The organism is Phytohabitans aurantiacus (assembly GCF_027923225.1).
GTDB classification, from domain to species: Bacteria; Actinomycetota; Actinomycetes; order Mycobacteriales; family Micromonosporaceae; genus Phytohabitans; species Phytohabitans aurantiacus.
In genome coordinates this window covers 1-42,304 of sequence record NZ_BSDI01000059.1, presented here as the reverse complement: position 1 = coordinate 42,304, position 42,304 = coordinate 1, and the positions used below count along the sequence as shown (strand labels likewise).

The 42,304-nt window shown below is 70.6% G+C and carries 39 protein-coding genes and 1 pseudogene; 14 read left to right on the top strand and 26 right to left on the bottom strand.

Features of this window, described 5'->3' with window-relative positions:
* Positions 1 to 224 precede the first annotated feature (224 nt).
* The 5 genes from QMG73_RS38095 to rfbA form a co-directional block, all read right to left on the bottom strand.
* Positions 225 to 407 carry a hypothetical protein gene (locus tag QMG73_RS38095; protein ID WP_281903851.1) on the bottom strand — a complete coding sequence of 61 codons (183 nt, stop codon included), beginning with the start codon at positions 405 to 407 and terminating at the stop codon, positions 225 to 227.
* Between the two features lie 1,028 nt (positions 408 to 1,435).
* On the bottom strand, positions 1,436 to 2,794 hold the full coding sequence (gene pafA / locus QMG73_RS38090; RefSeq protein WP_281903850.1) for a Pup--protein ligase: 1,359 nt from the start codon (positions 2,792 to 2,794) through the stop codon (positions 1,436 to 1,438).
* 33 nt (positions 2,795 to 2,827) lie between these two features.
* Complete coding sequence (locus tag QMG73_RS38085; protein ID WP_281903849.1) at positions 2,828 to 3,415, bottom strand: dTDP-4-dehydrorhamnose 3,5-epimerase family protein; 588 nt, start codon at positions 3,413 to 3,415, stop codon at positions 2,828 to 2,830.
* A complete protein-coding gene (locus tag QMG73_RS38080) occupies positions 3,412 to 4,020 on the bottom strand; it encodes a class I SAM-dependent methyltransferase (protein WP_281903848.1) in 609 nt (202 codons plus the stop codon). The genes QMG73_RS38085 and QMG73_RS38080 overlap by 4 nt, the downstream gene beginning before the upstream one ends.
* Before the next feature lie 36 nt (positions 4,021 to 4,056).
* On the bottom strand, positions 4,057 to 4,929 hold the full coding sequence (gene rfbA / locus QMG73_RS38075; protein WP_281903847.1) for a glucose-1-phosphate thymidylyltransferase RfbA: 873 nt from the start codon (positions 4,927 to 4,929) through the stop codon (positions 4,057 to 4,059).
* A 53-nt stretch (positions 4,930 to 4,982) separates the two neighbouring features.
* Between rfbA and rfbB the strand changes: the two genes are divergently transcribed.
* Genes rfbB through QMG73_RS38060 form a run of 3 tightly spaced genes read left to right on the top strand, consistent with a single transcriptional unit; the run spans position 4,983 to position 7,847 of the window.
* Positions 4,983 to 5,954: a dTDP-glucose 4,6-dehydratase gene (rfbB, locus tag QMG73_RS38070; RefSeq protein WP_281903846.1), complete on the top strand. Its 972-nt coding sequence runs from the start codon at positions 4,983 to 4,985 to the stop codon at positions 5,952 to 5,954.
* Entirely contained in the window at positions 5,951 to 6,838 is an 888-nt protein-coding gene (gene rfbD, locus QMG73_RS38065; protein ID WP_281903845.1) for a dTDP-4-dehydrorhamnose reductase, read from the top strand. The genes rfbB and rfbD overlap by 4 nt, the downstream gene beginning before the upstream one ends.
* Entirely contained in the window at positions 6,831 to 7,847 is a 1,017-nt protein-coding gene (locus tag QMG73_RS38060) for a glycosyltransferase family 2 protein (protein WP_281903844.1), read from the top strand. The genes rfbD and QMG73_RS38060 overlap by 8 nt, the downstream gene beginning before the upstream one ends.
* 312 nt (positions 7,848 to 8,159) lie before the next feature.
* On the opposite strand, the gene prcA is transcribed toward QMG73_RS38060, so the two are convergent.
* From prcA to dop, 4 genes are all read right to left on the bottom strand, one after another.
* Positions 8,160 to 8,969, bottom strand: a complete 810-nt coding sequence (gene prcA, locus QMG73_RS38055; protein WP_281903843.1) for a proteasome subunit alpha — start codon at positions 8,967 to 8,969, stop codon at positions 8,160 to 8,162.
* Positions 8,970 to 9,018: 49 nt separating this feature from the next.
* Positions 9,019 to 9,861, bottom strand: a complete 843-nt coding sequence (gene prcB, locus QMG73_RS38050) for a proteasome subunit beta (protein WP_281903842.1) — start codon at positions 9,859 to 9,861, stop codon at positions 9,019 to 9,021.
* 99 nt (positions 9,862 to 9,960) lie between these two features.
* Positions 9,961 to 10,176 (bottom strand): ubiquitin-like protein Pup, encoded by a 216-nt coding sequence (locus QMG73_RS38045; RefSeq protein WP_281903841.1) that lies wholly within the window; start codon positions 10,174 to 10,176, stop codon positions 9,961 to 9,963.
* 67 nt (positions 10,177 to 10,243) lie between these two features.
* A complete protein-coding gene (dop, locus tag QMG73_RS38040; RefSeq protein ID WP_407676911.1) occupies positions 10,244 to 11,764 on the bottom strand; it encodes a depupylase/deamidase Dop in 1,521 nt (506 codons plus the stop codon).
* Between the two features lie 195 nt (positions 11,765 to 11,959).
* Between dop and QMG73_RS38035 the strand changes: the two genes are divergently transcribed.
* Complete coding sequence (locus QMG73_RS38035; RefSeq protein WP_281903840.1) at positions 11,960 to 13,114, top strand: hypothetical protein; 1,155 nt, start codon at positions 11,960 to 11,962, stop codon at positions 13,112 to 13,114.
* A gap of 34 nt (positions 13,115 to 13,148) precedes the next feature.
* On the opposite strand, the gene arc is transcribed toward QMG73_RS38035, so the two are convergent.
* From arc to QMG73_RS38015, 4 genes are all read right to left on the bottom strand, one after another.
* Entirely contained in the window at positions 13,149 to 14,930 is a 1,782-nt protein-coding gene (gene arc / locus QMG73_RS38030) for a proteasome ATPase (protein WP_281903839.1), read from the bottom strand.
* A 162-nt stretch (positions 14,931 to 15,092) separates the two neighbouring features.
* On the bottom strand, positions 15,093 to 15,677 hold the full coding sequence (locus QMG73_RS38025) for a hypothetical protein (RefSeq protein ID WP_281903838.1): 585 nt from the start codon (positions 15,675 to 15,677) through the stop codon (positions 15,093 to 15,095).
* Positions 15,670 to 16,590: a tRNA (adenine-N1)-methyltransferase gene (locus QMG73_RS38020; protein ID WP_281903837.1), complete on the bottom strand. Its 921-nt coding sequence runs from the start codon at positions 16,588 to 16,590 to the stop codon at positions 15,670 to 15,672. Before QMG73_RS38020 ends, QMG73_RS38025 begins: the two co-directional genes overlap by 8 nt.
* Before the next feature lie 52 nt (positions 16,591 to 16,642).
* A complete protein-coding gene (locus QMG73_RS38015) occupies positions 16,643 to 17,686 on the bottom strand; it encodes a M50 family metallopeptidase (RefSeq protein WP_281903854.1) in 1,044 nt (347 codons plus the stop codon).
* A gap of 150 nt (positions 17,687 to 17,836) precedes the next feature.
* Between QMG73_RS38015 and QMG73_RS38010 the strand changes: the two genes are divergently transcribed.
* The 5 genes from QMG73_RS38010 (at position 17,837) to QMG73_RS37990 (ending at position 24,296) form a co-directional block, all read left to right on the top strand.
* Positions 17,837 to 18,751, top strand: coding sequence for a RecB family exonuclease (locus tag QMG73_RS38010; protein WP_281903836.1), 915 nt, complete (start codon positions 17,837 to 17,839; stop codon positions 18,749 to 18,751).
* A gap of 9 nt (positions 18,752 to 18,760) precedes the next feature.
* Positions 18,761 to 19,966: a sensor histidine kinase gene (locus QMG73_RS38005; RefSeq protein WP_281903835.1), complete on the top strand. Its 1,206-nt coding sequence runs from the start codon at positions 18,761 to 18,763 to the stop codon at positions 19,964 to 19,966.
* 13 nt (positions 19,967 to 19,979) lie between these two features.
* Positions 19,980 to 20,657 carry a response regulator gene (locus QMG73_RS38000; protein ID WP_281903833.1) on the top strand — a complete coding sequence of 226 codons (678 nt, stop codon included), beginning with the start codon at positions 19,980 to 19,982 and terminating at the stop codon, positions 20,655 to 20,657.
* 369 nt (positions 20,658 to 21,026) lie between these two features.
* On the top strand, positions 21,027 to 21,746 hold the full coding sequence (locus QMG73_RS37995; protein WP_407676913.1) for an ABC transporter ATP-binding protein: 720 nt from the start codon (positions 21,027 to 21,029) through the stop codon (positions 21,744 to 21,746).
* Positions 21,747 to 24,296 carry an ABC transporter permease gene (locus QMG73_RS37990; RefSeq protein ID WP_281903830.1) on the top strand — a complete coding sequence of 850 codons (2,550 nt, stop codon included), beginning with the start codon at positions 21,747 to 21,749 and terminating at the stop codon, positions 24,294 to 24,296.
* Positions 24,297 to 24,352: 56 nt separating this feature from the next.
* Here QMG73_RS37990 and QMG73_RS37985 read toward each other — a convergent pair whose 3' ends face one another.
* The 3 genes from QMG73_RS37985 to QMG73_RS37975 all read right to left on the bottom strand — a co-directional run bounded on the left by QMG73_RS37985 (position 24,353) and on the right by QMG73_RS37975 (position 26,225).
* Positions 24,353 to 25,171, bottom strand: a complete 819-nt coding sequence (locus QMG73_RS37985; protein WP_281903829.1) for a class F sortase — start codon at positions 25,169 to 25,171, stop codon at positions 24,353 to 24,355.
* A 49-nt stretch (positions 25,172 to 25,220) separates the two neighbouring features.
* Positions 25,221 to 25,853 carry a hypothetical protein gene (locus QMG73_RS37980; protein WP_281903828.1) on the bottom strand — a complete coding sequence of 211 codons (633 nt, stop codon included), beginning with the start codon at positions 25,851 to 25,853 and terminating at the stop codon, positions 25,221 to 25,223.
* Positions 25,854 to 25,976: 123 nt separating this feature from the next.
* The gene (locus tag QMG73_RS37975; RefSeq protein WP_281903827.1) at positions 25,977 to 26,225 is read right to left on the bottom strand and encodes an SCO4226 family nickel-binding protein; all 249 of its coding nucleotides are present in this window, start codon (positions 26,223 to 26,225) and stop codon (positions 25,977 to 25,979) included.
* A gap of 125 nt (positions 26,226 to 26,350) precedes the next feature.
* Here QMG73_RS37975 and QMG73_RS37970 point away from each other — a divergent pair, with 125 nt between their 5' ends.
* The gene (locus QMG73_RS37970; RefSeq protein WP_281903826.1) at positions 26,351 to 27,682 is read left to right on the top strand and encodes a serine/threonine-protein kinase; all 1,332 of its coding nucleotides are present in this window, start codon (positions 26,351 to 26,353) and stop codon (positions 27,680 to 27,682) included.
* Positions 27,683 to 27,836: 154 nt separating this feature from the next.
* On the opposite strand, the gene QMG73_RS37965 is transcribed toward QMG73_RS37970, so the two are convergent.
* On the bottom strand, positions 27,837 to 28,484 hold the full coding sequence (locus QMG73_RS37965; protein WP_281903853.1) for an HAD family hydrolase: 648 nt from the start codon (positions 28,482 to 28,484) through the stop codon (positions 27,837 to 27,839).
* A 136-nt stretch (positions 28,485 to 28,620) separates the two neighbouring features.
* On the opposite strand from QMG73_RS37965, the gene QMG73_RS37960 reads away from it, so the two are divergent.
* Positions 28,621 to 29,388: a hypothetical protein gene (locus QMG73_RS37960; protein WP_281903825.1), complete on the top strand. Its 768-nt coding sequence runs from the start codon at positions 28,621 to 28,623 to the stop codon at positions 29,386 to 29,388.
* Positions 29,385 to 29,861: a hypothetical protein gene (locus QMG73_RS37955; RefSeq protein WP_281903824.1), complete on the top strand. Its 477-nt coding sequence runs from the start codon at positions 29,385 to 29,387 to the stop codon at positions 29,859 to 29,861. Before QMG73_RS37960 ends, QMG73_RS37955 begins: the two co-directional genes overlap by 4 nt.
* Positions 29,862 to 29,884: 23 nt before the next feature.
* Here QMG73_RS37955 and QMG73_RS37950 read toward each other — a convergent pair whose 3' ends face one another.
* The 4 genes and pseudogenes from QMG73_RS37950 to metH all read right to left on the bottom strand — a co-directional run bounded on the left by QMG73_RS37950 (position 29,885) and on the right by metH (position 35,072).
* Complete coding sequence (locus tag QMG73_RS37950) at positions 29,885 to 30,577, bottom strand: neutral zinc metallopeptidase (protein ID WP_281903852.1); 693 nt, start codon at positions 30,575 to 30,577, stop codon at positions 29,885 to 29,887.
* A gap of 2 nt (positions 30,578 to 30,579) precedes the next feature.
* A complete protein-coding gene (locus QMG73_RS37945; RefSeq protein ID WP_281903823.1) occupies positions 30,580 to 31,179 on the bottom strand; it encodes a hypothetical protein in 600 nt (199 codons plus the stop codon).
* A gap of 21 nt (positions 31,180 to 31,200) precedes the next feature.
* A pseudogene (locus QMG73_RS46515) lies at positions 31,201 to 31,311 on the bottom strand (DUF2510 domain-containing protein); the annotation flags it as partial.
* 257 nt (positions 31,312 to 31,568) lie between these two features.
* Positions 31,569 to 35,072, bottom strand: a complete 3,504-nt coding sequence (gene metH, locus QMG73_RS37940; RefSeq protein WP_407676912.1) for a methionine synthase — start codon at positions 35,070 to 35,072, stop codon at positions 31,569 to 31,571.
* A gap of 150 nt (positions 35,073 to 35,222) precedes the next feature.
* Here metH and QMG73_RS37935 point away from each other — a divergent pair, with 150 nt between their 5' ends.
* Positions 35,223 to 36,092, top strand: a complete 870-nt coding sequence (locus tag QMG73_RS37935) for a PAC2 family protein (protein ID WP_281903821.1) — start codon at positions 35,223 to 35,225, stop codon at positions 36,090 to 36,092.
* 54 nt (positions 36,093 to 36,146) lie between these two features.
* Positions 36,147 to 36,938 carry a GntR family transcriptional regulator gene (locus tag QMG73_RS37930; protein ID WP_281903820.1) on the top strand — a complete coding sequence of 264 codons (792 nt, stop codon included), beginning with the start codon at positions 36,147 to 36,149 and terminating at the stop codon, positions 36,936 to 36,938.
* Positions 36,939 to 37,110: 172 nt separating this feature from the next.
* Here the strand turns inward: QMG73_RS37930 and mshC are convergent, their stop codons facing one another.
* The 5 genes from mshC to QMG73_RS37905 are packed head-to-tail and all read right to left on the bottom strand — an operon-like array spanning position 37,111 to position 42,006.
* Positions 37,111 to 38,340 (bottom strand): cysteine--1-D-myo-inosityl 2-amino-2-deoxy-alpha-D-glucopyranoside ligase, encoded by a 1,230-nt coding sequence (gene mshC, locus QMG73_RS37925; RefSeq protein WP_281903819.1) that lies wholly within the window; start codon positions 38,338 to 38,340, stop codon positions 37,111 to 37,113.
* Between the two features lie 18 nt (positions 38,341 to 38,358).
* Positions 38,359 to 39,174, bottom strand: a complete 816-nt coding sequence (locus QMG73_RS37920; RefSeq protein WP_281903817.1) for an SCO1664 family protein — start codon at positions 39,172 to 39,174, stop codon at positions 38,359 to 38,361.
* Entirely contained in the window at positions 39,171 to 39,755 is a 585-nt protein-coding gene (locus QMG73_RS37915; RefSeq protein WP_281903816.1) for a DUF3090 domain-containing protein, read from the bottom strand. Before QMG73_RS37915 ends, QMG73_RS37920 begins: the two co-directional genes overlap by 4 nt.
* Positions 39,756 to 39,795: 40 nt before the next feature.
* Positions 39,796 to 40,491, bottom strand: coding sequence for an MSMEG_4193 family putative phosphomutase (locus QMG73_RS37910; protein WP_281903815.1), 696 nt, complete (start codon positions 40,489 to 40,491; stop codon positions 39,796 to 39,798).
* Positions 40,492 to 40,515: 24 nt separating this feature from the next.
* Positions 40,516 to 42,006, bottom strand: coding sequence for a cutinase family protein (locus QMG73_RS37905; protein WP_281903813.1), 1,491 nt, complete (start codon positions 42,004 to 42,006; stop codon positions 40,516 to 40,518).
* Positions 42,007 to 42,304: the final 298 nt, after the last annotated feature.

The following is a 42,304-nucleotide window of genomic DNA, read 5'->3' as shown; positions in this document are numbered from 1 at the left end:
CGACGGCCACGACAAACCCTGAACTGGCATACTCCAGCCCAGAAGCTCAACCAGCACCTCGTTGCACTGACCCCCTGAAACCGCCTCTCTTTTCGCGTGTTTTTGCCCTTGATCGATGCGAATGGCCTTGATCGACGGCGCCGCTCGTCCGCCGCGCGAGACGCGAAGCCGCCGCGCGAGACGCGAAGCCGCCGCGCGAGACGCGAAGCCGCCTGCGGCGGCTGCTAGCTGAAGACGACCAGAGCGACCCACGCGGCCACGAAAAGGCCGAGCGTCGCCGCGAGCACCCAGGTGGGCACGGTGTGCTCACCGCGACGGTTGCGGGCGATCTCCGCGGCTATCTTGTCGCGCCGCTTCTGGTACCAACCGCGCGGCTGCTCGCCGCCTTGCCTGAACGAGTCATCCATGACACGGCGAGCGTACTCCGCCGTCGGACGCCGGCCCGCGCCGGACGGTCGCGTGGATCTTGGAGCCCGGACGTCTCCAGAGCGACGGTCGCTATGGCGACGGTGGAGCTCCAAGATCTGGACGACGGCGGCGTCTGTGGCGACTAGCTGCCCCTGCAGGGGCAGCTAGTCGCCACAGTCTCGGCCGCCGCCGTGCCCTGACCGCAACATCGGCGAAAACGCGGCCTCCGGGCCGCGTTTATGCAGCAAGTTCCCCGTACTCGCGCGAACGCGGATGCCCGCGAGGTGCGGTCCCGGGTCGTGTCGCGCGACGCTGATGGCGTCAACATCGCGCCCACACCGAACGAACGGCCCGCGACCAACGATCGGCCCGCGACACATGACCGGCCGGCACGCCGGCCGCGCCCGCGCCGGCCGCACCCCGCGCGGGCGGCACCGCGCGGCGCGCCCGCCTGGACGCCGCGCACAGCCGCACCCGCGCAAACGCCGCACGCAGACGCCGCACACGCGGACGCCGCACGCAGTCCACCCGCGCAAACGCCGCACGCGCGGACGCCGAGCGCGGGCACCGCCCGTGCCGGGCGGCGATCAAGGGCTTTCGCATCGATCAAGGGCGAATGCACGTGGTTTTGAGATCAAACCGCGTGCATTCGCCCTTGATCGGCGCGCCGGGCGCGGCGACACGCCGTCACGGGCGGGCCGCAGCGCCGGGGAAAGGACGGGCGCGGACCGGTTTGCCCCTTTCGCCCACCTGTGGGCAGCCCGCAGGGCCAGGATTCCTTGATCGACGGAAGCGGCCCAAGCACCCAGCGCCGCAAGCTGCCAAGCGGCCACGCGCCGCAAGCGGCCACGCGCCACGCGCCACGCGCCACAAGCGTCGCAAGCGGCCAGCGCGCGGAAGGCCGCCAGCGCGCGCCGGGGCGCGCCCGGCCGGCGCCGCCTCACGGCGACGCACGCGCGGCGGCCGCACGTGATCAGGGCGTCCCTGAAGTCGTTCTAACGACTTCAGGGACGCCCTGATCATGGCGCTACATGCTTGCGATCAAGCGTTCCACTCGCTCGTCGTAAGCGCGGAACGGGTCCTTGCACAGCACCGTGCGCTGGGCCTGGTCGTTCAGCTTCAGGTGGACCCAGTCGACCGTGAAGTCGCGGCGCTTCTCCTGGGCGTGCCGGATGAACTCGCCGCGCAGCCGCGCCCGCGTCGTCTGCGGCGGCGTCTCCTTCGCCTCGAAGATTTCCAGGTCGGTGGCGACCCGGTCGACCTGGCCGCGCCGCTCCATCAGCCCGTACAGGCCGCGGCCGCGCCGCAGATCGTGGTACGCGAGGTCCATCTGCGCGATCCGCGGGTGTGACAGCGGCAGGTCGTGCTTCTCCTGGTACCGCTCGATGAGCTTGAGCTTGGTCACCCAGTCGATCTCGCGGGACACCGGCTCCAGGTCGCCGGTCTCGACGGCGCGCAGGACCCGGCCCCACAATTCGACCACGCGCTTGGCGATCTGGTCGCCGCCGCGCCGCTCGACGAACTCGGTGGCCTTCGCCAGGTATTCCTGCTGGATCTCCAGCGCGCTGACCTCCTTGTTGGAGGCGAGCCGCACCTTGCGCCGGCCGGTGACGTCGTGCGAGACCTCGCGGATCGCCCGGATCGGGTTTTCCAGCGACAGGTCGCGCATCACGACGCCGGCCTCGATCATGCGGAGCACGATGTCGGCGCTGCCCACCTTGAGGAGGGTGGTGACCTCGTTCATGTTGGAGTCGCCCACGATGACGTGGAGGCGGCGGTACCGCTCGGCGTCGGCGTGCGGCTCGTCCCTGGTGTTGATGATGGGGCGGCTGCGGGTGGTGGCGGACGAGACGCCTTCCCAGATGTGCTCGGCCCGCTGCGACAGGCAGTACACGGCGCCGCGCGGAGTCTGCAGCACCTTGCCGGCGCCGCAGATGAGCTGGCGCGTGACCAGGAACGGGATCAGGACGTCGGCGAGCCGGCCGAACTCGCCGTGCCGCGAGACCAGGTAGTTCTCGTGGCAGCCGTACGAGTTGCCGGCGGAGTCGGTGTTGTTCTTGAACAGGTAGATCTCACCCGCGATGCCCTCGTCGTGCAGGCGCTTCTCCGCGTCGACGAGCAGCCCTTCCAGGATGCGCTCGCCGGCGCGGTCGTGCGCCACGAGGTCGGCCACCGAGTCGCACTCTGGCGTGGCGTACTCGGGGTGCGAGCCCACATCGAGGTACAGCCGGGCGCCGTTGCGCAGGAAGACGTTGCTGGACCGCCCCCAGGACACCACGCGGCGGAACAGGTAGCGAGCCACCTCATCGGGAGACAGTCGCCGTTGGCCTCGGTACGTGCAGGTGACGCCGTATTCGGTCTCAATCCCGAAGATTCGCCGTTCCATGAAAAGACATTAGCCGTCTCTGGCCCTGAACCGTCACTCCCGCCGCAAGGTTTCGTAGTACTCCAGACACGCCTCGTACCGAGGGAGCGACTCCGAAGCCTCCGATAGTGGGGGTGCCGCCGCGTCGCGCGCGGAGAGCAGCGGCTCGTCGACCGGCCAGTCGATGCCCACCGAGAGCGGGTGCACGGTGTGCTCGGCGGCCGGGTTGTACGTGGTGGAGCACAGGTACGTCAGCGTGGCGTCGTCGGTGAGGGCGCAGAAGCCGTGGCCGAGCCCTTCGGCGATGTAGACGGCCTTGCGGTCGACGTCGTCGAGACGTACCGCCTCCCAGCGCCCGAAGGTCGGCGAGCCGGCCCTGAGGTCGACGATCACGTCGAGCACCGCGCCGCGCGGGCAGGTGACGTACTTGGCCTGGCCGGGCGGCGTATCCGCGAAGTGGATGCCGCGCACGACCCCCCGTGCCGAAACCGACATGTTGGCCTGGGCGAGGTCGAGCGGGTGGCCGACCGCCTCGGCGAGCTTGTCGGCCCGGTACCACTCCAGGAACAGGCCGCGCGGATCACCGTGTTGCTGGGGCGTGATCTCCCACGCCCCCTCGATGCCGAGCTGGTTGATCTTCACGGCAGCCGGGCCACGGTGACGAACTCGTTGTACGTGAAAATCTTGCCCATGAACCGCGGGAACGGGAACGAGTACTGCTTGATCACCGTCATGCCCAGGTCACGGCACATGGACGCCGCCTCGGCGAAGCCGACGAACCGGACGTGCGTGGCGTCGCTCGCGTAGCCGCGCTCCTGCGGCGTGATGAACACCGCCGTGCCGCCCGGCTTGACGCACGGGAGGTACGACTCGATGACCTTGCGGGCGTCGGCCTCGGGCATGTGTTCCAGCAGGTGCGCCGCGAGCATCGAGTCGAACGTCGCGCCGCGCTCGGTCGCGAAGAACTCCTCTGTCGTGTACGCCTCCAGGCCCTGAGCCCGCGCCACCGCGATGGAGGTCGGGTTGTGGTCGACGCCGACCCCGTTGCCGCCCAGGTGGGCCAGGTTGCGGCCGAGGCCGCAGCCGACGTCGAGGGTGCGGCCGAGGTTGAGCCGGCGGATGTTCCATCGGTAGGGGCGCTGGACGTCCAGCACCTGCTTCCAACGGGCTCCGGTTACGCGCTGTAGGCGGTCGGTGTAGTCGACACCATCGGTGCCGGGGTTCGATTCGCGGTCCGTGTCAGGCACGGCGGGTAGCCTTTCAAACAGGACGATCGGCCGCAACTATCCGCGCTCAGTATCGAGCAGCTCCAACAGATAGTCACCATACCCACTCTTCGTCAGCGGAATCGCCAGCTCACGCACCTGCGCCTCGTCGAGGAAGCCGGCACGCCAGGCCACCTCCTCGACACAGCCGATCTTGAGTCCCTGCCGTTCCTCGATCACGCGCACGAACTCGGCCGCCTGCATCAGCGACGTGAACGTGCCGGTGTCGAGCCAGGCCGTGCCCCGATCCAGCACGGTTACGGACAGCTCACCGAGGCCCAGGTACGCCTCGTTGACGGCGGTGATCTCCAGCTCGCCCCGGTCGCTCGGCTTGAGCTGGCGGGCGATGTCGACCACCCGATGGTCGTAGAAGTACAGGCCGGGCACCACGTACCGGGACTTGGGCCTTTCGGGCTTCTCCTCGATCGAGAGCACCTTGCCGTCGCCGTCGAACTCGACCACGCCATACGCCTCGGGGTTGGCCACCGGGTACGCGAACACCCGACCCCCCACGGGGTCGGCGTGCTCCGTGAGCTGCTGGCCCAGCCCGACGCCGTGGAAGATGTTGTCCCCCAGAATCAGCGCCGCCGCCTCACCGGCCAGGAACTCCTCGCCGATCAGGAACGCTTGGGCGATGCCCTCCGGCTTGGGCTGCGCGGCGTACTCCAGCCGGAGCCCCCACTGCGAGCCGTCGCCGAGCAGCCGCTGGAACTGCGCCTGGTCGTCCGGCGTGGTGATGATCAGGATCTCGCGGATCCCTGCCATGATCAGCGTAGAGAGCGGGTAGTAGACCATCGGCTTGTCGAAGACCGGCATGAGCTGCTTCGAGACCGCCCGAGTGATGGGCCAGAGCCGCGAGCCGGTGCCGCCGGCGAGAAGGATTCCGCGCACCCGCAGTACCTTAGCCGCCGCCGGCCAGGCCACTCGCGTAGACTGCGTGACCCGTGAGGGTCCTCGTCACCGGCGGTGCCGGCTTCATCGGTTCCGAGTACGTGCGGGAGCTGCTTCGCGGCAGCCTCCCCGTCGCCGCGCCCGCGGCGGTCACCGTGCTCGACAAGCTCACCTATTCCGGCAATCTGGCCAATCTGGACCCGGTGCGCGACGACCCGCGGCTGACGTTCGTGCAGGGCGACATCTGCGATGCCGCCGTCGTGGACCAGGCCGTCGCCGGCCACGACGTGATCGTGCACTTCGCCGCCGAGTCGCACGTCGACCGGTCCATCGAGGGCGCGGCGCCGTTCGTCACGACAAACGTCCTGGGTACTCAGACGCTGCTCGACGCCGCGCTAAAGCACGGCACGGGGCGGTTCGTGCACGTGTCGACCGACGAGGTGTACGGCTCGATCGAGAACGGCTCCTGGACCGAAGACTGGCCCCTCGCGCCCAACTCCCCGTACTCCGCCTCCAAGGCCGGCTCCGACCTGCTCGCCCTGGCGTACTTCCGCACCCACGGCATGGACGTCGTGGTGACCCGGTGCTCCAACAACTACGGGCACTACCAGTTCCCGGAGAAGGTCATCCCGCTGTTCGTCACCAACCTGCTCGACGGCGGCACGGTCCCGCTGTACGGCGATGGCGGCAACATCCGCGACTGGCTGCACGTGCGCGACCACTGCCGCGGCATCGCGCTCGTGCAGGACAAGGGCCGGCCGGGCGAGGTCTACCACATCGGCGGCGGCACCGAGCTCACCAACAAGGAGCTCACCGGCAAGCTGCTCGCCGCCTGCGGCGCCGGCTGGGACCAGGTCACGCCGGTCACCGACCGCAAGGGCCACGACCGGCGCTACAGCCTCGACATCAGCAAGATCAGCCAGGAGCTCGGGTACTCACCCAGCGTCGACCTGGAGACCGGCCTCGCACAGACCGTGCAGTGGTACCGGGACAACCGCGCCTGGTGGGAGCCGCTCAAGCGATGACTCGCTCTCGTGTCACCGATTTTCTTGTCACCGGCGCCGGCGGGATGCTCGGGCGGGACCTGCTCGCGGTACTGGCGGCGCTCCCGGACATCAAGGTCACCGCGCTCGCGCGGGCCGATCTCGACGTCACCGACGCCGGTGCGGTGAAAGAGGCGATCGCGGGACACGACGTGGTGCTGAACGCCGCGGCCTGGACCGACGTCGACGGCGCCGAGACCCGTGAGGCCGAGGCGACGGCTGTCAACGGCGACGGCGTCGCCAACCTGGCGCGCGCGTCGGCGGCCGCCGGGGCGCGGTTGGTGCACGTCTCGACCGACTATGTGTTCGGTGGGACCGGCTTCCCCGACCTCTCCGGCGGAGCCGGCCCCACGCCGTACCCGGAAGACGCGCCCACCGACCCGATCAACGCGTACGGCCGGAGCAAGCTGGTCGGCGAGCAGGCGGTGCTCGCGGCCGGCGGCTTCGTGGTACGCACGGCGTGGCTGTACGGGGCGCACGGGCCCAACTTCGTGTCGACCATGCTCCGGCTGGCCGGCGAGCGCGAGCACCTCGACGTGGTCGACGACCAGCGCGGCCAGCCCACCTGGTCGTACGCCCTCGCGGAGCGGCTGGTGGCGCTCTCCCTCGCGGACGCCCCCGCCGGCGTCTACCACGGCACCGCGAGCGGCGAGACCACCTGGTACGGGCTGGCGCGGGCCGTGTTCGAGCTGAGCGGGCTGGACCCCGACCGGATCCGTCCCACGACCAGCGACAAGTACCCGCGGCCGGCACCCCGACCCGCGTTCAGCGTGCTCGGACACGCGCGGTGGTCGCTCGCGGGGCTGCCGCCGATGACAGACTGGAAGACGATGCTGACGTCGTACCTGGGAGCCGGCCGTGTCTGACCTCCCCCGCGTGAGCGCCGTCGTCCTGGCGTGGCGCACCGAGCCGCTGCTGCGCCGGTGCGTCGAGGCGCTGCTGGCGTCCGTCAAGGTCGACGTCGAGGTCGTACTTGTCGACAACGGCTGCACCAACCCCGACCTGCCGTACCTTTCCGCGCTCCCCGGCGTGGTGGTGGCCGGTACCGGGGAGAATGTCGGTTTCTCCGCGGGCTGCAACATCGGCGGCGCGGCGGCGACCGGCGAGTACCTGGCACTGGTCAACGGCGACGCGATCGTCGAGCCCACCGCACTGGCCCGCCTCGTCGAAGAGCTCGACGACCCGACCGTGGGCATCGCCGCCGGCGCGGTACGCCTCGCCGACGAACCCGACCTGCTCAACTCGCTCGGCAACGAGATCCACGTACTCGGCGTGAGCTGGGTCGGCGGCTTCCGCGAGCGAGACACCCGCACCGAGCCCACCGAGACCGCCGGCGCGATGGGCGCGTTCGTCGTGATGCGGCGCGCACACTGGGAGCGGCTGGGCGGCTTCGACCCGCTGTACTTCGCGTACGTCGAGGACGCCGAGATCTCCATCCGCACCTGGCGGATGGGCCTGCGCGTGGTCAACGTGCCCGACGCGGTGGCCCTGCACGGGTACGAGTTCAGCAAGGTCAGCTTCAAGTTCTACCTGATCGAGAAGAACCGCCTGATGTTCGTCACCACGGTGTGGGGCGGACGAGCGCTGTTGCTGCTCGGGGCGCCGCTGGTGGCGCTCGAAGGCGTGATGATGCTGCTGGCGCTCAAGGAGGGCTGGCTGCGCGACAAGCTGCGCGGATACGGTTGGCTGTGGAAGCACCGCGCCCACATCCGCGCCCGCCGCCGCACCCTCCAGGCCGAACGCCGCGTCCCCGACCGCGAGTGGATGCGGGTGCTGACGGACCGCTTCGACACCCCCTTGATCAACCCACCGGGCGTGTCGGTGCTGAACGCGGTGATGTCGGGCTACTGGCGTCTGGTGAGGCGCTGGATCTGACCCGCCTCTCCCGGAGAGGGCCGCCTGCGCGCGACATCGACGCATCGCCCCGGCGCCACGCGCCCGGACGCCCCGCGCACCGCGCCCCACGCGACATCGCCGCGCGCCCCACGGACACCGCGCACCCCACAGGCACCGCGCGCCCCGCGGACCCGCCCCGCACCGCGCGTCCCACGCGCACCGCGGGCACCGCGGGCGCCACGGGCGCTGCGCGCCAGGCGTGCCGCGGTGCGCTCCGTGCGCTGGGTGCTGGATGCAATAGCGCCACGCGCGCCGGTGGTGCGGCGCGTGGCGCTATTGGGATCGCGTGGGTTAGTCCTTCGCGTCGCCCTCTAGGTCGGCGGAGCCGGCCGACGAGCTGGGCTTGTCTTCCGGTGGGGCCGGTGCCGCTGACTCCTCGTCGGAGGCGGGCTCGGTGGCCGTGGAGCCGGGCTCCAGCAGGGCGGTCAGGGCGGCTCCCGTGACCCTGCGGAAGGTGCGGCCCTTGCGGCGCCGGTCGAGGACGGCCACTTCGAGGTGGTCGGCGCCGATGGTGCGGGCCGCCCCGCCCTCGCCGCCGACGCTGCCGAGCGCCTTCACAGCCAGCTTGACCGCGTCGGCGAGCGACATGTCGGAGCTGTGCGCCTCCTTCAGCACCGTCGAGATGGCCTCGGACTGGCCGCCCATCGCCATCGAGCCGGGCTCGTCCTGCACGGAGCCGTCGTACGTGATGCGGTAGAGCTCGTCGGAGTCCGGGGTGGCGCCCACCTCGGCGACGCAGATCTCGACCTCGTACGCCTTCATCTGCTCGGTGAAGATGGCGCCCAGCGCATGGGCGTACGCGTTGGCGATGGCACGGCCGGTGACGTCGCGCCGGTCGTAGCTGTAGCCGTTGAGGTCGGCCATGCGCACGCCGGCCCGGCGGAGGTTTTCGAACTCGTTGTAGCGCCCGACGGCGGCGAAGCCGATGCGGTCGTAGATCTCGCTGACCTTGCGTAGGGAGGTCAGGTTCTCGGCGACGAACAGCACCCCGCCCTCGTACGTCAGCGCGACGGCGCTGCGTCCCCGGGCGATGCCCTTGCGGGCGTATTCCGAGCGGTCGCGCATGATCTGCTCGGGGGAGGCGTAGAACTGCATGGCCACGGCGGGCGGCTCTCCTTCGACCTAGGTGGGCTGGCCTGATGGGCGGGGCTCAGCCGCCGATGTTTTCCATGCGGCGGGCGACGACGGACTCGGCGATGGTGGCCGTCTCCTCGTCGGTGAGGCGGCGGGTGCCCTCGGCGGTCGCCGTCATCACCACCGGGTAAATCTTGCGGGTCAGGTCGGGGCCGCCGGTGGCGGTGTCGTCGTCGGCCGCGTCGTAGAGCGCCTCGATGCCCAGCGTGATCGCGTCGTCGACGGACAGGCCGGGACGGTACCGCTTCTTGAGCGCGGCCTTGGCGAAGAGCGAGCCGGAGCCGATGCCGTCGTAGCCGGTCTCCTCGTAGATGCCGCCAGCGATGTCGAAGCTCCAGATGCGGCCGGCCTTCGCCGGGTCGCTGGCGCCGAGGTCGAAGCCGCCGAAGATCGGCACGACGGCGAGACCCTGAAGGGCGGCGCCGAGGTTGTTGCGGATCATGGTGGCGAGGCGGTTGGCCTTGCCCTCCAGCGAGAGCATGACGCCCTCGATCTTCTCGTAGTGCTCGAGCTCCACCTGGAACAGCCGGATCAGCTCGATGCCCACGCCCGCGGTGCCGGCCATGCCGACCAGCGAGTACGGGTCGGCGGGGTGCACCTTTTCGATGTCGCGGCTGGCGATGAGGTTGCCAGCGGTGGCGCGCCGGTCACCGGCCATGACCACGCCGCCGTCGGCGACGATGGTGACCACGGTGGTGGCGTGCGCGGACGCGAGCTCGGCCGAGTAGCCGGGCGGCAGCGGCCGGCGGCCGGGCAACATCTCGGGCGCCGCGACGCTCAGGAACTGTGTGAAGGAGGAAGTCGCCGGGGTGGTGAAGAAGTCCGGTATCCGGCCGGACGGATCGAAACCCGCTGCCACGTGGTTCCCTTCGGTCTAGGTGATCGCCTTGGCAAGATACCCGGGACGCCCGTCGCCTGGACGGCAGGCCTCCCCGCCGTCCAGAAACGGACTTTTAGGTCACTGTCCGCCTTTTTGCACGTAGCCTCGGACGAACTCTTCCGCGTTTTCCTCCAGGACGGAGTCGATCTCGTCGAGGAGGTCGTCGACGTCCTCGGTGATCTCCGCGTGCCGCTCGGCAACCTCGGGGTCGACCTCGGGCGCGACCTCGTCGACCTCTTGGTCGCGGCGGGCCTTGCCGGACTGGGACTGACCGCCGGAGTCACGGGTAGCCATATGTGCCCCTCCTCAACATCGCTTGCAGAAAACGTACCTCGCCGGTGCGACGAAAACGCAGCGACATTCAGCTCCCGCCGGTGATGGCTTCCAGGAGATCCTTGGCGCTGGGGCACTTGTCGAACAACGCACCCACATGCTTGCGGGTGCCGCGCTCGGGCTCCATCATCGGCACCCGGACGAGTGACTCCCGCCCGACGTCGAAGATGACCGAGTCCCAACTCGCGGCCACCACCTCGGAGGCGTACTGGGCGAGGCATCGGCCGCGGAAGTACGCCCGGGTGTCCTCGGGCGGCTCGACCATGGCGGCGCGGGTCTGCTCGTCGGGCAGCAGGGTCTGCATCGAGCCGCGGGCGACCAGCCGGTGGTACAGGCCCTTTTCGGGGCGCACGTCGGAGTACTGCAGGTCGACGAGCTGAAGCTTGTGCGAGGCCCAGCCCAGCTTCTCCCGCTCGCGGTAGCCCTCCAGCAGCCGCAGCTTCGCCACCCAGTCGAGCTCGTCGGCGCAGAGCATGGGGTCACGGCCGAGCTTGTCGAGCACGGCCTCCCAGCGGGCGAGCACGTCGATGGTGGGCGCGTCGGCGTCGGCGCCGTACCGGTCATCCACAAAGGACTTGGCACGCTCGAAGTAAGCCCACTGCAGGTCGAGGGCGGTGAGGCGGCGACCGTCGCGCAGCCGCATGAGGTGCTTCAACGCCGGGTCGTGGCTGACGGCCTTGAGCTCGGAGACCGGGTCGGCGATGCCCAGGTCGGGCGTGAGCACCTTCTCCTCGATCATCGTGAGCACCAGCGCGGTCGTGCCGACCTTGAGGTACGTGGAGATCTCCGACAGGTTGGCGTCGCCGATGATGACGTGCAGCCGGCGGTACTTGTCGGCGTCGGAGTGCGGCTCGTCGCGGGTGTTGATGATGGGCCGCTTGAGGGTCGTCTCCAGGCCCACCTCGACCTCGAAGAAGTCGGCCCGCTGCGAGAGCTGGAACCCGGGCTGCGACCCGTCCTGCCCGATGCCCACCCGGCCGGCGCCGGTGACGATCTGCCGGGTCACGAAGAACGGTGTCAGATACGCGACGATGTCGGCGAACGGCGTCTGCCGGCGCATCAGGTAGTTCTCGTGGGCGCCGTAGCTGGCGCCCTTGTTGTCGGTGTTGTTCTTGTAGAGGTGGATCGGGTGGGTGCCCGGGATCGTCGCCGCACGGCGGGACGCCTCGGCCATCACCCGCTCCCCCGCCTTGTCCCACCGCACGAGGTCCATCGGGTTCGTGACCTCTGGCGTCGAGTACTCAGGGTGGGCGTGGTCGACGTAGAGCCGAGCGCCGTTGGTGAGGATGACGTTGGCGAGGCCCAGGTCTTCGTCGGCGAGCGCCTCCGCCGGGTCGTACGCCGCGCCCGAGTATGTGAACCCGCGGGCGTCACGCAGCGGCGACTCCTCCTCGTAGTCCCACCGTGCCCGCCCGCCGCGCGTCAGTTCTGGACGCGCCCCGTAAGCGTTGACCACCTGCGATGAGGTGACCATCGGGTTGGCTCCGGGCTGGCCGGGCACCGAGATGCCATATTCGACCTCGGTTCCCATGATCCGCCGAACACTCATGCCTCGCCTACCTCACTGCCCGGGCGCCGCACCCCGCGCGCCACTCGTCGAGCGTAGTCCGCCGGGCACGCTCCGCGCCGCGAGCCACCCCCACCAATAAGGCTTCGCCCGGCGCTTGCCCGAACGTCACCCCGGGTTCGCCGGGGCCAGGCATCATGCGGCGGGCTTTACCAGTACCAGAATCAAGGAGCGACGGTGAGCGAGCTGACGGCGGCACGGCCTGCGACGGCGCCGATTCGGCGCCTGAGCCCGATGCTGTGGGGCGCGCTCGCCGTCTTCGCCGCGACGGCCACGGCGATGATTTGGACGTACGCGTCGACGCACCAAATTTTTCCCGACAGCCAGTGGTATCTGATTTATACGTACCGGATGCTGGGCGAGGATCGGGCCGGCTCCGAACGGATCGTGCTCGACTACGTCCGCGACCACGGCACCTTCAAGCCCTACGACTACCTGTGGGCCTCGAAACCGTTCACCCTGAGCTACCGGCCCAGAATGCTGCTTCCGGTGCTCTCCGTGCCGTTCGTGGCGCTGTTCGGGCCCGGTGGCATCGTGGTGGTCCCCGGGATCGCGTTCGTGGCGGCGATGCTGCTCATCTACCGGTTCGCGACGGGGCACGCCTCGGTGCCGGCGGCGACCGCGGCGAGCATCCTGGCGGTGGCGTCGCCGCTCGTGGCCAAATGGTGCGTCGGCGGGCTCACAGACTCGCTAGCGTTGCTGTTGCACACCGCGATGCTCCTGCTGCTGCCCTGGCGCAAACCAGCCACAAAATGGACAGTGGCGGGGTTGGCGGTGGTCACATTCCTGACGGCGACGACGCGCACCATCACCCCGTACACGGTGACGACCGTCGCGGCGGTCTGGTGCTGGGCGATGCTGAGCCAGCGCGAACGCTGGCGTTCGTGGACCCTCGCGGCCGCGGGCGCCGCGACCGGCGTCGTGGCCGGCGCCGTCTGGAGCAGGCTGATGAGCGCGGGACTGACGAGCAGCGATCATTTCAAGAGCCTGACCGGGGGCAAGGCGCGCACATTCCACGAGGCGATTCCCTGGTACCGGGAGAACCTGCCGACCGCGCTGGGACGCGAGGTGACGGTGGTGCTGTCGAGCTGGCCGCTGGTGCTGCTGATCGTGCTGTCGTCGCTGGCGTGCGTGGTGGCGTGGCGCACCGTGGTGCCGTGGCTGGTGGTGTCCGCGTGGGTCGGCGCCGCGGGCATCTTCCTGGTGGCACCGTTCATGACCATGTTCCGGTACGAGATCCCGGTCCTGCCCGCGTTGGTGGTGGCCGCGGCGGTCTTCGCCGACCGCGTGGTGCCGCAGACAATGATCAGGGCGTCCCCCAAGTCGTTCTAGCTACTTGAGGGACGCCCTGATCAGGAAGTGCATGCTACAGGTACTGGCCGGTGTTGCTCACGGTGTCGATGGAGCGGCCCGCCTCGGCGCCCTTGCCGCCGGAGACCAGCGTGCGGATGTACACGATCCGCTCGCCCTTCTTGCCGGAGATCCGTGCCCAGTCGTCCGGGTTGGTGGTGTTGGGCAGGTCTTCGTTTTCGCGGAACTCGTCGACGCAGGCGTCGAGCAGGTGCTGCAGGCGAAGGCCCTTGCGGCCCGACGACAGGAACTCCTTGATCGCCATCTTCTTGCCGCGATCGACGATGTTCTGGATCATGGCGCCGGAGTTGAAGTCCTTGAAGTACAGGACTTCCTTGTCACCGTTGGCGTAGGTCACCTCGAGGAAGCGGTTCTCCTCGGTCTCGGAGTACATCCGCAGGACGACCGCCTCGATCATCGCCGCGACCGTGGCCTGGGCATCGCTGCCGTGCTCGGTCAGGTCGTCGGGGTGCAACGGGAGGCCGGTGAGGATGTACTTCGAGAAGATGTCCTTCGCCGCCTCGGCGTCCGGACGCTCGATCTTGATTTTCACGTCGAGGCGGCCGGGGCGCAGGATGGCCGGGTCGATCATGTCTTCCCGGTTGGAGGCGCCGATCACGATGACGTTTTCCAGGCCCTCTACGCCGTCGATCTCGCTGAGGAGCTGCGGGACGATCGTGTTTTCCACGTCGGAGGAGACGCCGGAGCCGCGGGTGCGGAACACGGAGTCCATCTCGTCGAAGAACACGATCACCGGAGTGCCCTCGCCGGCCTTCTCGCGAGCCCGCTGGAAGATCAGGCGGATGTGCCGCTCGGTCTCGCCAACGTACTTGTTGAGCAGCTCAGGGCCCTTGATGTTCAGGAAGTAGCTGGTGTGCTTCTCCTGACCGCGGCGCTCGGCGATCTTCTTGGCGAGCGAGTTGGCGACCGCCTTGGCGATGAGCGTCTTGCCGCAGCCGGGAGGCCCGTACAGCAGGATGCCCTTCGGCGGGCGGAGCTGGTGCTCGCGGAAGAGGTCGGCGTGCAGGAACGGCAGCTCCACGGCGTCGCGGATCTGCTCGATCTGGGTGTGCAGGCCACCGATGTCTTCGTATCCGACGTCGGGCACCTCTTCGAGGACGAGCTCCTCGACCTCGCTCTTCGGGATGCGCTCGTACGCGTACGACGAGCGCGGCTCGATCATCAGCGAGTCGCCGGCCCGCAACGGGCTGCCGATGAGCGTGTCGGCCAGGTGGACGATCCGCTCCTCGTCGGCGTGGGACACGACGAGCGCCCGGTCACCCGGTGCGCCGTCGAGACCCTCCAGGATCTCCTTGAGCATGACCACCTCGCCGACCCGTTCGAACCCGAACGCGTCGACGATGTTGAGCGCGTCGTTGAGCAGGACTTCCTGCCCTCGGCGCAGCTCGTCGGTGTCGAGTGACGGGGAGACCGCCACTCGCAGCTTCCGGCCGCCGGTGAAGACGTCGACCGTGCCGTCGTCGTGCTTGGTCAGGAAGACGCCGTAACCGCTCGGTGGTTGTGCCAGGCGGTCGATCTCTTCCTTGAGCGTGACGATCTGGGCTCGAGCCTCCTTGAGGGTGCTCACGAGCCGCTCGTTGTTCTCGGTCAGTCGGGCCAGCTGCGCCTGCGTTGCCGCGAGCCGCTCCTCGAGCTGCCGGACGTGTCGGGGGCTTTCGGTCAGCTTGCGCCGCACCAAGGCCAGTTCCTCTTGAAGGAACGCGACCTGAGTGGAGAGATCGTGGGCCTCCTTCTCCCACCGTGCGGCGCGCGAGTCCGCGTCGTCGCTGCGTGCCACGTCCCACCTCCCCGGGGGCTCGAACGTACTGCCTTAAACACTAACCGGTGCGAGGGCGATTCGAACCTACGCAACACCCTCGTCACCGAAGCTTGATCGTTACGGCACCCGAAACGCCGGAGGACGGCACGCGAAACGCCGAGCGACACGCGAAAAAACCGCTCACAGTGTCGGACGCCCGACCATGGACGCGACAAGCCGGGCGAACTCCTCCAGCCGGGCGATCTGCCCCGCACCGCCGTCGTCGAGCGTCTTGCCGAACCGCAGCGCGTCATGGCGTACCGCCTGGTGGTCCTCACCGGGCGGGGCAGGCGTGGCACCGGACTCGTCCAGCGAGCTGAGCAGCAGGTACACGTCGATGCTGTCGACCCTGGCCTGGCCGCTCGGGGTCCTGGTCAGGCGCCGGCGGCAGCCCACCTCGGTGACCGTGGAGAGCGGTACGACCCGCAGCGAGGAGGTCATCGAGCCGGGCGGGCCGTCGCCCGGGGCGACGTCTTCGCCGTGCCACAGGATGAGACGGCTGCCGTCGCAGACCACGACCTCCTGCCAGACGCCGTTGACCTCGTTGACGAAGCGTTCGAGGGTGAAACCGAGCACAGTCGCGCCGCGCAGCACCCCGCCGAGGGCCTCCAGGGCCACTTCAGGGTCGCGCAGGTAGGCGCGCGCCGCCGAGTCCAGGTCCTGGTACGGCGACCAGTCGGGGAACACCGCTGGCAACTCGCCACCCCCGAACGCGGGCCTACTCATCGACGCTCGTGCCCTCCCCCCGCTGTGCCTCGCGACGCAGGCGGTATGCCTCCGCGCCCTTGCTCGGCTTGCGGCGGCGCGGCGGCGCGGTGACGCCGGGTGCCAGTCTGCGCGCCGAGACGAGAAACGCGGTGTGAGCGATCATACGGTGATCCGGGCGCACCGCGAGCCCTTCCGCGTGCCAGTCGCGCACCAGTGACTCCCACGCGCGTGGCTCGGTGAAGCCACCACGCTCGCGCAGCGCCTCGACGAGCTCGGAGAGCTGCGGGGTCGTGGCCACGTACCCGATGAAGACGCCGCCCGGCACGAGCGCCCGCTCGACCAGGTCGAGGGCCTCCCACGGGGTCAGCATGTCGAGGATGATCCGGTCGAAACCGGTCTCGGTGCACTCGGCCACGTCACCCACGTGCAGCTTCCACGAGGGGTGCGGCCCGCCGAGGAACGCCTCGACGTTGCGCCGGGCGATCGCCGCGAAGTCTTCACGCATCTCGTACGAGTGCAGCTCGCCGGACGGACCGATGGCCCGCAGCAGCCAGTTGCTCAGCGCGCCGGACCCGGCGCCGGCCTCCAGCACCTTGGCGCCCGGGAAGACGTCACCCATCGCGATGATCTGCGCGGCGTCCTTCGGGTAGATCACCTGCGCGCCGCGCGGCATCGAGAGGACGTAGTCGGACAGCAGCGGGCGCAACGCCAGGTACGCCGTGCCGCCGGAAGAGGTCACCACGCTGCCGTCGGGCTGGCCGATCAGCGCGTCGTGCTCGAGCGCGCCGCGGTGGGTGTGGAAGGACCGCCCGGGCTCCAGCACGATGGTGTGCATGCGGCCCTTGGGGTCGGTGAGCTGCACCCGGTCGCCCGGGCGGAAAGGACCCCGGTGGGCGGGCGTGAGCTCGATGTCGGACAGCGCGGTGGTCACGCGGGGTCCCCGTGGAAACGTGGAGCGCAGCGGAGCGTTTTCGTGGGGTGCTTCACTCGTTCATCTTCCGTTTGGGCTCCAGGAGCTGTGCCAGGTCGGCGACGTGCAGGACGCCGACCACATCTTCGCCTGACGTCACGAGGTACTGCGCACCCGGGTGCGCCTGCACCGTTTTGATCACCTGCTCGCCATCGAGATCGACCGGCATCGCGTAGATCCCGTCGATGCCGCGCGACACGGAGTCGACCGCCACCCAGGGGCGGCGCTCGACCGGTACGGCGGCCGCCGCGGCGCGGTCGACCAGCGCGACCAGCCTGCCGGCGGCGTCGGACACGCCCAGCGAGGCGTCGGCGCCGCGCCGCTGGGCCTCCGCGAGGGGCGTTCCCGTCGGCACCGCGAACACCGGCCGCGCGAGGCGTGCCAGGTCGATCAGCGGGAACCGCCGGCTGATGCGCGCCGCCCGGATGGACTGCCCGGCGCCCTGCCACAGCGTGAACGCCACCAGGAGCATGAACGCCAGCCCGAACGGCGAGAGCAGCCCGGTCGCCGTGAGCAGGGCGACCACGAGCGCGGTGCCGATCGCGACCGCGCGGCCGACCCAGCCGGCCACCTCGGTGCCGAGGTGCCGGTCGCGGCTGACCGCCCACACGCCGGCGCGCAGGGCCCGCCCGCCGTCGAGCGGCAGGCCCGGCAGCGAGTTGAAGATCGCGACCACGATGTTGCTGACCGCGAGCTGGAACGCGAGCTGGTGCGGCAGCGTGCGCTCGGGCAGCGCGGCGGTCGCGACGGCCGCGCCCACGCCGAGCACCAGCGACACGGCCGGCCCGGCCAGCGAGACCAGCAGGTCGACCTTGGGGCTGGGCGCGTCGCGGTCCATTTCCGTGTATCCGCCGAGCAGCTCCAGCGTGATCCCGCGCACACCGATGCCGTACCGGCGTGCCGTCAGCGCGTGGCCCAGCTCGTGCAGCAGCACGGAGCCGAGCAGGCAGACCACGAAACCGAAGCCGACCGCGTATCCGGCGAGCTGCGACAGGTCGAGCCGATCGCGCACGAACTCGCCGTACAGCACGGTGACGAGCAGCGCCAGCAGCAGCATCGAGGCGTTCAGATACAGCGGGACGCCGAAGACCCGGCCAAGCGTCAGTCCGGGCCGGCGCTCGGTCGGTTCCTGTGACACGCCTTCGATGCTACGGGTTGCCGGGCGCGGCGCGCCGAACTGTCATACGGGTGCCATAGCCTTTGCCCTATGACGGTGGTGGAGCAAGAAGTTCGGTATCCGACCCTCTCTCCCTCACGCGCGGCCGATTTCAAGACCTGTCCCCTGCTCTACCGCTTCCGCACCATCGACCGGCTGCCCGAGCGCCCCACCTCCGACCAGGCCCGCGGCACGCTCGTGCACGCGGTGCTGGAGCGGCTGTTCGACCTGCCGGCCGCCGAGCGGGTGCCGGCCGCGGCCGCCGGCCTCGTGACCCCGGAGTGGGAGCGCCTCGTGGCCGAGGCGCCCGACCTGGCCGAGTTGGTCACCGAGGGCGGCGAGGAGTTCTTCGCGTCGACGCGCGAGCTCCTCGACGGATACTTCACTGTGGAGGATCCGCGCCGGCTGGAGCCCGCCGAGCGGGAGACCCTCATCGCCACCCTGGTCGACGAGCAGCTCCTGATCCGGGGCTACGTCGACCGTCTCGACGTGTCGCCGGCGGGCGACCTGCGGGTGGTCGACTACAAGACCGGCGGGGCGCCGCGCGAGGCGTTCGAGGCGCGGGCGCTGTTCCAGCTCAAGTTCTACGCGCTGGTGCTGTGGCGCACCCGCGGCGTCGTGCCCCGTGTGCTCCGCTTGCTGTACCTGCGGGATCAGGAGATCTGCGACTACTCCCCCGACGCCGAGGAGCTGGCCCGCTTCGAGCGCACGCTGCTGGCGCTGTGGCGGGCGATCGAGCAGGCGACGGCCACCCGCGACTTCCGCCCCAAGCCCAGCCGGCTGTGCGACTGGTGCAGCCACCAGGCGCTGTGCCCCACGTTCGGCGGCACCCCGCCACCGTTCCCCGAGCCGGGTGCGAAGGCGGCCGGCGAGACCGGTGCGGAGACGGGCGCACAGCCCCTCCTCCTCGGGGAGGATGACCGCCTCACCACCAGCGAGGAAGGCACACCTCCGGTTACCGGATAGTTTCGCCTCATGGCGATCGCGGTGCCGCACTGGGCGGGCATGCTGCCCCTGGGGCCGCATGGACGGCGGTCGTTGCGGGGTGACGCGCTGCTCGCGGCGGCCGCCGTGGCGATCGAGCTGATCCTCGTCGCCACCGGCCCGGCCGACATGCGCGAGCGCGGGTGGGCGGTGGCCGTCGCGAGCAGCGTCCTGTGCGCGGTACCCATCGCGTTGCGCCGCGTGGCTCCCTGGGTGTCGGTCGTCCTGACCACGGCGGCGCTGATCGCGGGCGCCGTGGCCACGATCCAGCCGGTGACCATCGTGGTGGCGATCGTCGTGCTGACGTACTCGACGGCCGCCCACTTCCCGCTGCGCCGCGCGGTGCTGGCCCTGGCCGTGTTGTGGCTGCCCGTGATCGGGGTCAACGCGCTGACCCCCGACGCGGCCAAGCCCGATGACATGTCGACCGGCTACATCATGTTCCTCAACGGGCTGCTCGGGATGGTGTGCTTCTTCATCGGCCGCACCGTGCACGCGCGCCGCACCTCCACCCAGGCCCTGGAGGAGCGCGCCCGGACGGCCGAGGAGAACCAGCGCGCCCTCGCCGAGCAGGCGGTCGCCGAGGAGCGGCGGCGGATCGCCCGCGAGCTGCACGACATGGTGGCGCACCACGTGAGCGTGATGGGCGTGCTCGCCACCGGCGCCCGGCGGGTGCTGCGCCGCGACCCGGACGCCGCCGACGAGGCGCTCAGCACGATCGAAGACACCAGCCGCACGACGCTGCGCGAGATGCGACGCCTGCTCGACGTGCTGCGCACCGAGGCCGAGCCGGCCGCCGACCTCGCGCCGCAGCCCGGGCTCGCGGGCATCGAGACGCTGGTCGAACAGGTGCGGGAGGCCGGGCTGCCGGTGTCCCTGCGGGTCGACGGCTCGCCCGGCTCGCTGGCACCGGGCGTGGCGCTGACCATTTACCGTATCGTCCAGGAGGCGCTGACCAACGCGCTCAAGCACGCGGGCGCGGCCACCGCGCAGGTCCGGCTCAGCTTCGGCGTGTACTGGCTCATCGTCGAGATTTTCGACACCGGGCGCGGCCCGACACCGGGCTCCGACCGCGTCGGCCACGGCCTGGTCGGGATGCGGGAGCGGGTCGCCCTGTACGGCGGGACGCTGCGCACCGGCCCCCGCCCGGGCGGCGGTTTCCGGGTGTACGCGAAGATCCCGATGGAACAGAGCTGACGGGGGGCCACATATGTCGACCGAGGACCGGCCGGTACGGATCCTGCTGGCAGACGACCAGCCGTTGCTGCGCACGGGGTTCCGCATGGTGCTGGGCGCCGAAGACGACCTCGACATCGTCGGCGAGGCCGGCGACGGCGCCGAGGCGGTCGACCTGGCCCGCCGGCTGCTGCCCGACGTGGTGCTCATGGACATCCGGATGCCCCGCATGGACGGGGTGGCCGCGACCCGCTCGATCGTCGACGCGCGGCTGCCTGTCCGGGTGCTGATCCTGACCACGTTCGACCTCGACGAGTACGTCGTCGGGGCGCTGCGGGCGGGCGCGAGCGGCTTCCTCGCCAAGGACGTGCCGGCGGAGGATCTCGTGGTGGCGATCCGCACGGTCGCGGCGGGCGAGGCGGTGGTCGCACCGCGCATCCTCAAGCGGCTGCTGGACCGGTTCGCCGACTCGCTGCCCGACCCGTCGGCCACGCCGCCGAAGGCGCTCGACGCGCTCACCGAGCGGGAGCGCGAGGTGCTGATCCAGGTGGCGAAGGGCCAGTCGAACGCCGAGATCGCGGCCGCGCTGTCGGTCAGCGAGACGACGATCAAGACCCACGTCGGGCACGTGCTGACCAAGCTCGGGCTCCGCGACCGGGTACAGGCGGTCGTGCTGGCGTACGAGACAGGGCTGGTCCGGCCGGGCGCATGAGTACCCCGCTGTCCTCCTCAAGGTGGAGGAGGCGGCGCCCGGTGGGCGTACCAGAAGACTCTCCCGAAGCACGACGGCTCGGCCCCTTCGGGCACCTACCGTGAGTGAAGACGGCGTTCGGGGGAAGGTCTCGTCGAGATCTTGCCAGGCGCGCTCAGGGGTGACCCTGAGCGCGCCTCGGGGGTGGCCCGCACCGAAAGATGGGTCTCCAGTTCCGCCCGCGGAGGGACGATTTTCGCTTCCGCGGCCCCCACGATGAATGCTGCCGGCCGGGCCGACACCCCGGCCGGACCATTTTGTTTCAAACGAGGGGGAAGAGTGACTGCGACGTCGGCGAGCGACACGCACGTGGCGGCCCGCGCGAGCGACGTGTGGAAGGTGTATGGCTCGGGCGAGGCCCAGGTCATCGCGTTGCGGGGGGTGACGGCCGACTTCGAGCGCGGCCGGTTCACGGCGATCATGGGGCCTTCTGGCTCCGGCAAGTCCACACTGATGCACTGCCTGGCGGGGCTCGACGCGGTCACCCGGGGGCAGGTCTTCATCGGCGGCACGCAGGTGACGGGGCTCGGCGACGCCGGCCTGACGAAGCTGCGGCGCGACAAGGTCGGTTTCATCTTCCAGCAGTTCAACCTGCTGCCGACGCTGACCGCGCAGGAAAACATCCTGCTGCCGCTGTCCATCGCCGGCCGCAAGGCCGACCAGGCGTGGTTCGACACGGTGATCGAGACCGTGGGGCTGCGCGACCGGCTCGGCCACCGGCCCAGCCAGCTCTCCGGCGGCCAGCAGCAGCGCGTCGCGTGCGCCCGCGCGCTGGTCGCCCGGCCCGAGGTCATCTTCGCGGACGAGCCGACCGGTAACCTCGACTCCCGCTCGGGCGCCGAGGTGCTGGGCTTCCTGAAGCGCTCGGTCCGCGAGTACGGGCAGACGATCGTCATGGTCACCCACGACCCGGTGGCCGCGTCCTACGCCGACCGCGTGGTGTTCCTCGCCGACGGCCAGATCGTCTCCGAGCTGCTCGACCCGACGCCGGAGGCGGTCCTCGACACCATGAAGCGGCTCGACGTGCTCACTGTCGGGGTGGCGGAGTAGATGCTGCGCGCGACCCTGAAGAGCCTGCTCGCCCGCAAGCTGCGCCTGGTGCTGTCCGGGCTGGCCGTGGTGCTGGGCGTGATGTTCGTGTCGGGTGCCTTCGTGCTCACCGACACGCTGGGCCGTTCGTTCGACGCCGTGTTCTCGAGCGCGTACTCGCAGACCGACGTCGGTGTGGCGGCCAAGCCGAAGATCGAGATGAGCGAGATGGAGGGCGAGGAGGTCCAGGCGCCGTTCCCGGCCTCGGTCCTCGACGAGGTGCGGTCGGTGCCGGGCGTGGCCAAGGCCACCGGCACGGTCGCCGCCGACGGCGCCCAGGTCATCGGCAGCAACGGCAAGGTGCTCACCTCGTTCGGGCCGCCGCAGATCGGCCAGGCGTGGACCGGTGAAGACGGCCTGACCGAGCTGCGCGAGGGGCGCGGCCCGACGGCCGACAACGAGATCGCCGTCAACGTGACGGTGGCCGACGCCGCGAAGATCAAGGTCGGCGACCAGGTACGGGTGCAGACGCTCGAACCGGCGAAGCCGTTCACCCTGGTCGGCATCTTCGGCTACAGCGGCGGGCGGGACAGCCTGGGCGGTGTCCAGGAGGTCGCGTTCACCGAGAAGGCGGCTCAGCAGCTGCTGGTCGGCGAGACCGGTGTCTACACCGGCATCACGGTCAAGGCCGACAGCGGCGTATCGCACACGAAGCTGCGTGACGAGATCGCCACGAAGCTCGGCACCGGATACGAGGTGAAGACCGGCCAGCAGCTCTCCGACGAGGCGTCCGACAGCCTCAAGGAAGGGCTGGCCTTCTTCAACAACATCCTGCTCGGGTTCGCCGGCGTGGCGCTGTTCGTCGGGATCTTCCTGATCCTCAACACCTTCTCGATCATCGTGGCGCAGCGCACCCGCGAGCTCGCGCTGATGCGGGCCGTCGGCGCCAGCCGTGGCCAGATGATCGGTTCGGTGCTCGTCGAGGCGATCGTCATCGGCCTGCTCGCCTCGGTGCTGGGGCTCGGTGCCGGCGTCGGTGTGGGCGCCCTGCTGGCGTACGCGTTCGGGTCGCTCGGCGGCGGGCTGCAGATGGCCTCGGTGGGCATACCGCTCGCGGCTGTCATCAGCGCCTTCGTGGTCGGCCTGTTCGTCACCGTGATCGCGGCGGTGCTACCGGCTCTGCGCGCCTCGCGCATCCCGCCGGTCGCGGCCATGCAGGACGTCGCGACGCCCGACCGCCCGCTCACCAAGATCACGGTGGCCGGCGCGGTGGTCGGTGCCATCGGTGGCGCGCTGCTCGGGCTCGGCCTCAGCGGAAACGCGGGCGACAGTACACTGTGGACGATTCTGGCCGGCGTGCTGGTGACGTTCATCGGGGTGGCCCTGCTGACGCCGCTGATCAGCAAGCCCGTGGTGGCGCTGCTCGGCCGGCTCTTCTCCTGGTCGGTGCCGGGCAAGCTGGGCCGGCTCAACTCCGGCCGCAACCCGCGCCGCACCGCCATCACCGCCGCCGCGCTCATGGTGGGCATCGCGCTGGTCACCGGCGTGACGGTGATCCTGGACTCGGCCAAGAGCAGCTTCACCTCGCTGGCGGAAAACACGATCGACGCCGAGCTTGTCATCTCCGGCACGCAGACCGGGCCGCGCCCGCCGAGCTTCGACCCGGCGGTGCTCGACCAGGCCGCCAAGCTGCCCGGCGTGCAGGAGACGGCCGGCATCTACTGGGACCGGGCCGTCATCAACGGTGAAAACGACGGCGTGACCGCGATCAGTGACGTCGCCGCGCTGACGGACATCTACCACGCCAAGGCGACCGCTGGCACGATCAGCAGCCTCGGCGACGACCAGATGCTCGTCGACGCCGACACCGCCAAGGACAAAGGGCTGTCGGTCGGACAGTCGCTGACCGTGCAGACCACGCGGGGCGACGCCAAGACGTACACGCTGTCGGGCATCTACGAGGCGTCCGAACTGTACGGCGGGTTCGTGCTGCCGGTCGCCGCGGCCAAGGACTTCGCGGTGCCGAAGCCGACCCAGGCGTACCTGAAGCTGGCGCCGGGCACGACCGTCGCGCAGGTGCAGCCGCAGGTCGAGGCGCTGCTGGCCAACAGCCCCGAGGTGTCGGTGGCCGACCGGGCGACGTTCATCGACCAGCAGACCAGCAGCCTCGACGGGGTCCTGCAGATGATCCAGATCCTGCTGGCGCTCGCGATCCTCATCGCGGTACTCGGCATCGTCAACACGCTGGCGCTGTCGGTGCTGGAACGGACCCGCGAGTTGGGCCTGCTGCGGGCCATCGGCCTGCGCCGGGCGCAGACCATGCGCATGGTCACCGTCGAGGCCGTCGTCATCTCGATGTTCGGCGCCATCCTCGGCGTGGTCGTGGGCTCCGGGCTGGGCGCCTCCGTGGTAAGGGCGCTGAAAGACCAGGGCATCGATGACCTGGTCCTCCCGTGGGCCCAGATGGGACTCTTCGTTGGTGTGGCAGCGATCGTCGGAGTGGTCGCCGCCGTCCTGCCCGCTATCCGCGCCGCACGGCTCGACGTGCTGCGCGCGATCGCACACGAGTAGTCCCGCCTCCCCGGTGAGGGCCGGCCCGCGATCGCGGGCCGGCCCTCATCTTTGGGCTATCCGCCTTGCCAGCCCGCGGGCCGCACGCCGGTCATGCTCGCGAACACCACGACGTTGTCCGCGTACGCGTGGCGGTCCGCGTCGTACGGGCCGCCGCAGGTGACCAGGCGCAGCACCGGTACGTCGACGTCGGCGAACACCCGGTCGGACGGGAAGTGACTCTTGGCGAACTGCTCCACCGAGCTGACCGTGAACACCGCCGTGTCGCCGTCCTGCCGGATCACCTCGACCGGGTCGCCGGGCTGGACGCGGGTCAGGTACCAGAACACGGCAACGGCCTTCTTCGAGTCGACATGCCCGACGATCACCGCCGAGCCGCGCTCACCCGGTGACGGGCCGAGCCGGTACCAGGCGGCCCGGTGCGCCCGCTCGTAGGGCGGTACCTCCATCCGGCCGTCCGGAAGCATGCCGATCTCGTCGAGCGCGGCTCGCAGGTTGATCGACGGGATCACGATCGACGTGGGCGCCGAGCGGTCCAGGGCGGCCGCCCGTTCGACCGGTACCGGATTGACGAGTTGCCGCAGGTCGGACTGGCGTACGGGCGCCCCGGTCTGCGCGGGTACCGGCAGGGCAGGCGGACCGCTCGCCACCGCGTCCGTTCCGGAGCGGATCTGCTGTACTCCCCAGCTCGCGACGAGGACGGCGGCCGCGGCGGCGGCCCACCAGACCATCCGCCTCGGATCCTGGGTCCGGACAGCGGCCGGGACGGCTTCCGGGCGGCCCCGAGCCGGGGGCTTGGCGCGCTCGCGGCCGAGCCGGGCGGTGGGTCGCCTGCCGACGCCGTACGCGGCCTTCCGGCCCTCGCCGATCGTCATCCCGCCCACCTCCCCGCCACGGCCGGTAGCCCGGTCCCCCGGAGCTTCCTTATCCGTCCGCGCGACGGCGCCGGGCCACCGCGATCAGGCCGATGCCGGCCGCGCCGGCGAGCACGATGGCGCCCGCGCCGAGGGCCACGTTGCCGGTCTCCTGGCCGCCGCCACCGCCGGTCTCCGGCGCCCCGCTCGGCGTCACCACCGCGGGCGTCGTGACATCCGCGGTGGGCGGCGTGTTCGTCGGGCCCGGTGTCGACGAGGCCGGGCAGGTGTGCGTCAGGTTGAAGGTGTCCCGCCGCCCGTTCGGATCCTCCGTCGCTTCGCCGGTGATGTTCGCGGACGCGTCGCTGATCGTCCAGCCGGCCGTCGTGATGATCCACGCCTTGCTGGCGCCGTTGTCCTCGGCGATGCCGCTGTCGTCGGCGTCCGGGATCGTCAGGTTCACCGGCCCGTTCGGCGTGTTGAAGGTGATCGTGATCGAGGTGAACTCACCGAGCTGGTTCGGCTGCGGCAGTACGAAGACCCAGACGTCCCGCCCGGGGTACGGCCCGCCGCCGAAGTTCGGATCGCAGTTCGGCGCGCCGAAGTCCGCTGCGGGTATGTTGCGGTGACTCGGGTTGATGTCGATCGTGTCGGCCGCGTAGGCGGGGCCGCCGGGCCCGATCGCGAGCACACCGGCGGCCACCGCCGCACCTAGACGAACCAGCCGTGACCCCCGCATAGCACCCTCCAGGCAAAACCGGCAATTTTCGCGAAGCGTATGCCTAGTGAAGGGTTCTCGCTGGTCAGGGCCTCGGCGTGTCGCGGTCTACACCTCCAGGGGCACCGGGTGGATCTCGTCTGCCGGGTGGCCGGCCCGCTCGTGGATACGCCGGACGGCCTCCTCGTTGGGCGCCTCCGAGAGGCAGTAGATGACGCCGGCCGCCGGGTCGGCCCACGCGCGCTCGAAGACCACACCCTCCTCGGACTGGATCGCGAGGTCGGCCTCGTGCGCCTCCTTGAGCTGGTCGTTGGTGATGCCCACCATCCCCAGGTGGACGTCCATGAACTTGGCCATCTGTCCTGCCCTCCCTGCTGAGTCCAGCTTCGAAATCAGCCTAGGCACGATCACAGCCCGTCATGGTCGCTTTTGAGCACCCCCTCGTGCGGCGCGAACGACGCCGAGCGGGGACACTGGTGACCATGACGCCGCTCCGTCCGGGCCTGCGCCTCCACGACCGATTCACGCTGGTCGAACGCATCGGGCTCGGCGGCATGGCGGAGGTGTGGCGCGCCGACGACCAGATTCTCGAACGCCCGGTCGCGGTCAAGGTGCTCGCCGGCTCGCTCTCCCGCGACCGCACGCTGCGCGCCGCCACCTGGCGGGAGGCGAAAGCGGCCGCCCGGCTCGCCCACCCGAACGTCACCCAGGTCTACGACTACGGCGAGGCACCGCTGCCCGGTGGCGGCGTCGCCCCGTACCTGGTGATGGAGCTCGTCGACGGCGAGAGCCTGGCCGACCGGCTGCGCCGCGCGCCGATGCCGTGGCCGGAGGCCGTCCGCACGGCCTCCGAGGTCGCGGCGGCGCTGGCCGCCGCCCACCGGCTCGGCGTCGTGCACCGCGACATCAAACCCGGAAACGTCATGCTCACCGCCGGCGGCGCGAAGGTTCTCGACTTCGGGATCGCGGCGCTCGTCGACCGCCCCGAGCCCGACCGGGGCACGGTGGTGGGCACACCCGGGTACGTCGCGCCGGAGGTCCTGGCCGGCGCGGCCGCGAGGCCGGCCAGCGACGTGTACGCGCTCGGCGTCGTGCTCTACGAGGCGCTGACCCGGCGCCCGCCGAGCCTGGTGATGAGCTTCGCCGAGGCGGCCGCCGCCACGCCACTCCCGCTGCTCGACGTCCCGCCAGAGGTGGCGGCCCTGTCCGAGGCCCTGATGTCCTTCGACCCAGCGGACCGCCCGCGCGCCGACGAGGCGGCGTCGCGCCTCGCGGCACTCGTCCGCACCGCTCCCACCGTCGACGCGCCGATCTCGCCGCCCCCGCTCGCTCCGCCGCCGCCGACGCTCGTCGAGGCGCGGCCCGACCGCGGCGGCGCCAACAGGTTGCTGCTCGCCGGGCTCGCCGGCGGGATCATCGCGATCGGACTGGCGTTGACGATCATCGCCGCGGCGCTACTGTCCGGTTCCGGCGAGCCGTCCGGGCTCGGCGGCGGCCCGTCGCCTTCCCCCACCACGGCCGCTCCGCCGTCGCCGCGCCCGTCGCCCACCGGATCGACGGCCGTCATCAACGCGCTCGACAACACCGTCACCGCGGCGCTCGGCGCGGGCCGGATCGACGCCGAAGCCGCCCGCAAACTGCGCGACCGCATCGACCGGCTCCGCGAGGAAGCCGCCGGCGACCGCCCCGAACGCGACGTGCGCAAGCAGGCCAACGAGCTGACGAAAGACCTCGACGAGCAACTCAAGAAGGGCCGCATCGACCGGCAGACCGCCGACGAGCTGAGGGCCCTGCTGCGCCCGCTGCTCACTTGACAATTCTGAGCTACCGCGACGTTCGTCGTGCGCAAGACCGTTGCTCCCGCGGCCTCACCCACCGCGTGTCGTCACGCTCTCCGCTGGCCGCCGCCTCGCCGACCGGTCACGGCCGCGGGTTTGTGGGGGCGCGGAGGGTGAGACCGCGACGGTCTCAGTGTGCGGGCTTGAGGATCATGGCCGAGAGGAAGTCCAGGTCCGCGCCGGTAAGGCTCTCCAGCAGGTGTACGCCGTCCGCGGCGTCCAGCGGCACCTCGTTCGGTACGCCCAGCACCGCGGCGCCGGCGGCGAGCGCGCTGGCCACACCCGTCGGGGAGTCCTCGATGGCGACACACCGCTCGATCGGCACACCCAGCAGTTCAGCCGCGCGCCGGTACGGCTCGGGATCCGGCTTCGGCGCGCGCACCTCGTCGCCCGCCACCACGACGTCGAAGTTGTCCCGGCCGAGCGTGTCGAGCGCGATGTCGACGAGCGGCCGCCCGGTCGACGTGACCAGCGCCGTCGGCACCCCCGCGCGGCGCACCGCCTCCAGCAGCGCCAGCGCGCCCGGCCGCCACACCAGCCCGGTGCGGAAGAGGTCTGTCATCCGGCGCTCCACCCAGCGGTAGCTCTCGTCCGGATCGCGCCACTCCTGACCGAGGTCGGTGTGCAGGATGCGCATGGAGACGCCAGGATTCATGCCGACCATGGAGATGCGGGCCTGCGCCGACAGCGCACCACCGTAGTGTGCGGCGAGCTCGCTGAGCGCGGTGTCCCACAGGCGTTCGCTGTCGACCAGCGTGCCGTCCATGTCGAAGAGCACGGCGGCCAGTCGGGGGGTCGTCGTGGTCACCCCCCGATCATCCCCGACTCCCACCGACCTGCCCTCCTCCTGTGGCCCATCCCTCACCCCTCCCGCCGTTTCGCTCCTTCTCGTCGCCGTTTCCGCCGTCTTCTTCGTGCTCTTGGGGCTCGACCGAGCGGACAAGGTCGCGAGCGTATTCTCCTTCTACATCGCGCTGAGTTCGCTGGTAGTCGCGATCGGCGTGGCCATTGCCTCCCGCCGGTTTCCGCATATCGGCAGCGGGCGGATCGCCGGCACAAAGACAGAGGAGAGCGTGGAGCACATCGTCAACGGAAAGGTGTCCGAGGCACAGCGCGAATGGGTGGCGACGCGCCGCGTCCTCAATGGACAACGCGGGCACCTCGCGCACGCCGGCGCCGCGCTGTACGGGTCGCGACTGGAGCTGGCCGATACCGGACTGATCACAGCACCCGCCTGGATCCCGGGAAGGCCGCTGGACCTGTCGTCCATCACCCTCACCTACCGCAAGCGGGCCCCGGCGCCGTTGATATCCGGCGCGGAGTCGGAGAGCGTTCACGCGCGCCCGCCGGTCTCCAGCAGCCGGTGGTATCCCAAGTACACCTACGCGATGATGGACCTCGACCGGCCGCAGCGGTTCGAGAGCAGGTTCAGCTGGCGCCTGCTCGACGTCGGTCCAGGGGCACGAGACCTGGCATTCGGCCCGACCAGCTACTTCGAGGCGCTCGACGTCTGCGAGGCCGTGGCGCACGAGACGGCACGTGCCTACTTCCACCCTTCGGGCGCACGCCGGACCAGCACACCGCGACTCGTCCGATCAGAAATTCGCCGAACGCCCCAGAATTCATCCTCCATCGACGCGATCCCAGAAAGGTTGCCATCGCGGGAAACCTTCTCCAGGTGATTCCCTCGGGCGCCTTCCAGCCGTCCAGCCAGTACCGCGACAGCGAAAAAGCGGACTTCGATCTCTGGCGAAACATCATGCGGGAGTTCTCCGAAGAACTGCTCGGCAACCCGGAGCACAGCGGATACGAACGGCCAGTCGACTACATGAACGAGCCATTCCTCACGCTTGACGGCGCGCGCGAGGACGGCCGCCTCACCGTGTCGCTGCTCGGTGTGGGTCTCGACGCGCTCACCTTGTGGGACGAGATCCTGACCGTCGCGGTCTTCGAAGCACCGCTCTTCGACCACCTGCGGCGCGGCTTCGTCCGCGTGAACGACGAAGGCACCATCGCCGTACGGGACAAAACGATCGAGACGCGACCCTTCACGTGGCCGGAGATCCGCGGTCTCATCGAAGGACGGCGGCTCGCGCCGGCCGGGGCGAGTTGCCTGCACCTGGCCTGGCAGCATCGCGACGCCCTGCTCGGCTAGGCGCCTCCGCTCACGGGTGCCGGTCAGCGGAGGCTGCAGGCGTCCAGGGACTTTTGGTAGCCGCTGAAGAACGAGTCGGTGCGCTGCTCGGCGGTGCCGTGCGCATTCGGTGCGAACCACGGCTGTCCCGGATCGTCACCGACCGCCAGCAACCCCTTCTGGAGCTCGTCGATGTCGCCGTCGTCCAGGCGCAGGGCCTTGGCCCGCACGGAGTCGCCCATGTACGCGCCAGCCATGCAGTCGGCTTGGAGCTCCTGCTGGATCGTGAACCGGTACTCGATGCCGAGCCGCACCTGGATGCCGTGCGCGTACTCGTGGCCGAGAAGGTAGAAGATGAACGCGTCGCCGATCTGGCGGAAGGCGGCCACCGCCCAGTTGACGTCGTACGCGATGAAGTCGCCAGCCGAGCAGTAGGCGGCGTTGTTGCGGGTCAAGGGCTGGCCGCCGCATTCGATCTCACCGTCGCGCTGGTACGCGATGATCCGCTTGATCGGCTGGAAGCCTTCGACGCGCTGGTCCCAGTACTCCTCGGCGACGTCGACGGCGCCCTCGATGTCGCGCTGGAACTCGTCGACGCTCATCGTGCCGTCTTCCTGCTCGCCCGGAGCCACCGAACCGGACGGCGGCTCCGCCGGGGCGGCGGGGTCTTCGGCGGGCCCGACGAGGCATCCCGAGGCAAGCAGGACCGCCGGCAACACGAGGAACCACGATCGCATCGTCACCGCCGCAGGGTCGCCGGGCTCTGGCCGTACATGCTGTTGTTGAAGTACCCAGAAAGCGTGCGGTCATCCACGAGGTCGAGCGACGCCTGGCCGGTGGTGTAGTTGAACGCCTGGTAGCTCAGCTCCAGATGCTGGCCGTCGAAGGTGCCCTGCCCGACGGCGGTGATCCCGTAGACGGTGCGCTCCTGCACGACGACGTACGTGCCGTACTGCTGGAGGTCATACTGTGCGACGCCGTCGGCGCCCTGCCAGGTGCCGGTGAGGCTGACGGGTGGCGGGGCCACGTTGGTGGTACCCGCGCGGGACTCCGCCTGCTCCTTGACCTCGGCGAGTTCCTTCTCCAGTGCGGTCTGCCGGTCGGCGATCTCCTCGGCGGAGTACTCGCCGCCCTTCGCGCTGTAGAACTCGATTTTGCCGCTGGCGTCGACGCTCTTGACCTCCTGGCCGCGCGAGATCGCGACCACCGCGACGACGATCGCGAACAGCAGCGCCAGCCCGCCGAGGCCGAGCGACGTGAGGCAGCCCCAGCCTCGCTTCACCGGTCCCGGCCCGGCGGGTGGGGCGGAGGCCGGTGGCGCCAGAGGAGCAGCGGGCATCGGCGGCAGAGGCGGTGCCGGACGCATCGGCGCCGTCCGGTTAGTCCACGTTGTACCCGTCCAGTAGCGCAGCATTCCCCGGTGCCCCGGGTCTGGGTACCACCCGGGCGGCTGTCTGGGCGGTGCGGGCATCTCCACGCTCCAACGACGCGCTCGTCGAAGGGAAAGATACGCGCGAACGCCCGAAATGCCGCCCTGAGTCGCCGATCCGACTCACGAACGAGCGACCACCGGCCCTCGCCGATCAAGGCCATTCCCATCGATCAAGGGCAAACGCACGCGGATAAGAGATTCAACCACGTGCATTCGCCCTTGATCGGCGGACGTCGGGGCGCGCGGCGCGCGGCGCGCAGCGCGCGCGGGCCGCGCGACGGGTGGGTGGGCGGCGGTTATTTCGCGTTGAAGTAGGACGCTTCCGGGTGGTGGACGACGATGGCGTCGGTGGCCTGCTCGGGGACCAGTTGGAACTCCTCGGACAGCTGGACGCCGATGCGGTCGGCGCCGAGCAGGTCGACGATCTTCGCGCGGTCTTCCAAGTCGGGGCAGGCCGGGTAGCCGAACGCGTACCGGCAGCCGCGGTAGTCGGTGCGCAGGAGGCCGGCCAGGTCGGTCGGGTCGGTGTCGGCAACGGTGCCGCCACCGGGCAGGACCAGCTCGGCGCGGATCCGCTTGTGCCAGTACTCCGCCAGGGCCTCGGTGAGCTGGACGGACAGGCCGTGCACCTCGAGGTAGTCGCGGTATTCGTTGCGGGCGAACATCTTCGCCGTGTACTCGCTGACCGGGTGACCGATCGTGACGAGTTGGAGAGCGACCACATCAAGGGAGGAGCCGCGCGGCTTGAAGAAGTCGGCCAGGCACAGGCGGCGCTCCTGGCGCTGCCGCGGGAACGTGAACCGGGCCCGCTCGGCGTGCCCGTTTTCGTCGAGCACGACCAGGTCGTTGCCCTCCGAGTACGCCGGGAAGTAGCCGTAGACCACGGCCGCTTCGAGGACCTTGTCGGAGATCAGGCGGTCGAGCCAGTATCGCAGGCGCGGCCGGCCCTCGGTCTCGACAAGCTCCTCATAGGACGGTCCGGAGCCGCCACGGCTGCCGCGCAGGCCCCACTGCCCGAGGAAGGTGGCCCGCTCGTCCAGCAGCGCCGAGTAGTCGGCGAGGGGGATGCCGCGGATCACGCGGGTGCCGAAGAACGGCGGTGCCGGCGTGTCGACATCGGTCGCCACGTCTGACCGTACCGACGAATCATTGAGATCGGGCAGGGACTCGCTGACGATGGCCCGCTGGCGCTCGCGCCGCGCCCGCCGTGCGGCGAGTGCCTCTTCGCGCGCGGGGTCGACCAGCGGGGCCTCGCCGCGCTTCGCGGCCATGACCCGCTCCATGAGGGACAGGCCCTCGAACGCGTCGCGCGCGTAGTGCACCTCGCCGGCGAACATGGACCGCAGGTCGTCCTCGACGTACGCGCGGGTGAGCGCGGCACCGCCCAGCAGCACCGGCCAGCGGTCGGCGACGCCGCGGGTGGCCATCTCCTGCAGGTTTTCCTTCATGATGACCGTGCTCTTGACGAGCAGGCCGGACATGCCGATCGCGTCGGCGTTGTGCTGCTCGGCGGCGTCGAGGATCGCGTTGATCGGCTGCTTGATGCCGATGTTGACGACCTCGTAGCCGTTGTTGGACAGGATGATGTCGACCAGGTTCTTGCCGATGTCGTGCACGTCGCCGCGCACGGTGGCCAGCACGATGCGGCCCTTGCCGCCGTCGTCGGCCTTGTCCATGTGCGGTTCGAGGTAGGCCACGGAGGTCTTCATGACCTCGGCGGACTGGAGCACGAACGGCAGCTGCATCTGGCCGGAGCCGAACAGCTCGCCGACCACCTTCATGCCGTCGAGCAGGATGTCGTTGATGATCGCCAGCGCGCTCTTGTCGACGAGCGCCGCGTCGAGGTCGGCCTCCAGGCCGGTGCGCTCGCCGTCGATGATGCGGCGCTTGAGGCGTTCGTCGAGGGGCAGGCCCGCCAACTCCTGTGCCCGGGTCGCCCGCGCCGAGGCGACGTCGACGCCCTCGAACAGTTCGATGAAGCGCTGCAGCGGGTCGTAGCCCTCGCGGCGCCGGTCGTAGACCAGGTCGAGGGCGACCTCGCGCTGCTCGTCGGCGATCTTCGACATCGGCAGGATCTTGCTGGCGTGCACGATCGCGCTGGTCAGGCCGGCCTGCACGCACTCGTGCAGGAACACGGAGTTGAGCACCTGGCGGGCGGCGGCGTTGAGGCCGAACGACACGTTGGAGATGCCGAGCGTGAAGTTGATGCCCGGGTACAGCTGGGAGATCTGGCGGATCGCCTCGATCGTCTCGATGCCGTCGCGGCGGGTCTCCTCCTGGCCGGTCGAGATCGGGAACGTCAGGCAGTCGACCAGGATGTCCGACACCGGCAGGCCCCAGCGGCCGGTCAGGTCGTCGATCAGGCGGGACGCGACCCGGACCTTCCACTCGGCGGTGCGCGCCTGGCCCTCCTCGTCGATGGTCAGCGCGACCACGGCGGCGCCGTGCTCCTTGACGATCGGCATCATCCGCGCGTATCGCGACTCGGGACCGTCGCCGTCTTCGAAGTTGACCGAGTTGACCACGCACCGGCCGCCGAGCATCTCCAGGCCGGCCTCGATCACGTTCGGCTCGGTGGAGTCGAGCATGATCGGCAGCGTGGAGGCGGTGGCGAACCGGCCCGCGAGCTCGCGCATGTCCTGCGCGCCGTCGCGGCCCACGTAGTCGATGCACAGGTCGAGCAGGTGCGAACCGTCGCGGGCCTGACCGCGGGCGACCTCAACGCACGCCTGGTAGTCACCGGCCAGCATCGCCTCGCGGAACGCCTTCGAACCGTTGGCGTTGGTGCGCTCGCCGACCATCAGCACGCTCGCGTCCTGGGCGAACGGCACGTGGTGGTACAGCGAGGCGACGCCGGCGTCGACCTCCGGAGAGCGCGGGCCTGCGGCCGCGCCGCGCAACCGGTCTGAGACCGCCCGGATGTGCGCGGGCGTCGTCCCGCAACAACCGCCGATCAGGGAGACGCCGTACTCGTTGACGAAGCGATCGAGGGCCTCCGCCAGTTCGTCCGGCGTCAACGGGTACCGGGCGCCGTCGGCGGTCAGTTCCGGCAGGCCCGCGTTGGGCATGACCGACAGCGGCACGCGGGCGTGCTGCGACAGGTACCGCAGATGCTCTGTCATCTCGGCCGGGCCGGTCGCGCAGTTCAGCCCGACCAGGTCGATGCCCAGCGGCTCCAGCGCGGTCAGCGCGGCGCCGATCTCGCTGCCCAGCAACATCGTGCCGGTGGTCTCGACCGTGACGTGGCAGATCAGCGGGATCGTGCGGCCGATGTCGGCCATCGCCCGCCGCGAGCCGATCACGGCGGCCTTGGTCTGGAGCAGGTCCTGGCAGGTCTCGACGATCAGCGCGTCGGCGCCACCGACGATCAGGCCGGCGGCGTTTTCCTGGTACGCGTCGCGGAGCGCGGCGTACGGCGCGTGGCCCAGCGTCGGCAGCTTGGTGCCCGGGCCGATCGAGCCCAGCACGAACCGCGGTCGATCGGGCGTCGAGTGCCGGTCGGCGGCCTCCCGGGCGATCCGGGCGCCCGCCTCGGCCAGCTCGCGGATGCGATGCGGGATGTCATATTCACCGAGCGCTGCCAGGTTCGTGCCGAACGTGTTCGTCTCGACGCAGTCGGCGCCGGCTTCCAGGTATGCCTCGTGGACCCCCCTGACAACGTCCGGGCGGGTCACGTTGAGCACCTCGTTGCAGCCCTCAAGACCCTGGAAGTCGTCATCAACGTCCAGGTCAGCGGCTTGCAGCATGGTGCCCATCGCGCCGTCGGCGATGAGGATGCGGTCGGCGAGGGCGTCGATCAACGAAGTCGGCACCGTCCAAGGCTATCGTTCCCCGATCGAGCGCGAAGCGCGCCCACCTAGCCTCACACCAACCTCCCACCCGGCCTCGCGACCCGCCCGACAGGCTTGGCCACCGGGCTCAGCTCGGCTCGGCAACGTAGGCTGGCTTTCGTGACCGAGTTTGACGGGTTGCCGGTGCTGCGATCCCCCGTGGCGATCGCCGCGTTCGAGGGGTGGAACGACGCGGCCGACGCTTCCACGGCCGCGGTCGAGCATCTGGAACAGGTGTGGGAAGCGCGCCAGGTGGCGGCGCTCGACCCGGAGGACTTCTACGACTTCCAGGTGAGCCGTCCCACGATCACGATGGCCGAGGGCGAGACGCGCCGGATCGAGTGGCCGACCACCCGCTTCATGGTGGCCAGCCCGCCCGGCACCGACCGCGACGTCGTGCTCATCCGTGGCATCGAGCCGAGCATGCGCTGGCGCACATTTTGCGAGCAGGTGCTGGAGCTCTGCCACAGCCTCGAGGTCAACCGCGTGGTGCTGCTCGGCGCGCTGCTCGCCGACGTGCCGTACACGCGGCCGCTGCCGATCAGCGGCACGGCGTCCGACAAGACGGCGGCCGAGCGGTACCAGTTGACGCCGACGCGGTACGACGGGCCGACCGGCATCGTCGGCGTGCTCCAGGACGCGTGCACGACCGCCGAGGTCGACGCGGTGTCGTTCTGGGTGCACGTGCCCCACTACGCCAACAACCCGCCCTGCCCCAAGGCGACGCAGGCGCTGCTACACAGGATCGAAGACGTGCTCGACCTGCCGGTACCGATGGCCGACCTCGCCGAGGAAGCCGCCGAGTGGGAGCAGCGGGTGCGCACGGCGGCTGAGCAGGACGCGGAGTTGGGCGAGTACGTGCGGGAGCTGGAGGAGCGCGTGGGCGACGCGGGGATCCAGCCGCTGACGGGCGACGAGATCGCCCAGGAGTTCGAGAAGTACCTCCGTCGCCGCGGCGGCTCCGCCGGCCCGACAGCCGGCTCCTGGTAAAGCTTCGCGTGTCGGGCTGCGGGCCCCACGGCCCGTAAAGCATCCTAGTCTGCTATGAGCATCAATCCTGGAGCTGCTGAGTTCCCCCATCGGCAGATCGCGGATCAGTTGCGGGAGCGGATCCGGCGGGGCGACTGGGCGCCCGGCGAGCGGCTGCCGTCCATCCCGGCGATCGCCGAGATGTTCGGGGTGGCGAAGCAGACCGTCCAGCGCACCGTCGACCAGCTCCGCGTCGAGGGCCTGCTGATCACCAAGCCGGGCTCGGGCACCTACGTGCGCGGCACCAAGCGGCGGCTCAACCGTCTCTCGCGCGGGCGGTACGGCGGGTTCCGCGGGTATCACGCCGATCTCGCGGCGCGGTACCGGCAGCACCTGGTCGAGGTCGGCCGGGCGCCGGCGCCGGCGGAGGTGGCGGACGCGTTCGGGGTACGGGACGGCACGGAACTGGTCGTCCGGCGGCACGTCGTGCGCACCGAGGACGTACCGGTCGAGGTGGGCGCGTCGTGGTTCCGGGTGGAGGACGCGGCGGGTACGTCACTGGAGCGGCGGGAGGCGTTCGGCCGGCCGCTCTACCAGGAGGCCGAGGAGGCGATCGGCCGGCGGTACGCGTCGGCGACCGACACGCTCAGCGCGCGCCAGCCGAGCCGGGAGGAGGCGGAGATCCTCCAGATCCGCCCCGACACGCCGGTGCTCCACCTCCTGCATGTGGCCTTCGACCCGGGCCACAAACCGGTGGAGGTCTCTCAGGCGACGTGGCCTGGCCCGATGACGACGCTGACGGAGGAGTACAAGATCCCAGGACCGACCCCAGACCCGGACCCCGACCCGGGCATGGCCCTGGCCTGAACACCGCGCCCGCCGGACCACGGCGCCCGCCGCCCGGCGGCGCACGGGCGCCCGCCGATCAAGGACATCCGCGTCGATCAAGGGCGAATACACGCGGAATTGAGATCGAAGCGCGTGCATTTGCCCTTGATCGACGGCGAGAGCGGGCGCGCCGCGCGCCGCAACTGGTGGGCTAGAGGTGGACGCCTAGGAGGGCGTCGACGGCGCTCGCGAAGAGGGCTGGCGACGAAGCGTCGTCGCCGGCGCCGGCCAGCGTGGCGTCGGCCCAGGTGTCGAGCAGGGCCAGGGCGCCCGGCGTGTCCAGGTCGTCGGCCAGTCGCGTGCGGAGGCCGGCCAGCAGGTCGGCGGCCGACGGTCCCTGGGACGCGGCGGCGGCTTCGCGCCAGCGGCCCAGGCGTTGCTCGGCGGTCTTGAGCAGGTCGTCGGTCCACTGGCGGTCGGCGCGGTAGTGGTCGGCGACGAGCGCGAGGCGCAGCGCCATCGGGTCGACGTGGTCGGCGCGCAGCCGGGATACGAAGACCAGGTTGCCCTTCGATTTTGACATTTTGTCGCCGTCGAGCCCGATCATCCCGGCGTGCACGTAGTGCGCCGCGAACGGGGCCTCGCCGGTCAGGCGCTCGGCGTGGGCGGCGGAGCACTCGTGGTGGGGGAAGATCAGGTCGTTGCCGCCGCCCTGGACGTCGATCGTGGCGCCGAGCAGGTCGAGGGCGATGGAGGCGCACTCGATGTGCCAGCCCGGGCGGCCGGGCCCGAGCGGGCCGCCGTCCCAGGCGGGCTCGCCGTCGCGGGCGCCGCGCCACAGCAGCGGGTCGAGCGGGTCGCGCTTGCCGGGGCGTTCCGGGTCGCCGCCGCGCTCGGCCGCGAAGGCGAGCATCTGCTCGCGGGTCAAGTTTGACTCGTACCCGAACCGGGGCGTCGAGGCGATGTCGAAGTACACGTCTTCGTCGAGGCGGTACGCGGCGCCCTCGTCGAGCAGGGTGGCCACCTTCGCCACGATCGCCGGGATCGACTCGACCGCGCCGACATAGTGCTGGGGCGGGATGATCCGCAGCGCCTCCATGTCTTCACGGAAGAGTGCGGTCTCGCGCATGCCGAGTACGACCCAGTCTTCACCGTCGCGGGCGGCGCGCTCCAGCAGCGGGTCGTCGATGTCGGTGACATTCTGGACGTACGTGACCGGGCGGCCGGCGTCTCGCCACATCCGCTGCACCAGGTCGAACGTGATCATCGTGGCGGCGTGACCCAGGTGCGTCGCGTCGTACGGTGTGATGCCGCACACGTATATCGTGGCCGGGCCCGAAACTGCGGTGGGGTGCACGCCACGGCGCGCCGAGTCGAACAACGCGAGCGGCTGCCCACCGCCCGGCAGCCGCGGCACCTCGTGCCCGATCCAGGAATCCATGGGCCAAGAGTATCCAGCTCAGATCGGCGGCCACGGAACCGCGGGCCAGTCCTCGGGAGGGTCCGGGAAGCGCCGGGTCGACAGCAACGCGGAAACCCGCTTCCGCGTTCGCCCAATCTCGGCCGCCGTCAAGTGAGGCGCGAGCCGCTCGCCGAGCCCTCCCCCGAGGGCCTTCTCCAGCGAAACGAGTGTCTCCACCGCCTCGTCGGGCAGCCGCTTGCGAGTCCAGCCCCACAGCACCGTACGCAGCTTGTCGTCGACGTTGAAGCAGACGCCGTGGTCGACCCCGTACACCCGGCCGCCCTCGCCCATCAGCACATGACCGCCCTTGCGGTCGGCGTTGTTGATGACCGCGTCGAAGACGGTGAGCCGGGCCAGCCGCGGGTCGTCGGCGTGCGCGAGCGCGTACGCGGTGCCATCGTCGTCGCGCGCCGCCGCGATCCGGAACCAGCCGGCCGGCAGCTCGTACGCAGGCACGAACCCGACCAGCGCCTCACCGTCTTCGGGCTCGTCGATCCACAGCTGGCAGGCGCCCTCGCCCAGCGGCCCATCGCGCAGCACCGTTGGCGGTACCAGATCCCAGCCGGTCTCGCGGGAAACGAGGTAAGCGGAGACCTCGCGCCCGGCGAGCGTCCCGTCCGGGAAGTCCCACAGCGGCCGTTCGCCGCGCACCGGCTTGTAGACGCACCGGGCCGTCACCCCGTCGAGGGTGAGGAAGGCGCGCAGCGTCGTGTTGGAGGCGTCGACCAACCGGCCCTCGATCTCGAACGACCCGTGTTCGAGCAGTCGTAGGGCGTCGTTCTCGTCGAGCACAGGCGAGGTCTCGACGGTCACCGGTGGTAGCCGTTGTGCCGCGGGCACAGGTGGCCGCGCGGGTCGAGCGGCTGGCCACACAGCGGGCACGGCGGCCGCCCGGCGGCGAGCACCCGGCGGGCCCGGTCGATGAACGCCCGCGTCGCGGCCGGGGTCAGCCGGACCCGCAGCCGGTCGAGGTCGTCGTCGACCTCCTCGTCATCATCAGCGTCATCGCTGTCATCGCCAGGGCCGCCGAGCTCCAGCTCCACCTCGGCCTCGCCCGCCGCGATCGCCTCGATCACGACGGTGGCGGTGTCGACGTCGTACGCCAGCCCGAGCGTCCCGACCCGGAACTCCTCGTCGACGGGCGTCTCCAGCGGCTCGTTGTCGGACAGTGCCGGCGGCGGCTCGGGCAGGTCGGCGCCGAAGCGGCGGTGCGCCTCGGCGAGCAGTTCCTCGAGCTTCTCCGCCAGCAACGTCATCTGGACCTTCTCCAGCGCGACGCTGACCAGCCGGCCCCCGCCACGCGCCTGGAGAAAGAACGTCCGCTCCCCCGGCGGACCCACGGTGCCAGCGACGAACCGCTCCGGCGGCTCGAAGGCGTGAACCTGGTGGGTCATACCTAGAACCCTATCTGTCGAGCGCGTCGTGCGCGCAGTGCTATCGACCACCGCCGCCACCGACAGCGGCGTCCGAGCTGGCGGCCTTTGGCCGCCGCGCGCGGCGCCGCTTCGGCGGGACCAGTCCGGCGAGGTCACCGCCCGTGTCGTTCAGGCGAAGCAGGAACGGCCTGGTCGGCGTGTAGCTGATCGCGGTCAGCGACGCCGGGTCGGCCACGATCCTTTGAAACAGATCCAGGTGTACGCCCAGCGCGTCAGCGACGATCGCCTTGATCACGTCGCCGTGGCTACAGGCCAGCCAGACGGCGTGCGGACCGTGCTCGGCGGTGACCCGGGCATCCCAGGAGCGCACCGCCGCGACCGCGCGCGCCGCCATGTCGGCCATCGCCTCCCCGCCCGGGAAGACCGCCGCGCTCGGGTGCTGCTGTACGACGGGCCACAGTGGATCCTTGGCCAGCTTCTTGAGCGGCTGCCCCTCCCACTCCCCGTACCCGCACTCGATCAGCCCGTCCTCGGCGTGCGGCTCGGCGGCGGGCAGCGCGATGTCCAGGGTCTGCCGGCACCGGATCAGCGGGCTGGTGACCACCGCCGCGAGCGGTACCGCCTTCAGCCGCTCCCCCACGGCGGCCGCCTGCGCGCGCCCGGTGTCGTCCAACTCGACCGGCCGCCGGCCGGCGAGGCCACCGTCGGCGTTAGCGGTAGTTCGCCCATGTCGCAGAAGCAGGACAGTCGCCACGGTGCCCCAGCCTACGACCCGCGGTTAGCACTCGTGGTCGTAGAAGGCGGTGTAGAGGAGGATGTCGGGGTTGCGGCCTTCGCGGGTGATCGCGTCCCGGTTGGGCAGGCCGGCCCGGGTCACCTCGACGAGAAAGCGACGCTGGCCGTCGACGGCGGGTACGCGGTGGGTCAGGATCACCTGCGCGCCTTCAGCGACACTCGACGCGATCGGGGCGCCCGCCGGGGTGACCGTGCCGACCACGTCGACCGCACCGCCGGCGCTGGCGAGCCTGATCCTGATCTCGGTGGTCCGGTCCGCGTCCCCCAGGCAGCGCGCGTCGATCGGGAACGCGACCGGGGTCGCCGACGTGGCAGCCGGCCCTCCGGTGGTGGCGAAATGGTGCGCGGCCAGATAGGCGGCGGCGTCCACATCCTGCCGGCTGTACGACGAGTGCGGCCCGCTGTCACCCTCCCCCTGGCAGACGACATCCTTCGCGTGGCACCACGACGCGACGGTGAACCGCGCCGGCAGCGGCGGCGGTACGGGGATCACCGGTTCGAGGAAGTCCCCGAGGCCGGTCCGGGTCGGGTCGAACGAGCCGTTGAGAATGACGGCGGCCCGTGCCGGGTCGTACCCCGGCGCCCCCGGCACGTTCGCCTCGCGGGGGTCGAAGTTGGGGTCGCCGAAGACAATCGCCAGCAGCCGCGGACTGGCGATCGAGGCGGACAGGAACGGCGATGCGAGCGCCCGCCGGATCACCTCGGCCCCTTGGGAGAACCCGGTCAGCAGCACCCGCGAGCCAGGACAGTCGGCGTTGATCTGGTTGAGCTCGCGCACCGCCTCCGCCACGCCGGCGGCGACGCTGCCCCGGTACACCTGCGCCACCGTCCCCGCGTTGATCAGGTTGATCCCGAACGAGGTCGGTGCCGCGGGATAGTAGGCGGAGTACGCGTCGACGGCACCGGCCGGCTCGACGGCGCGCAGCCTCTCCAGCAAAGCGAACCCGGTCATGCCCAGCCCGCGATCGGACGCGAGCCCATGCTTGCTCCAGAATCGCGGCTGCCCTTCGGCGACCCGGTCGGTATTAAAATTCTCCCGGGTCCCGCGCACCGAGTACATGACGATCGGCGCACACGACGCCAGCCGACGCGGCAGCGCGGCGAAGCCCGGTTCGACGGTGGCGGGGCGAGGAAAGACAACCTGGCCGCCGTCACGCTCGACGGGCACAAAGGGATCCGCGGCGCCCCGGTCAGCCGGGCAGTCCGTCGGATTGTTGACCGGCACCGTGTACGTCACCCCGGTCACGGGATCGGTGACAGGTCGCGTGAAAGCACAGCCGCTCGCGGGCGCTGGCGTGCCGGCGCTCCCGGGCGCGGTGCCGCTGGCGCCTTCGTGCGCAGGGCCGGGCGCGGCGTTGGTGGTGGCGGGCGCGGTGCTCGCGGCGTCCGCGGCTGGGAGGCCGGACCAGGCCAGCAGCGCGGCGCACAGTACGACGCCTCCCAAGGTCAGCAGCCCACCGCGCCTCACCCTCATCACCCGACGCAAGCTATCCGCGACCAGGCCCACCGACATCGACAGCGCCGCGCCAATCCCCACCCAAACCTGTCACCGATACACCAACCCGGCCCTCCGCGCTGCGCTCCCTCCGCGCGCCCACTCCCCGCCGCGCGCTCCCGCAGCGTCCCTCTCCGCGCAGCGCGCTCGCGCGCCCCTCTCCGCGCAGCGCGCCGCCTCTCTCCGCCGATCAAGGGCGAATGCACGGCTCTTCGCCCCGATGTGTGGGTTGGGGTCGGGTTGGTGATTGGGGCACGCCGTTGCCTGGCCTAGGTTT

What these genes read in the sequence shown, in the direction of transcription:
- QMG73_RS38095 (WP_281903851.1), bottom strand. Translation starts at nt 407, where the DNA reads ATGGATGACTCGTTCAGGCAAGGCGGCGAGCAGCCGCGCGGTTGGTAC.
- pafA (WP_281903850.1), bottom strand. Translation starts at nt 2,794, where the DNA reads ATGGAACGGCGAATCTTCGGGATTGAGACCGAATACGGCGTCACCTGC.
- rfbD (WP_281903845.1), top strand. Translation starts at nt 5,951, where the DNA reads ATGACTCGCTCTCGTGTCACCGATTTTCTTGTCACCGGCGCCGGCGGG.
- QMG73_RS38045 (WP_281903841.1), bottom strand. Translation starts at nt 10,176, where the DNA reads ATGGCTACCCGTGACTCCGGCGGTCAGTCCCAGTCCGGCAAGGCCCGC.
- dop (WP_407676911.1), bottom strand. Translation starts at nt 11,764, where the DNA reads ATGAGTGTTCGGCGGATCATGGGAACCGAGGTCGAATATGGCATCTCG.
- QMG73_RS38025 (WP_281903838.1), bottom strand. Translation starts at nt 15,677, where the DNA reads ATGAGTAGGCCCGCGTTCGGGGGTGGCGAGTTGCCAGCGGTGTTCCCC.
- QMG73_RS38015 (WP_281903854.1), bottom strand. Translation starts at nt 17,686, where the DNA reads ATGCTGCTGCTGGCGCTGCTCGTCACCGTGCTGTACGGCGAGTTCGTG.
- QMG73_RS38010 (WP_281903836.1), top strand. Translation starts at nt 17,837, where the DNA reads ATGACGGTGGTGGAGCAAGAAGTTCGGTATCCGACCCTCTCTCCCTCA.
- QMG73_RS38005 (WP_281903835.1), top strand. Translation starts at nt 18,761, where the DNA reads ATGGCGATCGCGGTGCCGCACTGGGCGGGCATGCTGCCCCTGGGGCCG.
- QMG73_RS38000 (WP_281903833.1), top strand. Translation starts at nt 19,980, where the DNA reads ATGTCGACCGAGGACCGGCCGGTACGGATCCTGCTGGCAGACGACCAG.
- QMG73_RS37990 (WP_281903830.1), top strand. Translation starts at nt 21,747, where the DNA reads ATGCTGCGCGCGACCCTGAAGAGCCTGCTCGCCCGCAAGCTGCGCCTG.
- QMG73_RS37985 (WP_281903829.1), bottom strand. Translation starts at nt 25,171, where the DNA reads ATGACGATCGGCGAGGGCCGGAAGGCCGCGTACGGCGTCGGCAGGCGA.
- QMG73_RS37975 (WP_281903827.1), bottom strand. Translation starts at nt 26,225, where the DNA reads ATGGCCAAGTTCATGGACGTCCACCTGGGGATGGTGGGCATCACCAAC.
- QMG73_RS37970 (WP_281903826.1), top strand. Translation starts at nt 26,351, where the DNA reads ATGACGCCGCTCCGTCCGGGCCTGCGCCTCCACGACCGATTCACGCTG.
- QMG73_RS37950 (WP_281903852.1), bottom strand. Translation starts at nt 30,577, where the DNA reads ATGCGATCGTGGTTCCTCGTGTTGCCGGCGGTCCTGCTTGCCTCGGGA.
- QMG73_RS37945 (WP_281903823.1), bottom strand. Translation starts at nt 31,179, where the DNA reads ATGCCCGCTGCTCCTCTGGCGCCACCGGCCTCCGCCCCACCCGCCGGG.
- QMG73_RS37930 (WP_281903820.1), top strand. Translation starts at nt 36,147, where the DNA reads ATGAGCATCAATCCTGGAGCTGCTGAGTTCCCCCATCGGCAGATCGCG.
- mshC (WP_281903819.1), bottom strand. Translation starts at nt 38,340, where the DNA reads ATGGATTCCTGGATCGGGCACGAGGTGCCGCGGCTGCCGGGCGGTGGG.
- QMG73_RS37915 (WP_281903816.1), bottom strand. Translation starts at nt 39,755, where the DNA reads ATGACCCACCAGGTTCACGCCTTCGAGCCGCCGGAGCGGTTCGTCGCT.
- QMG73_RS37905 (WP_281903813.1), bottom strand. Translation starts at nt 42,006, where the DNA reads ATGAGGGTGAGGCGCGGTGGGCTGCTGACCTTGGGAGGCGTCGTACTG.